Below are 57,160 nucleotides of genomic sequence, written 5' to 3' on the forward strand. Positions count from 1 at the left end.
CACCCGCTTCGACAAGCTGGCCGTCCGCTATGAGGCCACCATCCACCTCGCCGCCATCAACGAGTGGCTGTGACCGACTTCGACACAGGCCCTAGCGGTGTCGGTGCGGACCAGCCAGTTGCGGGTGTTGTAGTAGTGCTTGGTCATGCCGCGGCCGTCGGTGAGGCCGGTGAGGTTTCCGGAGAGGTCGTGCTCATAGACGAACGTGGCGGTGCCGGGGTTGGTGCGTCGGTGCAGCCGGTTGAGGTTGTCCTACTCGTAGGTGGTGGTGCCGGTGGCGTCGGTGCGGGTGATCAGGTTCCCGGCGCGCCCGTATTCGTAGGTGACAGGGGTGGGATTGGTGCCGCAGCCAGAGTAGCTGGTCGTCTCCAGCCGGTCGTCCTTCGTCCAGTCATAGGTCGTTACGCAGCCACCCTGAGTTACGGTGCGGACCCGGCCGAGGAGTGGCCACCGGGCCGACCGTGCCCTGCGATTAGCACACACTCTTGACCCATCTCTAGATGGAGACGTACCGATGCCTTACCTGAACGACTGATGCTGCTTTGAATCGACCGTTGTGACGATGTGCCCCAGACAACGGGAGACAAATTGAAGAGACATTCGCGGGCCCGGACCCGTGTCGCTGGCGCACTCTTCGGTGCGGTGACCCTCGGCCTGCTGGTCGGCGTGCCCCCCGGGCCTGCCGCCGCCGCCCTGCCCGAGGGCGGGATGACGGCCGCTTTACTCAACACCGAATTCAACTCGTACGGCGACACCGGCGGCAAGTGGACGAGTGGAGACAGCACTGTCTCGATCCCGCTGCCGGACGGCCGTAACGCCTGGCTGTTCTCGGACAGCCTGATCGGCACCGTCAACGCGGACCACACTCTGCCGAAGAACACCCCGATGGTGAACAATTCCATCGTGGTGCAGGACGGATCTACCCTGGTCCAGACACTGCACGGCGGCTCGGTCGCCGCACCCGCCTCGCTCGTCCGTCCATCCGATGGCAGCGCCGACAAGTACTGGGTCGGCGACGGCACGGTCGAGAGCGGCGTGCTGCGGGTGGTCTACCAGCGGATGAAGACGACGGGCACCGGACCGCTGGACTTCGCCCAACTGGACAGCACCGTGGTTACCTTCGATCTGCCGGCGTTGACCGTGCGAAGCATCGTGGACCGGGGCTACGGCAACAGGATCGCCTGGGGCTCGGCGGTGCTTGAGGATGGCGCGTTCACCTACATCTACGGGGCCGAATCCGTCGGCCAGATGCGCTTCGCCCACGTCGCCCGGGTGCCGGCCGGCGGACTCTCCGGTGCCTGGCAGTTCTGGACCGGCAGCGGCTGGTCCACGGCCCAGGGCGATTCCGCTCGGGTGCTCTCCGGCGTTGGCGCCGGTTTCGGCGTGCAGAAGGTGGGCGGCGCCTACGTTCTGGTCACCCAGGAAAACAACCTCACCTTCTCGGCCGACTTCGTGGCCTACACCGCCACCTCGCCCACCGGGCCCTTCGCCGGCCCGGTGCCGTTGTTCACCGCCCCGGAACCGGCCACCATCCCGGGCAGCATCGTGTACGACTCCCGGGTGCACCCGGAGTTGGCACGTACCGGAAAGCTGTTGGTGTCGTACAACGTCAACAGTCTCGTCGCGGACGCCGTCTACGGCGACGTGAGCACCTACCGGCCCCGGTTCGTCGAGGTCGACTGGCCCCGGCCCACTCCCGATCCGACCGCGGTGCCCGCCGCGCCCACCGCCCTGACGGCGCAGGCTGACAGTAGCGGCGCCGTCAGCCTACGCTGGCAGGCGCCCGCCGGTACCGCTTTGACCTACGAGGTCCACCAGCGGGACGTGACGGCGGGGCAGACCCACTTCGCGCGGGTCTCGACCGGAATCACCGGAACCTCCACCGCGCTGAGCGTGTTTTACGAGACCGGCCACGCCTACGAGTTCAGGGTCGCGGCCCGCAACACCGCCGGGGCCGGACCGCTCTCCGCCCCCGCCGCGGTGACCGTCACCATCGGAGTGCCGACGGCGCCGACCGGTCTGGTGGCGGCCGCCGCCGACGGCGGTGCCATCACGCTCAACTGGAACACCGTTCCGAACGTCTGGCGGTACGAGGTTTACCGGCGTGACATCACCGCCGGTGAGACCGAGGCCAGCCGGCAGTGGGACTCCTCCCCGCAGGACACCACTCTCACGCTGAGCGGCCTGGAGAACGGCCATCAGTACGCGTTCCAGGTGGTGGCCGTACACGGCGGCGGCGAGTCGCCACGGTCGGTGGAGGTGACCGCGACAGCGTTCTACAGCAGACCGTCGGCCCCCACCGGGCTGACCGCCGCTACCCAGACCACCGGCGACATCAAACTTCAATGGACGCACACCAACAGCACTGACTGGTTCTACGTCTACCAACGCGACGTGACCGCCGGCGAGACGGATTTCACCAGGCTGGAGTGGCCGGTCGACACCTGCTGCACGATGACCGCCGGCGGCCTGGCCAACGGGCACACCTACGAATACACGGTCACCGCCCTCGGCAAGGGCGGTGAGTCGGTGCAGTCCGGCGTGGCCACGGCGACCGCGCAGCGTCCCCTTCCGGCCACCCCTACCGCCCTGGCCGCAGCTGCGCAGGCGGACGGCAGCATCAAGCTCACCTGGCAGCAGTCGCAGCCCGAGGTCTGGTTCCAGGTGTACCAGCGCGACGTCACGGCCGGTGAGGCGGACTTCACCAGGCTGGAGTGGCCGGTCGACACCTGCTGCACGATGACCGCCGGCGGTCTGGTCGACGGGCACACCTACGAGTACAAGGTCAGCGCGTTCGGTGCCGCCGGTGAGTCACCGACGTCCGCCGTCGCCTCCGCGACCGCTGACATCGCGGCGCCCGCCGCCCCGACCAACCTGCGGGCCACGGCCGGGAACGGCCAGGCGGTGCTGACTTGGGACGGTGTCGCCGACAACTGGCACCTGGTGTACGTGCGGGACGTGACCGCTGGCGAGACGGTGTTCAACCAGCTGGAGTTCCCGGTCACCACCTGCTGCACGATGACGGCCGGTTATCTCACCAACGGCCATCGCTACGAGTTCAGAGTGACCGCCAGCGGGTCGGGCGGGGAGAGCACGGCGAGCAACGTCGTCGCGGTGACGCCGACGGCCCCGCTGCCCGCGGCCCCCAGCGCACTGACCGCGACGGCCCAGGCCGACGGCACCATCAAGCTGGTCTGGACGGCTCCCGGCCCGGATCTCTGGTACCAGGTCTATCAGCGGGACGTCACCGCCGGAGACGCCGCTTTCACCAAGCTCGCCACCCCGGTCACCAGCTGCTGCACGATGATGGCCGGTTATCTTACCAACGGCCACTCGTACGAGTTCAAGATCGCCGCGATCAACTCCGGTGGTGAGGGCCCCACCGGAAACGTGGTGTCCGCGACGAGTAGCCAGCCCCGTCCGGCCGCACCGACCAATCTGCGCGGTCAACCGGCCGGGTCCGGCACCATCGAACTGAACTGGGACGCGCCGGCGTCCGGCCTCTTCTACTGGGTCTACCAGCGCGATGTCACCGCGGGGCAGGCGACGTTCACCAAGTCCTCGCTGCCCAGCAGCACGACCTCGGCGACCCGGGGCTATCTGGCCGACGGTCATGTCTACGAGTTCAAGGTGACCGGTGAGAGTCAGGGCGGGGAGGGTGTCGCGTCGGCGACCGTCCGGGTCACCGCCGTGGGCGGGGTGCCTCAGGCACCGGGTGGGCTGACGGCTACCGCCGGCGACGGCAAGGTGATCCTCAACTGGACGGCCAGCCCGACCGGCGGTTCCTGGTACCAGGTCTATCTGCGCAACATGAGCGCCGGCCAGTCGTGGCAGAAGGTGGGCACTCCGGTCACCGCCTGCTGCACCATGACCGCCGGTTACCTCACCAACGGCGATGTCTATGAGTTCAAGGTCACCACCATCAACGGCGCCGGGGAGTCCACGCCGACGTCGGTCGCCAGCGCCAAGCCCTTACCACCGCTACCGGCCGCACCGTCCGGCCTGACCGCGACGTCGGGGGACGGGAAGGTCGTCCTGAACTGGACGGCGAGCCCGACCGGCGGCGTCTACTACGACGTCTACCTCCGCGACTCGACCGCGGGACAGTCCTGGCAGAAGGTCGCGTTGCCGGCGACCTGCTGCTCGATGACGGCGGGCTACCTTACCAGCGGTCACCGCTACGAGTTTCGGGTGGCAGCCAGCAACATGGCCGGTCAGTCGGCGACCAGCAACGTCGCGGCGGCGAACCCTCTTCCGCCATTTCCCCAGGCTCCGTCCGGTCTGACCGCCAGTGCGGGCGACGGCAAGGTGACGCTGCGATGGACGGCCAGCTCCACGGCGAAGGTGTACTACCTGGTGGAGTACCGGGCCTCCGGCGCGGCGAACTGGACCCGGCTCAAGTTGCCGGTCACCCAGTGCTGCACCTTCGTGGCCGGGTACCTCAGCAACGGCACGACCTACGACTTCCGAGTACGGGCCACCAACCAGGCGGGGGACAGTTCTCCGAGCAACACCGCGTCGGCCCGGCCAATGCCACCCTTCCCGCAGGCGCCGTCCGGGCTGAGTGCGGCGGCCGGGAACGGCAAAGTGACGTTGACGTGGACCAAGAGTCCGACGCCGAACGTCTACTACCTGGTCGAATACAAGACGAGCACCTCGTCGACCTGGACCAGGGTCAAGGTGCCGATCACGTCGTGCTGCACCTTCGTGGCCGGCTACCTGGGCAACGGCACCACGTACAACTTCCGGGTGCGGGCGACGAACATGTCCGGTGACAGCACGCCGAGCAACGTCGCCTCGGCCAAACCCATGCCGCCCGTGCCCACGCGCGTGTCGTCGCTCTCCGCCAGCTCCAACGGGGTCAGCCAGGTGAACCTGAGCTGGACCAGGAGCAGCACCGCCGGGGTGTACTACTGGATGGAATACCGGACTGCCGGGGACTGGCACTGGATCCGGCTGCCACTGCCTGCCACGGGCACCTCTGCCGCCCTGAAGTACGGATTCTCGGACGGCGAGTTGCACGAGTTCCGGGTGGTCGCCTTCAACATGTCCGGCGAGAGCGCCGACTCCCCGATCGCCGAGGCAGTCGTCCAACGCTCCGAATATGCGAGGACCCGCGGCGGAAACGACATCAACGGCAGTAACCTCGTCGCCACCCGGGTATTGGGGGGCGGAAGCTGGTGTGACCCGGGCTTCGGCTCGCGGGTGTGCTACGGCACCTCCCCGGCAGGAGATCAACCAGCAACCGTCGGAGACTACTTCTTCTACGGCGGCAGCGAGAGTTCGTACCGGTCCCGCCTGCGGTGTGAGGCGTACAAGCGGGCGAACATCCGCTTCGGCTACGGACGGACCTCCGCCGACATCAGGGGTCCGGATCTCCCACGGCACGAGGTCATCCACTCCGACGCGTACTCGCGCTACCTGTCTGCGGCAAACTTCCTGGCGGACTACGGAACCCAGTCGGCCTACTCGAGGCTAACGACCGGGAACGCCTACGAGGGGAACAGGTTCGAGAAAGAGGCCAACCTCTACTGGGGTGGATACTTCGTCTTCGATACGGGGCGTCGCTACGGCGGTACCTCCGAGTGCAACTGGTTGTACTGATCCCGAACCGACCCGGCAGCCGGCCCCGGACGAGAACCGGGTCCGGCTGCCGGCATCGCGACCATCTCTCTCCGGGTCTGCGCGTCGCGTAGAGCGGTGACGTCCTGTCCGAGGCCAACGGATCAGAAGGTTAGGGGTTCGAGTCCCTTCGGGCGCACAAGATCAAGGAGGGGCCTGACCTGCCGGAACGGCGGTCAGGCCCCTCCTTGTGTCGGTCCCTTGGGGTCGGCCGGGTGCTCGGTGGGTGCTCGTGCGACGAGGGTCCCTCGCGTCCGGTCGCGTCCGGTGGGCGGCAGTGGCGTCCTCGGGAGCCCGCTCGACTACCACCTCGCCATCGACATTTATCAACCCGTCGATAGGGTCTGCGGTGGGAAAGTTTCGCCGTACGGGAGGTGGGCATGCCCCGACGAGAGCGCGCGGTTGCCGCCGCGTTGGCCATCGGAGCGGCAACGGTCGCCCTGGGCGCCACGCCGGCCCAGGCCGACCCGGTGGTGCCACGGCACGCCATCGTGATCTGCCAGAGCGCCAGCTTCTACGCCAACTACGACTCCGCGGGCGGTCCGACCGGCCTGAAGCGCACCCTGGCCTACGGCAACAAGATCGGCCATACGCCGGGGGCGCACCCGGTCTACAACGGGTGGGCGGCTTCCTTCGATTTCGGCCCCAACGACTGGGGCTACCTGCGCGCCGAGTGCATCGGTGGGTACGACTCGTGGTGAGCCGATGTAGCACCCGGGTGACCGCCGGTCTGCTGGTCGCGGTCGTCGCCGCGACACTCGCCATGCCGACCCCGGCGCAGGCCGCCAACGGCACGATCGGGGAGCGGGAAACGGTGTGCGCGAGTGACCTGTTCGTCCGCACTCAGCCCGTCGGCGCCTGGATGGGCACCCTCTATCGGGGTCAGACGTTCCTGGTCGAGGGTCCTCGCAGCGGCGGCTACGTCTACGGGTTTGCCTACGGTCACGTCAATCGGCGCGGCTGGGTGCAGGACGGCTGGTTCTGCTGACCGTGCCTGCTGACGGGACAGAGTTTCCTGATCGGGCCGTGAGCGATCACCGTCCCTGGCGATGCCTTTCGGATCGCACTAGCCCTCATCGCGGGAGCACGCGCCGCCGCGATCATGCTCGGCCATGAACACGAAACCGATGGCCCCTGGGCCCTGCCAGCCGAAGCCCTCAGGGCGCTGAATCTGCTCCCCTAACGACCTCGTGCACGGTTTGTCGGGAGGGCCGGCCGCCTCATCGGCGGTGAGGTGCGGCTGGTAGCGCTTTGAGTGGCTTGGTGGCGTTCTTGGTGCGGTCGGTGTGTTGGTGGCCGACAGCAGGCCGGCGATCGCGCACGCGTGCACCCACGGCTACCTCGCCGGGACCGACACGGCAGCGCCGAATCCGACGATGACTCATCACCCTCGGCGAGGTCCGACGGCGCTTCTTCCCGGCGGCGCCGGCGGTCGCGGGTCGGGTTGAGCGTGCCGTCGACGATGCTGATCTGGTCAACCCTGCACCGGCGCCAGAGCCAGCAGCGGGCCGAGAGTGTCGCTCACCCTGCGAGCGGCGGAGTGCGGCACCCCGAACAGCGGTCCGATCTGCCGCATGGTCAGGTTAGTGCGCCAGTACGCGACAACCAGCAGTACCCGGTCGGCGAGGTCGAGCAACCCTGCCGACCCGGCCGACCATCAGCGATCACGTCTCCGCCATGCTCGGCGGCCAGCCGGAGCAGCCTGCGGAACTGACCGGGCTGAGGCCTGGTGAACGGGAAGATCCACTCCTGGCGGCCCGCCGAGATCACCTGCACCCCGACGTGATCCATCATGGACCACTCACTGAGTTACGAGACGTCCTTCAGGTGAGTCCGCAGACGTTGATCGGCGAGGGCGAGGTCTCGATGATCAGCCGACGTGTCAACGAGATAGGCTTCCTGTACCACGACCGTCGGGTGGACCACGGCATCGACGGGGAGATCGAGCTCGTCGCCGACGGCAACGCGCTTAACCAGGTCATCATGGTGCAGAGCAAGGCCAACAACCGGCCCCACACGGATCAAAAGGGTCTGTTTTCGTCGGACACGGCCGGCGAGAGAGGCGGGGGTGGGACGCCGTCCGGCGGCGGTTCAGGGAACCTGGTTTGCCACGAGAGCGACCACGCCCATGCGTGATCCCGGGGTGAACAGCAGCTCCAGCGGCGTCGTCGAGGCCTGCACCAGTAGGTGCCCCAGGACGACGATGAGCAGCCGGCCGGCGTACGCCTGCTCGCGCCAATCCCGGGTCGACGGTTCGGTGTAGCGGCCGGTGGCCACCGCCGTGACCGAGCAGGCGTCCACCACGGCCGCGTGACGTTGCGCCCCGGACGCCGCCGTTTCCACGGCGAGCAGCTGCATGCCCGCCGGGTCGGCGATGTCGGCGGCCAGGCCGGCGACGATGGGCAGATCGGCATTCTCATCATGGTTAAGGACGTCGACGAAGTGCTGCTCGAGGGGCCACCTCGGGGGCAGGTGACCGGTCGGGACGTAGACCGCTGGCAGCGGCATTCCCAGCCCTTCGTGGTCCAGCCGCAGCCAGTACTTCTCCGCCATGCGTGGCTCCTACCCGATCGAAGGCGTTGAGAGGCCGGGCACCACGGGGGAGGCACCCGGCCCTGGTGTTCATGCCTACACGTTCCGTTGCCGCCACGCCACAGTCCGCCCGTCCGCTACCGGAGAAAGTCGGAGAAAAAGTGAGACTTCTTCGCCCAGGGTGTGAGGCCGTGTGGGACGCTGAGTAATGGCGGCCCGCCGTCGGGCATCCGGCGTCCGTCGACCCGCTCTGAGGGACGGGCCGCCGCACTGTCGTGGGCACGTGACCGCTACCAGTGGCGGCGCTGGTGCCGATGAGCGAGGTCGCCGGAGCCCGCTCCGACAACTCCACCAGCTTTGTCACCTCGCCATGATCGACGACCTCGCCAATTGCTCGCCGCCGAAACCCCCCAGCCTGGTGAGAGCCCTTAGAACCGCATCACACACAAAAAACGTGAATCAGATGTCCTCTAGTCGCTGGCGAGCCGGCGTTGGTGCATGAGCTAGCCGATCGCGCTTGACAGCCATCCGACACAACGCCTGTGTGGTGACCGCTACTGTGCATTGATGCGGACAGGTCCGCTCGGCGTGGAGGAGTTGCTGGGCTGACTGCCCATGCCGGCGCCTCCCGCGGCTCTCGATGCGGCCACTCGGCGCACTGAGTCGTTGACTGTTCGATGGTGGTCCGAGAGTTTGTCACCGCTGCTCAACGAGCTGATCGAGACGTGGGAAGCACTACTGGGCGATTCAGCATCCGGGCTCGGCTCGACGCCGCGACCGCGACGGTGCTCTGGGGTGCCCTGATCACGGTTTGGACCATCTGGAGCTGGTGGGCGCTGCCGGTTGCGCTCATCGTCGCATCGAGCGGCTACGTGGCGGCGGTGCGCGTAGCAGCGGTATTCGGCGACCTAGTGGAGGCCGCATGGGATTTATACCGAATCGAGCTCTACCGCGCCCTCCGATGGCCGATACCGCAAAACCCAGCCGCTGAGTACACAGCCGGTCGGCAACTGACCCGCTACCTGCGCCGAGGTGGCCGGGACACCTCCCCGACGTTCACCTGACTCAGCCACGAGTTGGACCCCTCAATCAAGGACGACGTGACCGGGGTGCCGTATACCTTCGGCCGCCTCAATCACTTGGCTCAACTGCCCACTGCTGAGCAGCCGGGCATGCCAGGCCAGCGCGGCGATCTCCGCGCTCGCTGGTTGTACCGTGCGTCCTCGACGACCGGCCCGATCCCGGTCAGCGCGACCAAATCCCAGGGCGGATATCCGGGCAGGTGCGCGAACACCGTCACGTACGGCGGGGTGATGGTCACCTTGCCTGGGTGCCCAGCATCGCGACCCTGGAGTCGGAGACGTACGGACGGGAACCCGCGGACACGGATCTCGGGGCCTCCTCGCCCGGGTCGAGGCCGAGGTGAAATGAGCTGCGCGGTGCGGGTGGAGATGAGAGGGTGCCGGGCGTGGCAGAGGCGCAGGGGTTCGCGTACACCGAACGGGCGGACGGGGCGGTGGTCATCACGCATCACGGGCGGGTCGCCGGGACGTTGCGGGGTGGACGGGCGGCGGAGTTCCTCGCCGAGGTTGACGCCGATCCGCAACTGGTGATGGCCCGGTGGACCGGCAACTACCGCCGGGGCAACGAACGTCACGCGCGCCGGCACCCCCGTAACCGGACCTGAGCCGCCACCGCGCCCGGGAGCAGCCCGCGTCGCGGCGTCGACCGCCGCCGTCGCGCCCGGTGGTCGGGCGGGCGCGTGAGCGGCCGGCGGCGCCGGATCAGGCGCGGGTGAACACGAGCGTCACGTTGTGGCCGCCGAACCCGAACGCGTTGTTCAGCGCGGAGAGTCTCCACGTGCCGCGCCACAGACCGCTGCGGTCACGACCAGGGTCAACCGGTGCCGGGCACCGCGGCGGGCGCGACCAAAGCCGGCGCTCCGCCACCGGCGAGGATTGAACAACATCCCGGGCCAAGGCTCGTCGTCAACGTCGCGGCCGGTCCGGCGCGGTGACCCCGACGGGCCGGGTGGTCAGGCACCAGAGCAGCGAGATCGCTGAGATCCGGCGGTGGTTTCGGGCTTCATGCCGCGGCTCGCCGCAATACACCGTCGCATCGAGGGCGAGACCATCGGGCGATGTGGTCCGGCGGAGGTTGTGCGGGCCTGTGGGTGCTCGGACGTCGGGGTACTGGCACGGATTCATGAGAACCTGTGTGGATTTAGACACCATCCGTGACATCGGTAAGTGTCGCTGGAACTCCGCACCTGCGGGTGCCTGTTCAGACTGGGTGGGACCCGGTTGGACGGGACTGGACGATTTGTCGACTCATCGATGAATCGGACTACGGATCAGAAGGTTAGGGGTTCGAGTCCCTTCGGGCGCACAAGATCATGAGGGGTCTGACCTGCCGAAACGGCGGTCAGGCCCCTTCTTATATCTGTCCCTTGTGGTCGGTTGGGTGCTCGGTGGGTGCTCGTGCGACGAGCGTCCCTCACGTCCGGTCCTGTCCGGTGGGCGGCAGTGGCGTCCGCCGGGGCGTGATCAAGACCGGCTGGGCCCGGAGACGAGGAACTGGCCTGGCGGGCTCTCAACGGCTATGTCTCGATCGAGGAACTGCCCCGACGTCGAACTCAACCTCCGACGCCAGCAAGTTGTATGACACCGAGTGGCTGCCCCAGACGCCCGGCGTTCCCGGGTTCGAGGTGGTTGCCACCAGCACCGACGGCAAGACCGAAGTACGTCGAGGCCACCACACACGGCAAGGGCCTCTTCCGCCTCCCCCACCTGCCGGCCGGTGACGTCCTGTTGACCTTCACCGGTCCGGCGGGCTGGAAGGTCCTGACCAGCGACAGCGGCGCGGGTGACCACACGACGGCGCAGGTCAGCGCCGACGACAGCGACGAGCCGCGTGTCTTCGTGCCAGCAAAGAAGGTCGCCGTGAGTTCGCCGAGCGTCTCGCCGTCGGCGTCGCCGTCGCCTTCGAGTGCCGGCCCGGGCCTGCCGGCCACCGGTGACAACAGCGCCGACCCGGGCCTGCCGGTTACCGGCGCCGACACCATGCTGCTCGTCGGCGCAGCTGCGGTCGCTGTCGCGGTCGGTGTCGGGTTGGTCCTCGTCGCACGGCGTCGCCGCGTACGCCTGATCTACCGGACTCGCCTCAGCGGCCAGAGACCTACACGCGGGAGCGCTCTGCGCTCAGGCGAGCAAGCAAAGCGCCGAGGCTTCAGCATTCCGCTGGAGTCTCGGCGCCCCGCAGGCTGGGACAACGCCTCCAACATGCGCTCTGGCCGGGCCGAGCCACCGGCTTGGGCCGCCAGCTACCCTGCCGGAACGCGACGGGATCGGGCAGACGATAACCCCAGTATCAACCAGCCCGGCCATCAAAAACTCCTGGCAATGTAGCGCGCTGTAAGTAGCGGGGGCGAAGAGCGCTCCTGAGGATTAAAAGTACGCAGGTAGGGCCTTACACTCCCAGCCGCACTCTTCTTTGATGTCGCGCTGACCTGCTGAAACGCAACTAGGAGGCATGGCAATGATCGATAGTTGCGGATGCGGGGTGTTCCTAGGGTGATCGTCTGCCCGGGGTGGCGCCAGTCCAGGTCTCGTCGCCGCCTTGTAACTTCCAAAAGCTACGGTCCAGGTGGCTGAATCAAGTGTGAGTGGGTTAACCAAAACTCCGGTGTATTGCATTTATGGGCCTAACGATCTCGTGCACGGTAGCGAGTCCTTGAGCATCGATGATCGTTGTTCGCGTCATGGTCGGCGCTGCGATCATGACCAACCGGCGTTTGACGGGCCTGTCCCGCTCGGTGATTGAGGACCTGGTCAGCGAGTTGAGGCCGCGGCGGCGGACACGGCACCGTGACCGGCTCGCCTCGCGGATACGCCGTCGCCGGATCGGAGCAGGTGCCAGGCGCCGGTTCGGGTTCGTGGATCGGCTGCTGGCCACGCTGGTCTCCATCTCCGTCACGGGCTCACCCACGACGTGATCGCGGCCTGGTTCGGGGTGCACCGCTCGACGATCAGCCGCAGCATCGCCGAGATCAGCTCCCTGCTGGTCGATCGCGGCTGCCGGGTGCGCGACGGTGCCCGGCTCCGGACCCTCTCCGACGTGGTAGTGGCTGCTCAACTGGACGGTCGCGGCCGGCATTGAGGGCGTGTTGTAGTGACGGCGGTTGACCGTTCGACCGCAGCCTTGCCGCTGGGCGCTGCGGTTTGCATTGGACATGTCGGCACAGGATTTGCCTGGCTGACCGCTGAGTGAGCAACTGCACCAGCTGGTCGCGTTCGACGGGGGTCAGCGGGGCGAGCAGCTCGTCATGGAGGTGCTGCGCCGCCAGGTCACCGAGGTGCAGCCAGCCCAGTTCCGCAGGTTGGTCCGGCTGGTCGCCGAGCGTGGCGGTGACGCAATCACCGACGGCCGTCCTGGCCGGCAGTGGTCTCTCGACCTCGCCGACCGGGTGTTGTTGGTCGCGGCGTACTGGCGCACGAACCTCACGATGCGGCAGATCGGCCCGCTGTTCGGGGTGTCGCACTCCGCCGCCCATCGGGTCATCGACACCGTCGGCCCCCTGCTCGCTCTGGCACCGGGACGCCGGCGTCGGGTCGACCAAATCACCATCGTCGACGGCACCCTCATCCCGACCCGGGACCACCGCCTGGCCGCCCCGAGCTAGATGTACTGCCCAGGGACGTTGGTAACAGAGCTGAATCTTGAAATGGGCGAGGACCGGCGAGTGAGGTGGAGCTTTCCCAGCGGCGGCACGGCCGGCGTGTCGGCCGCGTCTGAGTGAGCGGGCCGCCGTCGTGGCCGACGCCTTCTGGCTGGCCTCGCGGCTCAGGTGCGCGGGAGCACCGCTGTCAGGAACGGGCGGCTGCGTACGCACGCTCGAGTCGAGAAGAGAGATGTTTGACCGGTGGGCCGCCCGGACAGTTGTTTCTCGTGTTTCATGACTTCACGGACGAGCGGATTGACGTGGGAGAGGTGGAGCTTCGTGTCCGGCATGCCGGACGAGGTCACCCGATTCTTCTCATCCATGGACATCCCCGTACCGGCTCGACCTGGCATCGAGTCGCGCCGCAGTTGGTAGCTCATGGGTTTACCGTCGTCTGTCCGGACATGCGCGGTTACGGGCAGTCGGGGAAGGCTCCCATCCTCGCCGATCACTCGCAACAGTCCAAGCGAGTTGTCGCAGCGGACCTGGTCCGGCTGATGAATGCCCTGGGCCATTCGACGTTCGCCACCGTCGGGCACGACCGCGGCGCCTACGTCGCACTGCGCCTGACACTGGATCATCCTCACTCGGTTAGCCACCTAGTGGTCATCGACGGTGTTCCAATCAGCGAGGCGCTCGCCCGCTGTGACGCCACGTTTGCCCGCGCCTGGTATCACTGGTTCTTCTTCGCTCAGCCAGAGACGCCGGAGCGGGTGATCACCGCCGATCCGGACGCCTGGTACGCGAGCAAAGCGCGGCCCGAGAGCATGGGGGCCGAGAACTACCACGAGTTCCGACAAGCGATCCACAATCCCGCCACCGTCCGGGCAATGCTGGAGGACTACCGCGCCGGTCTCGGAGTCGACCGGGAGCACGAGGAATCCGACCAGCGCGCCGGTCGCACCGTAGCCTGCCCAACGCTGTTTCTCTGGTCTACCAAGGACGATATGGAGAAGCTGTACGGTGATCCGCTCTCCGTTTGGAGAGCGTGGGCCAAGGATCTTCGTGGGTGCCCTATCGAGTCCGGGCACCATGTCGCGGAGGAGAACCCCGACGATCTGTCCGCGGCTGTGCATAACTTTCTCGCCTGTGACGGTGCCGGTCCCGCCCTTGGTCGGCACTCTCGTATCGCTGGCTGAGCGTGCGATGCCCACGTCGCGATCCCGCGAAGGCACGATCTCTCGGTCAAGTTACGTCAGACCCAGGAGAGGATGTCGCCGAGGTTGTGCTGATCACTGAAGGGCCGGCCGGCCGGGCTTGAAGCATTGTCGAGGCTCGTGGTGTGCCTGCCAGTGGAGTCCTTGATCCCTACCCGTTTCCTGTTGTCGGGAGCAGGTAGTGACATCGGTCGGGAAGCCTGACTCGCCGGTGTCGAATCCGATGCGGCCGAACCCACTCCCCGGCACGCGCGCCCGGTGGAGCATGGTGGGTGATGGATGCGAGCCAGAGCGGGCGCGGTCGGGACCTGTTGCCGCGCCGCCAAGACGTGCGGCAGGCGAACTTCCTGGAACTGTTCGTTGATCTGGTGCTGGTCTTCGCCCTGTCCGGGGTCGTCAGCCGAGTTGTTCGCGACCTGGCCGGCGCCAACGCGGTGCTGCGTTGGCAGTCGTTGGCCTACCTCCTGGTACTGGCGATGCCCCTGATTTGGCTGTGGATCACCACGGCGCACATCACCAGCTGGTTCGACGCGCGCCGCCGCAAGATCCAGTGGATAGTCCTGGTCAGCGCCTTCGGCCTGCTGATCATGTCGACGTCGCTGCCGGCCGCTTTCTCCGGGCGCGGCTTGGCGTTCGTCCTGCCTTACCTGATTTTGCACATCGCCCGGCCGCTGATGTTCATGCCCGCTCTGCGCGGTCACGACCTGCGGTCGGTCTACCTGCGGTCGGCGCTGTGGGCCGCGGCCACGGCGCCGATCTGGATCGCCGGCGCGCTGCTGGCCGGAGGCGGCCGAGCTGCCCTATGGGGCATTGCGGTGAGCGTGGACATCGTCGTGGCGCAACTGCGTTGGCCAGTGCCGGGCATGCGGCGTCAGGCGGTCAGCGCCTGGGCTATGGACAGCGGCCACCACCTGCCCGAGCGCTATCAGCAGCTGCTGATGATCGCGCTCGGCGAGAGCCTGCTGGCCGTCGGGGTTACCTTCACCAACCAAAGCGTCACGGCGGCGACGTCTACCGCACTGGTCGTGTCCTACCTGACGACCGTACTGCTGTGGCGGATCTACTTTTACCGCTCCGGTCAGGTGCTCGCCGAGACGATCGCCGTCGCGCCTGACCGGTTGTCCGCCGGCCGGGCGATGGGCGTTGCCCACGTCGTCATGGTGATCGGCATCATTGCGATCTCGGCCGGCGCCGAGGTGACCCTCGCGCATCCCGCAGCGCGGGCGCAGCCGGCGTGGCTGGCGGTGCTCCTCGGTGGTCCGGCACTGTTCCTGTACGGGCGCATCCGCCTGGAACGGGTCGTGTACGACCGACTGTCACGTCGCCGTGTCATCGCGATCGCCGTCCTCGCAGCCGCGTCAGTGCCGCTGGCGTCCGCCCCGACCCTGGCCGCACCCCTGGCCGCCGCCCTGACGCTGTTCGGCGTCGCCCTAGCCGACGCGCATCGCGCGGCGGGTCGCCCACTAGAGCGACCGGCGCAATCAGGGTGACAGCGGCGGTATCGCGCCCGAACCTGCCGAAGAGCGCTGCCGCGCCTGGTCGGGCCGCCGTGGGCCTGGGCGTGGGTGACTACAGGATGGGTTTGCCTCCGGTAACCGGAATAACGGCACCGGAGATGTAGCTGGCCTCGTCGGAGGCGAGAAGGACGTAGACGGGGGCGACCTCCTTGGGCTGACCCGGCCGGCCCAGCGGGGTGCTTTTGCCGAACTCCTCGACCTGCTCCGGTGGCATGGTAGAGGGGATCAGCGGTGTCCAGACCGGGCCCGGTGCGACGCTGTTGACTCTGATGCCACGCTCGCCGAGCATCTGCGCCAGGCCGGCGGTGAAGTTGGCGATCGCGCCCTTAGTGGTCGCGTATGGCAGCAATGTCGGGCGGGGCATGTCGGAGTTGATGGAGCTGGTGTTGATGATTGAGGCTCCTCGCCCGAGGTGCGGCAGCGCCGCCCGTACGAGGCGGAACATCGCGGTGATGTTGACGTCGAAGGTGTGTTGCCACTCGTCGTCGCTGATCTCTTCGACTGTTTCATGCGTCATCTGGTAGGCGGCGTTGTTGACGAGGATGTCGATGCCGCCGAGTTCGTTCACGGCCTGACGAACTACCTCTTCACAGTATGCCGCTTCGCTGAGGTCACCGGCGACGAGTACCGCGCGACGGCCAGCATCGCGCACCAGCGCCGCCGTGGCCTGCGCATCCTGTTCCTCATTGAGGTAGGAAATGAGCACGTCGGCGCCTTCGCGGGCAAAGGCGATGGCGACCGCACGGCCGATGCCGCTGTCGGCTCCGGTGATCAGTGCCCTCTTGCCGCCCAGCCGGCCTGAGCCGCGGTAGGAGTCTTCGCCATGGTTCCGGCTTGCGGCGCATACCGGCAAGGCTGCCAGGCGGACGCTGCTGCGGCTCAATCTGCTGGTCGTCGTTCATGGGCTGCTCCGTTCACCGGCTGACTTATTGGCTGACCGGCTGTGCATCTGCCCCGAACGAACGGCAGCAAACACCGGTGTTCCCCTATGAGGCCCAGCGCCGCTGTCGGGCGTACTGACAGTAAGGAGATCGGAGTCAGCGATTGTCGGGCATAGTGGCGGGTAGGGAGCACGACAGGCGGCATCGTCGTCATCAACCGCAACGACCAAGAGAATGTGATCGCGGGCGGCCAGCGAGACGGGTTCCTCGAAGAACGCGCTGCACTACGAGGACACGGGAGGCGAGGGCCGTCCTGTCATCCTCATCCATGGCTGGCCGCTGAGCGGCGCGGCCTGGGCCGACAACGTTCCCGCGCTGGAGAGGACGTCTGATTCACGTTTTTTGTGTTTGTTGTGGTTGTAGGGGTTCTCGCCAGTTTGGGGTATTTTCGGTGGTGAGGCGTTTAGCGAGGTTGTCAATCATGGCGAGGGTGATCATGCTGGCGGAGTTGTCGGGTGGGGTTTCGTAGTCGCGGACGAGTCGCCGGTGGTGCATGAGCCAGCCGATGGTGCGTTCGACAACCCATCGGCGTTTGACCACACTGAAGCCTTTGACCTGTGGGTCTTTGGTGACGATCTCGACGTCGACGCCGAGGTGGGCGCCGTGTTCGACGACGCGGTTCTTGAAGCCGGCGTCGGCCCAGGTCTTGGCCAGGGTGGGGGGGCTTGGTTGAGCAGGTTGATGCCGATGGTGTTGTCGCTGGCGCCCCGCCGCTGGCAGGGCAAGTCCGACCTGATCGATGCCGAAGCCGCTGCCCGAGCTGCCCTGGCCGCCCGAGCAACAGGCGTGCCGAAACAAAGCGACGGGCGCGTCGAGGCACTGCGGAGCCTGCGAGTGGCACGCCGATGCGCCGTCATCCACCGCGCCGACGTGCAACGACGCATGCACACCGTGATCATCACCGCCCCAGAGCCGCTACGACAGCAGCTACGCGACCTGAGCCCCGCCCGTCTGATCGAGGCCTGCGCCGCGAAACGCCCCCGCCTCGATCAGGCCGGCGAACCGGTTGTCGCCGCGACGATCACCCTGCGACACCTGGCCCGCCGTCACCAACAACTCACCACGACATCGCCGACCTCGACGCCCTCATCACACCCCTGGTCACCGCGATCAACCCCGCCCTGATCGCCACCCACGGCGTCGGCACCGAGACCGCCGGACAACTCATCGTCACCGCCGGCGACAACCCCGACCGACTCCGCTCCGAAGCCGCCTTCGCCATGCTCTGCGGCGTCGCCCCGCTACCAGCCTCCAGCGGCAAGACCCATCGCCGCCGCCTCAACCGCGGCGGCGACCGCCATGCCAACTGCGCACTCTGGCGCATCGTCATCACCCGCCTGGCCACCGATCCCCGCACCCGCGACTACCGCGACCGAATGGTCAAACAAAAACTCAGCAAACCCGAGATCATCCGATGCCTCAAACGCTACGTCGCCCGAGAGACCTACCAACTGCTCACCCAACCAACCCAACGCCTTGACGAACCATAGGAGCATCCTGCCCTGCTTACGACCGAGGACCTCACACCAACTTAGGGGTAGGTCCTGCGCGCTTGAGCAGCTGGCGATTCCGTTCGTGCCGACCGCCTCGATTGAACGTGCTCCTCGTGGGTAGGCGTGTGGATATGACATCCGTGTGGAAGACGGCGGCCGGGGTCGCCGCGACAGCGGTGGTGGGAGCGGTGGCCACGACCCCGGCGGCGTCTTGGTATCGGTCACTGCGCAAGCCGGTGTGGCAGCCACCGCCGGCGGCGTTTCCAGCAGTGTGGACTCCGCTGTATGCGCTGATCGCTGTCGCCGCCGCCCGCGTACTCGACCGTACCAGCGGCGATGACCGGACCCGGTTCCGCCGCTCGTTCACAGCCAATCTGCTGCTCAACGCGGGCTGGTCGGTGCTGTTCTTCCGTGCCCGTAACCCTAAGGCCGCGCTGGCCGAAATTGCCGCGTTGAACGTGTCGAACCTGATCCTCATGCGTGACGCGGCGCGGGTCGACCGGGTCGCAGCCGCGGCGCTGATGCCTTATGCGGCGTGGACGCTGTTCGCCGCCGCAGTGAATACTGCGATCGTGGCCGGCAACTCCGGGCAGCCCGGTAGTCGCGGGGAGGAAAAGCACCAAGGGGCTGATTGGCCGGGACGGAGTTGCACGGCGGGCCTCTGAACGGCCGGCGGTCAGCGCAGCCGGGTCCAGCCGTCATGCTGGTCTTGCCGGCGCCGTCTCAATGGACTGATGATCCGTACACCAACCTCGAGCGGAGGCCGCTGAGGGGCTGGATAGTGTACGTGCGGCGCGTGGACTCGACGGCGGGCCAGGGGTTTACTCAACCGGTCAGGCTGGTCTACAACTTCCGCGGCTACGTCTGACATCCGCTTACCGGCAAGATCGACGCGTAGCCGATGCGCCCGAAGCCTATAGGCTTCGGGCTACTCTCAACATTGTCCTGTGCAGTGGACCGCGCGGTCGTCAAGTCAGCGTCCGGACGCCGACGCGATGCCGAACCGAAAAGACACCGAGCCGCATCGCCCAGCAGCGTCGCGCTGTGTCGATCTGTCGACAGCATGTAGTAGCCGATGCAGGCCGTATGACCCAACATCTCCAGGTCACGACCGCTGGCACCCGTAGGCACATCGTCACTGAAGCCATCCGTGCTCGTTGTGTCCAGCGGCGTACGGTGCCCATCATCCGTTCGGTTGATCCTTGCGCACCTTATCGTCTAAAGTTTGGCCACGATTGGTGGTTGAGTCGGCGCCGGTCCAGCGAGGCAGGAGAGCAAGCATGTCCACGATGAGCATGGCAGCGTCCGTCACCGAGGTGCGCCGCGCGTCGCAGGCAGGTGAGGAGTTCCGCGCCAGCGAGTTGATCGTGGCGCTGGCCGCCCTGCCCGCCGGCCATCCGCAGCGGGCGAGCTTGCGCAGTCAAGTCATTGAGGCGTGGCTGCCGATGGCCAACCATCTGGCCGCCCGCTACAGCGGTCGCGGCGAGCCGGCCGGTGACCTCGCGCAGACGGCCGCGCTGGGCCTGATCAAGGCGGTGGACCGGTTCGACGCCTCCCGCGGCGTCGACTTCGCCGGCTTCGCCATCCCGACCATCCTCGGCGAGATCAAGCGGCACTTCCGCGACCGCACCTGGAACATCCGGGTGCCGCGTCGCCTCCAGGAGCTGCGGCTGCGCATCGCCGAGGCGAACAGCTCGCTGACCCAGACGCTCAACCGGGCGCCGACCGTCGCCGACATCGCCACGCACCTCGGCGTCACCGAGGAAGAGGTCCTGGAGGGCCTGGAGGGCGCCCGCGCCTACAACGCGGTCTCGCTCTCGACCCCGATCGGCGACGGCGACAGCGCCACCGAGCTGGGCGACACGCTCGGCATCGACGACAACGAGTACGAGCTGGCCGACCTGCGCGCCTCGCTCGGCCCGGCGCTGGCCACGCTCGACGAGCGGGAGCAGAAGATCCTCACGCTCCGCTTCTACGGCAACCTGACCCAGAGCGAGATCGCCGCCAAGGTCGGTGTCTCCCAGATGCACGTGTCGCGGCTACTCGCCCGCGCCCTGACCAAGCTGCGGGGCCAGCTCACCGAGGCTTGATCCACCTTCAGTAGGCCACTTCTTCCGCCATGACCGGCGCGCAGACGACCGCCCCGGCCATCCTCGGAGACGAACGAGCCGTACGCTGGTTCAGCCTGTGGCTCGTCCCACGCTTTAGAGGCGTGCAAGGCGGCGAAGGTGTCCATCGCGACGCCAGCGATGCGGGTTGCCAACCGGGGGTCGTTGGTTGCCGCGTCGAGGACCTCTTCGACTTCGGTGGTCACCTGGTCGGGGTCGATGATCGAGGTGCCGTCAGGCGAGGACCAAGGAGTCCAACGCCGAGTCGAGAGCGATATCGTCGCCACTCTGGGGCATCGTCGTCCTCTTTGTCTCGGCGGCCGGGGTCTTCGCCGACCGTAGTCCAAACCTGATGCCGGCCGCACGCTTCCGTCCGGCCCGAAAGCGTTCTCCATGGTGCACGATGAAGGTATCGAAGCCGTCCGTACGTCGGCCTAGTTGTACTGCCCAGACAGGTTGGTTGAGGTCGTGTGACGACACGGCGTAGATAGACGTGATGACGAAGGCCTCCGGTTGTGGAGTGGAGCTGTCTAGGAACCGCTCCGGCAACCAGGAGGCCTTCGTGTCCCACGCTAATGCCGCCCTGACTCCTCGTGCACGTCTTCGCCTCGCGCGTCTGATCGTGAAGCAGGGGTGGCCGGCCGCTCGCGCGGCGGAACGCTATGACGTGTCCTGGCCGACGGCGAAACGGTGGGCGGTGCGCTACGCCGAGCTCGGCGCCGACGCGATGGTCGACCGGTCATCCCGGCCGCACCGCAGCCCCACTCGCACGCCGCAACCGGTCGTTCGCAAGGTCGTGCACGAACGCGGTCCCGACTCGCGGTTCCCAGCGGTGGTTACAGGTGCCGGTGCGGCGGGCGGTGGCCTCCCGGTTGCGCTCGCCCTGGACCCGACCGACGTAGCGCCACCCGCCGCCGTCGGGAATCTGGCCGAGCTTCTTGACGTCGACGTGCAGCATTGCGCCCGGGTGGTCGTGTTCGTATCGGCGCACCGGTTCGCCGGTGCGCCGATCGATGTGTGACAGCCGGTTCACCCGGCAGCGGGTCAGCACCGCATGCACCGTTGAGGCGGGCATGCCGAGGCGGCCGGCGATCTGCACCGGCCCGAGGCGGTGTTTCCATCGCAGGTGCACCGTCGTCGATGACCACTCACGGGTGGCTTACGCCGAGATCTGCGACGACGAGAAAGCCGCCACCGCTGTCGCCGTGCTGCGCCGCGCCGTCGGCTGGTTCGCCGACCGAGGCGTCACCGTCGAGCGGGTGTTAACCGACAACGGCTTCGCCTACAAGTCCTACGCCTGGCGCGACGCCTGCACCGAACTCGGGGTCACCCCGAAGAAGACCCGCCCCTACCGGCCCCAGACCAACGGCAAGGTCGAACGCTTCCACCGGACCCTAACCGACGGCTGGGCCTTCGGCCGGTTCTACTCATCCGAAGCGGCCCGGCGAAAGGCCCTGCCCGCCTGGCTGCATCACTACAATCACCACCGGCCCCACACTGCTACCGGCGGCAATCCGCCCATCACCAGGTTGACCAACGTCCATGGGCAGAACAGCTAGGGCCTGTGTCGAAGTCGGTCACAGCCTAAGGCCAGGTCAGGTAGAGCAGGGCGGTGTCGTCGCTGTGCCGGCCCTCGTCGTGGCGACGGATCTCGTTGAGCAGGGCGGTGAGAAAATCGTCTGGGTCGGAGATGGTGCTCAACCTTCCCACGAGTTCGACGAAACGTTGCTCGCCGAGGCGGGTGCCGTCCGCTGCGAAACCTTCGTAGACGCCGTCGGTGTAGAGCAGCAGGCCGGCACCTGCCGCAAGTGTGACGACGGATTCCTGCCAGCGGCCACGGCCCGGGAACATGCCCAGCCCGAGGTGGTGACGGATCGGCGCGGGATGAGCGTCGCCCGGAGTGATCACCAGGGGTGGTGGATGTCCGGCGCTGACGACGACCGCGGTCGAGCGATCCGGGGCGACGCGGATGGTGCAAGCGGTGGCAAACATCGCCTCGCGTGGTCGCTCGGCCACCAGCACCTGTTCCAGCAACCGCATCCGGGAGGTCTTGTCGACCCCGGCCAGGGTCAGGGTTCGCCACCCGACGCGGAGGCCGACGCCGATCGCGGCCTCGTCCGGGCCGTTGCCGCAGACATCACCGATAACGGCGTGGATCGTGTGGTCCTCGTTCTGCACCAGGTCGAAGAAGTCGCCACCGAGCAGCGATCGTCCTCGCCCCGGCACGTACCTGCTGGCGACTGCCAAGGCGGGATCGGTGATCAACGGCGTCGGGAGCAGGCCCCGCTGCAACCGGAGGTTCTCGCTGGCCTGCATGTGGCTGTCCCGTAACTGCCGCTGCGTGACCACGACCCGGCGGCGCTGAACGGCGTATTCGATCGTGCGCCCGAGCAGTGTCCCGTCGATGTGTCCTTTGACCAGGTAGTCCTGTGCTCCGGCGGCGACCGCCGCCGTGCCCGTGGCGGCGTCGTTGAGTCCGGTCAGCACCACCACGGCTGCGTCCGGCCACCGGTGCAGCACCTGCCTGAGTGCCTCCAACCCGTGGCAGTCGGGTAGGTGCAGGTCGAGCAGTATGCAGTCCGGCGACGTGGAAGCGGCTGCGGCCCCTGTCAGGCTGCTGGCCTGGGTGAACCGGGCACCCATGCCGCTGTCAGCCAGCAACTCCCGGGTCAGTAGCGCGTCGCCGGGGTCGTCCTCGATCAGCAGAACCTCAGGTGCCGGGAGAGACGACGCCGATTCCACAACGCCCGCCGTGCCCATGGGCAGCGCCGTCGGCAGGCTGGCGTCACTGAGCACGCCGGATCCCTTCCTTTTGACCGCGACACGGGTGCCAGTGTCATGCCTGATCTGCCCGTCCGGCAGCCCTCAGCCATTATTACTCGCGCTCGCGCGGTCGGATACGCCGCCGGTCCGGATGCCGCCAATCCTGCCCGTCGGCGGCGTGACCCCCGTGGCGGCCGACCTGACGGGGTACCACGAGGCAACCCAAAACCGTGGGTGAGCTGAGGCTGCGAGTCCTGGATGGTTGGCGACGAGCCTCTCTGGGCATGTAAGAGGCAGATCCGATCGGGTTCGAGTGGCAGCGATCCCCGTGCTCGATCGCGAGGAAGAGGCCCCCTGCCGCGTCTTGCGGCAGGGGCTCTACTCGGTGATAAACGGGCGGTCGGATCTGCGGTGAAGACGCTCGAGCGCGCGGGCGAGACGGCCCCGTATCTGCTGGCTCGTCTCCTGGTCAGTAGGACCGCTGTTCCGACGCCACCGCCGGGTTCAGCGTTGATCGTGCTCGTCTTCAGACGGCGCACCGTACGTGCCGGTGTAGTAGTCGCCCACGCGCTGGCGGAACTGGGCAGTATCGAAGTCCGCCTCGTCGTACCTGGGGGAGTCCTTAATCTGCTGCCTGGTGCGGTCGACGAACAGCATGCGGGCGTCGTGGTCGGCGTGGGCGACGGTGCCGGCGGGCAGGAGCACCGTTCGGCCGAAAATCCAGGGGCCGGTGTCAACGACGAGTAGGGCATCGCCGACGTCGTAGCTTGCCCGGTCTACCGATCCGATCTGCCCGTCGGTGGCCTCCACCCGGTAACCAACCACATCCGCGCCGACGTACCGGCCGGCGGGATTCGATTCCTCAGAGCCCGGGCCACGGTCGGGGCCAGCGAAGATGTCACGCCACGCCCAAGGTCTGAACGGCTGCACCGCGCCCCTCCGGGTCCTCGTCTGGGTCACACCTGTGTAAGCGGAACTACCCAGATCTAGGCGTGTTGAATCTACGCGTAAGGGGCGTCCGGTGTTCGGGTCTCAGCGGTGGCTTCCGACGAATAGGTTCGCGTCCGTGTGAGAGGCCGTCCACTCCATGCGAGCCGGCGCCGGATGACGCCGAGCAGCTCCTAACCGAGGCCCCAAGCGAGCTGCCCGAGGCACCGATTGAGCCGCTGCCCGACGACGGCGAGCCCGGCCAGCTTGTCGAACTGGCGTGAAAGCGGCCACCGCGGTGCCAGCTCTCCTTTCCTACACTCGCGATGTCGACGACCTCCTCATCCCCATCTCGGCCGCTATCGCCTCGCTGACCTCGACGCCCGGCTCGTGCGTGGTGGTGGCTTCAGCCAGATCGCCGCGACTACGAACAGCAGGGGCCGCCCGCAGTCCGCTTCGGCGCTGCACCACCTGCGCAGCACTCTGCGCGCGCCGCTCAACCTTGCCGTGCGTGAGGGCTTGCTCGACGGCAGCCCCGCCCGACACCTCGATGTCTGCGGCTCTGAGAAACCCCATGCCAAGGTGTGGACCGACAACCGCGTCACGCAGTGGAAACTCACTGGCGACCGCCCGTCCGTGGCGGTCTAGACCGCCGAGCAGCTCGCCGCGTTCCTCGGCGTGGTCACCGACGACTTCCTGTTCCCCCTCTGGTGGCTCACCACGCTGCCATGGGCTGCGCCGCGGTCATCATGCGACGGGGTGATGAGGTTGCCGTGAGGATGTTCCAACAGCAGCAGGGCACGCGACGAACTCATATACCCGCTCTCCGGGCTCATGCTCCCGATCCACGGTGGTCACCGGGTTCGGTTCAGCCTCGACAGTTCAGGAAGGTGTACCGCGATGAATTTTCCAACCAGTCGACGTGCACATCGGGATCCGCTCGTCAGGCGGTGCTGCTGGGGGCGCTGGCGCTGTGTGCCTTCGTCTCGGTGACCGTGGGCGGACCGGGTTCCGCGGCTGTCGCAAGCGATGGGGCGCGAGTGGCCGCTACGTCCGACAGGAGAAGCGCCTCGGCTGCGGGCGCTCCGACCGCGACCACGCCGGACGCCACCCGGGGCGTGGCGATTGCGGTGGTGCAACGGCCGGTGCCGCAAGCCGTCGTCGACCGGTTCCGGCTCGACACGCGCTGGTACGCCAAGTACGTGGAGGGCCCGAAGGATCCGGTCACCGGATACTCCGTTCCCATCCTGGGCTCGGCGGCGATCGCGGACTCGACGTTGCTGAAGGCCGCCCGTCAGGCGAATACCATCGTGTCCACGAACCCGCAGGCCGTCGCTGAGATGTACCGACGCGACGTGCGGATCGTCATGATCGCGCACAGCGAGCGGATCAGCTCCATACCGGAGAGCTTCCGGGACCACGGCACCTCGTGGGATGAGCGGTACTGGGCCGGCATGGGCGGATCGTTGACCGTCGGCACCGAGGCAACCTGGTCGACAACCAGGGTGGTGAGAACGTCTACATCCACGAATTCGGGCACACGGTCGGCGGGTGGTCGCTGCGGTACGTCGACTCCCGGTGCGGGCCCGAACTCGACTCCGCCTACAACCGGGCCCGCGCCACCGGGCTCTGGACCAACACCTACGCCGGTAGCAACGTCGGTGAGTACTGGGCGGAGGGCGTACAGTCCTACTTCGACCTCAACCGCGAGGGTCCTCCCGGCGGCGACGGCGTCCACAACAACATCAACACCCGGGCGGAATTGTCCCGCTACGACACCACCCTGTTCGCCCTGCTCGACCGGATCTACCGCGGCACCGTCCTGGAGCCGGCCGATCCGACACCGCCCGTCGGACAGATGATCATCGGGGCGGGGTCCAACCGCTGCGTCGACGTGTCCGGTGGCCGACCCGACGACGGTGCGAAGATCCAGCTGTGGGACTGCCACGGCGGCCCCGAGGTGCGGTGGACGTGGCGCGGGCAGCAACTCGTGAACTCGCGTACAGGCAAGTGCCTGGACATCACCGGCAACAGCACCGTCGAGGGCACCAGGGTCCAGCAGTGGACCTGCAACACCGCCGGCGGCCAGCAGTGGCAGTTCGTCAACGGCAACCTGCGCAACCCGCAGTCGGGCAAGTGCGTCGACGCGGACGCCTGGGGCACCACCAACGGCACCCAACTGATCATCTGGCACTGCGGCGCCAACCAGTCCAACCAGACCTGGCGCTTCCAGAACTAGAGCCGGCGCCCGCTGCTGCCACGGCGCGGCGGTACGGAGGTGTTGCGGGAATCTTCCGGGTGTGGCTCTCGTACCGGGTGAAGCGGGTGACGGTGGCGACGAGACGTTTGTCGTCACCGCGTGGAAAACCGGGCTGCGCCCGGAGGGCGCACACAGCAGCCTCTCGGTCAGGTCAGTCGCGGGCGATCGCCCAAAGATCACACTGCCCGCACCTTCGACCGGGTAAGGCAAGCGGCGTGGAGTGGTAGTGCTGCTACGGCGTCGGAGGGCTAATTCTTAGCCCTGGCCACGGCACCTCGGTGACCTGCCGGCGGAAAACACGGCGAGCAAAGACTTCGATGATCCATGGGCCGCGTACCTCGTCGCGTTCGTAGCCGAGGAGCCGACCCCATGGGCCGCGGTTGACAAGGGCGGCGGTGATGATGAGCCGGCCGGTGTCGTCGGGTTGGGTGACGAGGTCGACGATGCGCCCGAGGTGGTTGCCGGCGAGGTCGGTGGCGTCGCGGCCGATGATGCTGCTGGCGGGGGTTGGTGTGTCAGGTGGCATCGTCGGCTCCGGGGATGCGTCCGGTCAGGTGCTCGTTGAGCCAAATTTCCAGGAGTGGTTCGGGCAGCAGGTCGCGGGACACGGACAGGTGCACGGCCGAGTCGAGGCGAGCGACGAGGTCGTAGGGGATGCGGCGTGGTCCTCGCTCGTGGTTGAGGCGGGCAGCGGTGGCGGTGAGCCAGCGGCCGAAGGCGCCGCCGAAGCGGTTGCCGAGGGCCTCTTGGCCGCTCAGCAGCGCCGCCACGTACAGGGCACCGTCGGCGGTGGCACGAAACTCGACGTCGTCGACCTTTCCGACGGGTAGGCCGTCGCGGTCGAGGATCTGACGGTCGAACAGGTCGAAGCCGATCAGCGTGGGCATGCTCAGCCTCCCATTCCGGTGAAGACCATGAGAGGTATGGCCGCCACGGCGGCGGCCACCACGATGACCAGGTAGATGACGCCGAGGGTGTTGGCGAAAGGCCCGTTGACGCGGTCGCCGAGGTAGCCGCGGTCGTTGGCGACGATGAGGATCGGCAGGTACGTCAGCGGCAGGACGACCGCGCTGAAGATCAGCATGTACTCGGTCAGCTGGATCGGGTCGATGGTGGTCAGCAGCGCGACGACGGCGAGCAGGATGCTGATCAGCACCACCGTGTGGAATCGTGCCGCCTGCCGGGCGCGCAGTAGCTTGCCCCAGGACCAGCCGAAGTACTGGGAGACGGCGTATCCGGCGGAGAGACTGGTCTCCATGGCGGCGCCGAAAGTCGCGGCGAAGACCCCGATGATGACCAGGGCCAGGCCGATCTTCCCGAAGGCGAGACCGGCCGGCAGGACAGCCTGCCCGAGGGTGTCCACGGCGACCTGTGCCGGCTCGAACACGATCGCCGAGGTGGCCAGGAAGCCGAAGGCCAGCAGGCCGCCCAGTGGGAACCCGAGGAACACGTTCACCCGGGAGATGGTCAGGTCCTTCGGGCTCCACTTCTCCTCCACGCCACCGGAGGAGAAGAAGAACACCTCGTACGGTGTCATCGCCGAGGCGAACAGCGCGACCGCGATGAACCAGTACGTCGGCCAGTTCTCGCCCGTCGGCGGCTGCCTGGACAGCGCCTGCTGACGCAGCGCCGCGGTGTCCGGGCTGAGCCAGAACACCCCGATCAGCAGCACGACGAGAGTGAGCCCGGCGAGACCGAAGACCCGTTCCAAGGTCTCGAACTTGACCCGCCACAACGCCAGCCACAACACCACCGCGACCGCGGGCACCCACAGCAGGTACGGGGTGCCGCTGAGCAGCTGCAGCGCCAGGGCCACGCCGCCGATCTCCGCGGCGAGGGTCAACAACGTGATCAGGTACGAGCCGAGCAGGTTGACCAGCGCCATCCGTGGTCCGAGTCGTTCCCGGATCAGGTCGAACACCGGACGCCCGGAGATCGCCGTGACCCGTCCGGCCATTTCCGCGTAGATACAGATGCCGATCACACCGACCAGCAGCACCCAGGTGTGGGCCAACCCGAATCGGCTGCCGGCCTCCGACGTCGACACGATGTCCCCGATGTCGACGAAACCGCCGATGGCCGTGAGGATGCCCAGCGTCACGGCGAGCAGTTTCTTCACCGGCGCACACCTGTCACTTGTGCTCCTGGATGAACTGCGACAGGCCGCCGGTCACCGGCTTCAGCGCGGCGACCGCCGCGCTGAGCTCCATTGCGTCGTCGTCGCGCGCCGCGGTCTGCACCCGTCCCAACCCAGCGTTGGCAGCGAGCAGCAGCGGCCCCAACTCCTCGCGCATCGTCTCGGTCCGCCCGTCGACGGGGACCTCGGTGGCGTACTGCTTCGCCGCTCCCACGAGGGCTTCACGGGCATCGTCGAGCACGCTGGCGGTGTACGGGCCCGCCACCCGATCCCGCAGCCGACTCTCGCCTACCAGCTCCGCGGTCTTGACCGCCTGATATGCCGACTGCGCCGACTGCACCGCCGCCTTGCGGTAGTCGTGGAAGTCCGCCGGCCGAATCGCCAGATAGCCGGCGCCCGCCCAAGCGACAGCCACCGAGGCCATCCCCATGGCGGCCCACGATCGTGTACGCACGCCGCCACCTTCCCATAATCGCTGGACCACACAAAGGGTCAGCCGGGCGCTGACCGCACGGCATCGAGTACCAGTCGGGCCTCGGACGGCGGTGCTGGTGCCGATCGTTGCAGGCTGTCCGCACCGCCCGGCGTCCTGATCCGGGGCGTCCGTCAGCGGGACAGCGCCTTCTCCAGCTCCGCCTTCGACATTGCTGAGCGGCCCTTGATGCCGCGCTGCCTGGCCTCGTTGTACAGATGCCGCACCACAGTTGGGAGAAGTGCGCGGCGATGAAGGCCACGATCAGGCGGGGCAGCAGGTCCTTGATCGTGTACCGGGAGCGTTCGTCGCCGCCTGCAGCCATGGTGAGCACACCGGCGGCGACGAACGCCAGGACGAACACGGTGTCCACGACCCATACCGAACGGCCGGTCAGGGCCTGCACCTGCGGCAGGCCGGTGACGTCCGGGGTGATCAGCAGCGCGCTGCTGATCACCCCGATCAGCGCGTCCAGGGTCGCCAGGACCGCGGTGGTGAGCCAGTCGAGGATCTGGCCGAGGACGTAGCTCATGGTCAGCCTCTGACGATTCCCTGGATGATCTCCAGCAGGACGGGGGCGAGTACGGCCACGCCGTACCCGATCAGCGCGTTGCGCAGAGCGCCCTTGGCCCGCTCGACCTGCGCCGGATCGCCGCCGGCGGTCGCCCAGTACACCCCGGCGAGGACGAGGAACAGCGTGGCAAGCGCGGCGAGGATGCCGACCAGCCAATACCGCAGGTTGGCGATGACGACCGGCAGGGAGTTCACCGCCGGCGCGGGCACGTCAGTGCCGGCGTACGCGACGGCGGGCATGGATAGGAACAGCAGCACCGGGCCGGTCAGCGCGGCGATGCGGCCGACCCGGCGAGCGGTCCGGGAGTGGGTGAAGGCACGCGCGCGTGCCGGGACGCGGAACATGAGACGGTCACCTCCGGCCCCGCGAGGTGTGCGGGGCGGTCATCGGATGGACGGGTGGACCGCCGCCGCAGGACAGGTGTGGACGACGCCCCGACGCACCGGTCGTCCCCGGGAGGAGCACGTCCTCCCTTGTCGGGTAACGGTGTAGTCGATGAGGTGTCAGCGCACCGATCTGCGCGGCACCCGGGAACGTCCGTGACGTCAGGCGCGACCGACCCGTGAGAGGGGCCCCGTCCTACGGCGGCGGCGGAACCTCCGCTGGAGCCAGGTGGCGTGCGGAAAGGTCTCGCACTTATAAAGCCAGGTTTGTGTGCTCCAGCGAACGCCTGCCCCGCTCACGGCGACTCACCCGCGCTCACGGCTATCGCCGGCCGTCCGCTCGTTGCCGCCGAAGACCTGCGGGTACTCCCTCACACGGGCGTAAGCGGTGGCTTTGCTGACGATGGAAGGTCTGAGCGGGCCGACGCAAATCGCCGCGGCGGCGCCCCCCTCGTCACCGCGGTGCTCCCGCGACTGTCCGCTGCACTCACGGCAACTCACAACGCCGACCCAGCCACAGGGTGCACACACCTGTTGAGCTGAGCATCTGCGCTCACAAGCACGGCTGGCGGCAGCCGGTGCTGGTGTCATCATGCCGCCGCCCGGCCGCCGACCTCGCCCTCCTCGGGACGATGGAAACACCCGTCGATAGAGGCCACCCTCGCCGTCGATCACGTCAGGCCAGACAAGCGAACTCGGCGCACGTCATGGCCGACGCCGGCGGATCCCCCTCGCCTTCACGCCGACCGGCGGGAAGGACACGACTCCGCCCCGACCACCACCTGCTCAACGCCATCCCCCGACCAGCGGGCGCCCGGGACCTCCAAGCCGGCGCCCCGACCGGCTATACGCCGATCGGGGCTACGACTACGACAGCCATCCATCAAAGTGGTGCCCGCGACGCCACACCCGTCACCGCTCGACACGACACGCCGACGGCTCCGGGCCTCGGCCTTAACGCTGGACCGTCGAGCGCACCATCGCCTGGCTGCACTGGGTCCACCGCATCCACCGGGAGATCCGCACTGCGGCAATCCGCTTTCCTCTACTGCCGAATGCGGTATCGGCAATGCCCGTCGGAGTTAGCCGGGCCGGCTCGTCACGCGTACGTGTACTGCGTTCCGGAGCAGTAGATGGTGGCGCCCTGCACCAGGCAAATCCGCAGTCCGACCCGGGTGCCCTCGGCGATGTTGCCGGTAATCCAAGGGGTGGCGTACGGAGAGGTGTGGCCACGGGTGGACGCGATCCGATCGGCCTGGAACGAGCTCCCAGGATCGATGTCCAGCCATGCCTCGACGCCCAGCCCATCGCCCGAGATGTCGTGCGCCCTGATGGCGTCACCCGGGGTGTCGCCCCAGGGGTCGGCGTTGAATTCGGCCCAACCGATGTAACGTCCGGCCCCGTCGACAATCTGCATGTCCAGGGAGTCTCCGTCCCTGGACGTCTCGACCCGGTATCCGTCCGGTAGCGCGGCCGACGCTGGCGTCGGGGCGGCCACGATCGTGAAGGCGACGGCCCCCGCGATGGCGGCGGCCATCCGGAGGGGCGTGAGTGCCCGTCGATTCATGTCAATCTCCTCTCCTTGGAGCAGAGGCGTTTTCGCCTGCTCCCCCGTGTTCTCCCGGCAAGGACACCGAAACTCATGACCATCTAGAGCCCCGCCTCGTCCCCAATCCACAGTCCAGCAAGCGAGCGGTATCGTCAATGCAATGACATTGATGACGGATGCCAGGATGTTGACGATGAGTGCCAGGCCGCCGAAGCGGGACGCCTTACAGGAACTCGCGTACTCGTCAGCGGGATGTCGGCCAGGAGATCCAGGTTCTCGTCAGTCATGGGGCTGGAGGTGTCCGGTGACAGCGGCGCCTTTGATCATCAACGATGGAGCCGCCACACTTCACGTTGATCGAACCGAAGGCCACCACATGTCGGTCTCGCGCCGGTCTCCCGCTGCGGTTGCTGTCGGGCTTGCTTTGCGCTCTGACGCAAGTCACGGACCCGCAGTCCGCGCGAGGATAGTTCAGCCGGCGTTGACATCCGCATCCCGGATACGCGGCGCCGTGTCACAACCATTCAAGCTTACTGATGCCAGGCGTTGCTCGTCGCCGTGTCCAGGTCGCGTCCGCGGCGGCGATCCTGACACCGCCGACCGATGCGACCGGACAGTCGTGACACGCCCGCGCCGACGGCGTGACCGACGCGCCGCGGTCGGGCTCCGCGCCCCCGTCGGCGGATACGCCGTGATGTCACGGGCATGAAGGCAATGGCGCGGCCAAAGATGTCAAAGCGCAGCTCAGCGCCATGGTCGAGAAGGACATCTCATCAATGTGAGCGGATGCGCTGCGGTCACGACGTGACGCGTCGCGCCGGTCGCCGAAGGCCGACGCGCGGTACGGCGACGCCACTGCGTGACCAACGGCAGTATCCAGCGTTGTACGTGTCCGTCATCGCCTGCGTCGCCGTGAGCGGGCCATGAGGTTGGTCCACCGACGGCTCGTCCTGGTCATCTTCGTCGGCCGGCCGCACACGACCGGCATCGACATCCTTCTCTGACATGGTCCATGGGTCGCGGACACTGCCCTTCGGCTGCCGGCGGGGTCTGCGGCGTGACAAGGCGGACGCGGCGCGGCGACTGCGGCAAGCCGAGCGCCATCGGCGGGAGGCAACGCGCTCACGCGGCTGTCTGGTCACGTGTTGATGGCGTCGCTTGACCGTCGGTCCGCTGGCCGATCGTCAACGCGCGCAGGACAGCGGACAGCGGCGCGCTCCGACGTGACGGACGGCAATGAGTACCGTCGGCGTAACCGGGTGTGAGCGATGCTGGCCGCTCGGCTACCGACGCCGCGAACCGCTCGGGGCGGTCTGGCTTACCTCACCGTCCTGGTCCAGGCGTAGCTGTCGGCATCCGACGGCGGCTGACCACACTTGGTTGGTGGTGAGCGCCGGGGCGCTCGACGCGGGCCGCTGCGCCGGGCGTGCCGTCCTGGACGTGAGTAGTTGTGAGCCGTTGTGAGTCGCTGTGAGTCGCGGTGGGTGGCGCGGCGAAGGGCGGCGGCTCACCGTCGGCGGCTCGCTCGCAGCGGACGAAAACGTAGACCTCGTCGCGCTCACATCCCTGCTCAGAGCCCTGCCGAGATTGCCGCGGGGCGAGGCTTGACGGCCGGTCGGCGGTAGCGAGCCGCGCCTTCTTGTCGAGGCCTACGCGGGGTGATTCGGGGTCTGAGCTGCGGTGTGAGCCGGTGTGAGCGGGCGGGGTGCTAATGGGTGCTCGCCGTCGCCGCAAGTGGCGGCGGTCACCGACTCGTGAGGAGTACCTCGTCATGACCGCGACCCCTACCGATTGGTCGGACTCGCCGTTGCACGCCGCGCAGGTGGCGTTCGAGGCGTTGACCGGCGACCCCGACCCGCTGACCATCGACTGCGACCTGGTCAATCCCGACGGCGACCTCAACGTGCCGGCGGGAGTGCTACCACTGACACAGGTGCGGGAATGGCTGCTGCAGCGCCCGCGCGACGTGCAGGCACGCGACGCCGTGTGGGCGGAGCTCATCCGGAAGGCCCGCCTGGACGGCCCGCGGTGGGTCATCGCCGCGGTCGGCATGGCGATGCCCGTGCTGCGCCGCTACACCCGCCAGCTCGCCGCCGGGTACGGCGGTGACCTCGACGACCTCGAGGCGGAGATCCTCGCGGGATTCCTCGCCGCGCTGCGCGACCGGGCGGACCTCGCCCAACCCGCCCCCTACGCGGCGTTGTGCCGGTTCGGGTGGCGGGCCGGGTTCACGCTGCGTCAGCAGGCCTCGGAGTACACCACGGTCGACGACGTCGAACACCTCACCGGCCCGCGGACACCGCGGATGCCCTACGGGCACCCGGACGTGCTGGTCAACCGGGCGGTGCGGCTCGGAGTCATCGACGCCGAGGACGAATTCCCGTGGATCGAGGTGCGCCTCGGCCGCAAATCGGTCGAGAACGTCGCCGCTGGATTGGGTATCACCGCCGCGGCGATGCGGATGCGGCTCGGCCGTATCGACACCCGCATCGCCGAGGCGCTCGCCAGCGGCGTGCTCACCGGCGTGGCATCCCCGCAAGCAGCCTTGAACCTCGCCGCGCAGGCCAGCCGGCGCGCGAACCTGCGCGCGGCCCGCCAGTCCCGCCGCACCCCGGCCCGCCCGCCGAGCGGGGCTGCGGCGCAGGGGACAGCCGCCGCCTGAGCGCGTCAGGGAGGCGCCCAACGGCGCCCGCACCGGCCCGTCCGGTGCGGGCGCCGCTGGCGCTCCGCCCTTTCGCCAGTGCCCGACCGACGGGTGGCGCGAGAGGTGGCCCTGCAGCCGCGACGCTCGCCGGGCATCAGCGAGCCGCGACACCTCGCAGCGACTGGAGCCTCCCGTCGTCGAGCGGACGCGGTGAGCGCGTACCCACAGGTCGGAAGCGGTGGCGATTGGACTGTCGGCGGGTGCCGTGAGTTGGCGTGAGTCGCGGTGAGTGGGTCAGGCGTTCGCTGGAGCACACAAACGCTGCTTTATAGGAGTCAGCGCACTGCATGCGCGGCGCGGAGCCGACACCTGATGAGCGAGCACACGCCGCAGCACCACAACGTTCCCGTCCACCCGCTCGGCCCTCTGGTGGCCGACCCGACCCTGATCGACGTGGTCGCCGGCGAGCCACCGGTACCGGTCACCGTGTGGCGCACCGCCGAGGACCCGACCGACGCCGGCCGCAGCGTCGGCGCACGACTGGCCTACCGGCTCGTGGCCGCCTACACCCGTCCCGGTGAGGCCGTCGTCGACCTCACCACTGACCACGCACTCACCGACGTCAGCGCGGCCGGAGGGCGCCGCCACCACTCGGCCTGGTTTACCGAAGTGTCCAGCCTGATCATCGGACCGGTCACCCCCACCGCCCCCCTCGACCCCGCCGCCGCTGCCGTCGACGGCGACGGGGTGCCCGACATCGCCGCGTGGTTCGGTGACGACCTCACCGACGCCCCGCCCACCGACCTCGTCGAGGCGGGGCACACGTCCGTGGCGGGGACGACGAGCCTGGTCGTGGCGGCCTGGCCGCTGGACCGCGACGACGCGGTCAACCGGATCCGCCTGGCATGGCTCCTGACCGTCTGCGCGCGGCTGCTGCGCCCGGGCGGCTGCCTCGTCCTCGTCGTCACCGGCCCCACCACGACGACGCCCACTCCGGAGGACTTCAGCCCCGTCGCCACCGCCGCTGCCCAGGCCGGGCTGGGCTACCTGCAGCACATCGTCGCCGTCACCGCCGACACCGACAGCGACCAGTTCGCCTACTACGCCACCGACGAGGAACTACTCACCCTCACCCACCCGAGGTGGGTGGCGCACCTGCGGGTCCACGCGGACCTGCTCGTGTTCTCCCCCGTGCCGGGCGCGCGGCAGCGCGCTGGGGGTAACCGCCATGACTGACAACCCCACCCGCGAGGCGAGTCAGCCTGACCCCGACGGCGTACCGCAGGATTGGCAGGGCCACCCGACGCCGCCGGAAGGGCTGTCGGTATGGGCGACCGCGCAGCGCACCGGACCGGTGCAGCGACGAGGCCGCTACGTGCCCGAGTCGGTCAAGCACCCTGCGCGGATGCTCCCGGCGATCGCCGCCCACGCGGTGCACGCCTATACCCAGCCCGGGGACCTCGTCCTCGATCCGATGTGCGGGATCGGCACCACCCTCGTCGAGGCCATCCACGCCGGCCGCGACGCCATCGGCGTGGAGTACGAGCCGCGCTGGTCCAACATCGCCGACGCCAACATCACCCACGCCCACCACCACGGCGCCACCGGCCGCGCGTCAGTAGTCCGCGGCGACGCCACCCGCCTGTCCGCTCTCCTGCCCGCCGCCCTCACCGGGCAGGTCGCGCTGGTGGTCACCTCACCGCCGTACGGGCCGACCGTGCACGGTCTGGTGCGCCCCGGCGAGGACGGGGTGGCGAAGTTCGACAACGCCTACAACGACGGCGCCGACCGCGGCAACCTCGCCTACCGCGACCTGACTGGCCTTGCCGATGGGTTCGAGCAGATCCTGCGCGGCTGCGCCTTGCTGCTGCGACCCGGCGGCACCGTGGTGGTCACCGCCCGGCCGTGGCGCAAACACGGACAGCTGGTCGACCTGCCCTCGGCCGTCATCGCCGCCGGCGTCCGCGCCGGCCTGACCCCGACCGAGCGGTGCGTCGCGCTGCTCGCGGCGGTCCGCGACGGACAGCTCATCGCCCGCCCGTCCTTCTTCCAGCTGCAGCAAATCCGCAAGGCCCGCTCGCGAGACACCCCGCTGCACCTGATCACGCACGAGGACGTGCTGATCTTCCGCCAGCCGCCAGCGGAGAACCACTCCGGTTCGGAAATCTCGAACCCGGGCGAAGGCGGGGTGCTCGCGTGAGCGCACCCACCCACCGATACCTCAGCCTCGGCGCCGGAGTGCAGAGTTCCACCCTGCTGCTGCTCGCGGCGCACGGCCGAGTCCCCACGTTCGAGGCGGCGATCTTCGCCGACACCGGCTGGGAACCCGCTGCGGTCTACACCCATCTGCGTCGATTGGAGCAGCTGGCCACCCGATCGGGGATCCCGGTCGTCCGGGTCGCGGCGGGTGACATCCGACGCGACGCGCTCGACCCGGACCACCGCTTCGCCTCAATGCCCCTGTTCACCCTGGGACCCAACGGCGAGCGGGGTATGGCACGCCGGCAGTGCACGGGCGAGTACAAGATCAAACCGATCAAGGTAGAGGTCCGGCGCCGCCTCGGCTATCCGCACCCTGCCCGGGTCCCCGCCGGTGTGGTCGCCGAGATGGCGATCGGGATCAGCCTCGACGAGATCGGCCGGGCCCGTGACGCCGACGTCGCCTACATGCGAAATGTCTTTCCACTGCTCGACCTCGGGTGGCGGCGCACGGACTGCCTCGCCTACCTGAGCGATCACGGGTGGGCGGACACCCCTCGAAGCGCGTGCGTAGGGTGTCCGTTTCGCACTGACACTGAATGGGCGCGGCTTCGCCGCGACGACCCCGCCGGCTGGCACGACGCGGTGGCGTTCGACGCGGCGATCCGCCACGGGTCAGCGCGGGCCAACGCCGCCGGGCAGCCCCTGCGAGGGCAGTTCTTCCTGCACCGACAGCGCATCCCCCTCGACCAGGTCATCCTCCGCCCCCGGCCGGAGGCGCAGAAGGATGCCCCCGGATGCGGGCCGTGGACCTGTCCCCACCCCGACACGGTCACCGAGCCGACGCCCGACTCGTCGGTCCCGCCGGGGCGGGAGGTGCGCCATTGAGCAGCACCCACCATCGCGCATCGGATCGCTGTGCACCGGCTACGGCGGCCTCGACATGGCCGTCGAGCTGGTGCTCGGCGGCCAGCTCGCCTGGTACGCCGAGACCGACCGGCACGCCGCCGCCGTCAGCGCCCACCACTGGCCCCATGTCCCGAACCTCGGCGACATCCGCGCCGTCGACTGGAGCGCCGTCGCACCCGTCGACATCCTCACCGCAGGCTTCCCCTGCCAGGACATCTCCAACGCCGGCAAACGCGCCGGCATCGGCGGCAAGCATTCCAGCCTGTGGAGCGCTGTCGCCGACGCCGTTCGCGCGCTTCGACCGCCGCTCGTGTTCGTGGAAAACGTCGCCGCGCTCCTGCGCCGCGGCTTCGACGTCGTCGAAGCCGACCTGGCCGCGATCGGGTACGACACGAGCTGGACGTGCCTACGCGCATCCGACATCGGCGCCGCGCACCGCCGCGACCGACTGTTCCTGCTCGCCGTACCCGCCGAACGGCTTCGAGGGGGTACGGACGCTGCCGACACCGTGCGCCCGTGACGGCAAGGGCCCCGGCCACCAGCACGGGCTACCCGACCTGATCGAACCGGCCGGCTCCACCCACGGCCTGCTGCCCACCCCCACCGCCGTGACATACGGATCCAACAAGTCCCCGTCCGCGGGAGCGGCTCGCCGGCCCAGCCTGGCCGGTATCGCCGGGCAACTTCTGCCCACCCCGACTGCCGGAGGCGGCACCGGCTACATGAGCGGCAGCAACCGCGACACCTGGCGACCGACACTAGAGTCCGCCGTTCGCGGCTACCAACCACACCCCGGCGGCAGGCCGACAAACCCTCATCCGCTCCTGCCCACCCCACGAGCCAGCGACACCGGCACCCCCGGACGCAAGGCGGGGGCCGGCTTCCGCCCGCCGCTGTCGCAAGTACTGCTGCCCACCCCAAAGGCCACCGACGGAGCGAAAGGCTGCCCGGGGCAGCGCGGCTCACACGGCGATCTCACCCTGCCGTCGGCGGCGGTGCGGGTACCCACCCGCACCCTGCCCACCCCCCGCGCGTCCGACGGGCGCGGCCCCGGACGCCACGGCGACGGCGGGGCGGATCTGCGCACCACCGTCGCCGGGCTCGGTGACCTCGACGAGCAACGGTGGGGCGGCTATGCCTCCGCCGTCGCCCGGTGGGAGCTGCTGCTCGGCCGAGGCGCACCGGAGCCCACCCAAGCCGGTCAGCACGGCAAGCCCGTGCTCGCTCCACCGTTCGTGGAATGGCTGATGGGCCTCAACGCAGGCCACGTCACCGACCCCACGCTCGCCCTGCCACGCACCCTCGCGCTGCGTGTCCTGGGCAACGGCGTCGTCCCGCAACAGGCAGCAGCCGCGCTGCGGCTGCTGCTGTGCCCGCACCGTTGGCAGGTGCCGTCATGACCGCAGATCACCACCCGGTGGATATGGCTGACTACCAGTACCACCAGGAAGGGCCGGTCACCCTCTATCTCGGTGACACCCGACGGGTGCTGACCGCGATGCCCGAGGCGTCCGTCGACTGCGTCGTCACCTCACCCCCGTTCTGGGGTCTGCGCGACTACGGCACCGGCCGCTGGAGCCGCGGAAACCCTGACTGCTTACACGACGCGCGCCGTCGGGTCGACGGCGCCATCTGCCGGCGATGCCCCGCACGATGGTCCGACCCGCAGTACGGGCTCGAACCCACCCTCGACGAATACGTCGACCGGCTGGTCGACGTATTCCGCCAAGCGCGCAGGGTGCTCACACCTACCGGCACGTGTTGGCTCAATCTCGGGGACAGCTACAGCAGCGCCTCCGGCGGCGCACCCCAAGCGGGCCGGCGACAACCCGGAGGCCGACGCCCGGCGCGCCCCCGCGCGCAGGACACCCTCGCGCCCAAGAACCTCCTCGGCGTGCCCTGGCGGATCGCGTTCGCGCTACAAGCTGACGGCTGGTGGCTGCGCAACGCGATCATCTGGTCCAAGACCAACCCGATGCCCGAATCCGTCCGCGACCGCCTCTCCACCACCTACGAACTGATCTTCCTGCTTACCCCGTCACCCACCTACCACTTCGACCTCGACCCCATCCGCATACCCCTGATCCACCCGACAGCCGCCGACGGCACCCGAGTCATCGGCGGCACCGCAAAGGCGCCACCGGCGGGATCGGGGCGACCGCCCGCCGCCGGGGCGCCACCGCCTACGGCCACAAGTACACCGCCGCCGACACCGCCGAGCCACGCGCCGCGGCAGGCAACCTGAAACCGCTCGGGCACGCCCACACTGCCGCGCACCACAGGGGCCGTAACCCGGGTGACGTGTGGCGCATCGCCACCCGCCCCTACCGCGGCTCCCACGTCGCCCCATTCCCTATCGACCTGCCACTACGAGCGATCGCCGCCGGCAGCCCGGCAGGCGGCGTGGTACTCGACCCCTTCTCCGGGGCCGCCACCACCGGCCTGGCCGCAATGCAACTCGGCCGCCGCTACCTCGGCATCGACATCGCCGCTCGATTCCATGACGAAGCCCTCACCCGACTACGCCCACACCTTCCACCGGCGCGGCCATGAGCCTGCGTCTCGTACCGGTCACCTTCGCCCAAGCCTGCCAGTTCATCACTGACTGGCACCGCCACCACCGCCCACCCCGAGGACACAAGTTCTCCCTCGGCATCGCCCAGGACGACGTTCTCGTCGGAGTGGCCGTGGTCGGGCGGCCCGTCGCCCGGCTACTCGACGACGGCCACACCCTCGAAGTCACCCGCGTCGCCATCGCCGGCGCCGTTCCGAACGGTTGCAGCATGCTCTACGGCGCCGCCTGGCGAGCCACGAAAGCCCTCGGCTACCGCCGGCTGGTCACCTACACCCAACACGGGGAAAGCGGAGTCAGTCTACGAGCGAGCGGGTGGCGAAACGTCGCCTCCCGACCACCGCAACCGGGCTGGTCGCGACCCAGCCGCCCCCGCGTCGACCACGGCACCGCTGACATCGCGCGCAGCCGCTGGGAACCGTCGAACTGACCACCGCACCAGCGGAACATCCATCCGAAGGGGCCCGCCACCACGGTGGCGGGCCCCTTCCTCTCTACCAAAGGACGAGACCTCATGGATGGCACTGCCAGCACTTCCGCAGGAGTGACCGCCTTGCCCGCCTCGGTGTGGACCATCGAGCGCATCCGCGCGCTCGGGGCGGTCACCGATGTCGCCACCGTCGGCGAGATCTTCGGCCTCTCTCGCAGCAGCGCCTACGAACTGGCACGCCGGAACCGGCTACCGGTGCCGGTGCTGCGAGTCGGATCCCGCTACCGAGTCTCCGTCGCCGCGATCCTCACCGCCCTCGGCGTCCCCACCGAACACCCCACCCCGCCGCTCACGACTTGATCACGCCGACAAAACGAGCGGTGATCACCATCCAACGGACACCCGACAATCCGATGCTCACCACCGGCGGCATCGGCGAGGAGAGAACTCGTCATGGCAGACGGATCCATCACCAAACGCTGCAGCTGCCGCAAAGACGGCAAGCGCCTCGGCGCCCAATGCCCCAAGCTGCGCCGCGGCAGCGGCTGGAACCCCCACCACGGCTCGTGGCGGTACCAAATCGAACTTCCAACCAATGCCGCCGGAGAGCGGCGGCAACTACGCCGCACCGGCTTCGACACCCGCGACGAGGCCGCACAGGAACGCGACCACACCCGCAAGCTGCTCGACCTCGCCGGCCGCGACGAGGTGCTACGTCGGCAAATCGCCGACCTGCTGCAGGCATGCAAGCCAAACCAGCCCCTCCCCGACACCGACCACGTCGCCCGCCGCATCCGCGCCGACGCGCCCATCGACAACCGCCTCACCCTCGGCGAGTACCTCGCCGAGTGGATCAAGGGTCGGACCAAGCTGGCGCCCGCGACCCGGCGCAGCTACCAGGACCACATCGACAAGTACTGGACGCCGCATCTCGGGCAGGTCGTGTTGCAGGAACTCGGCGTAGCGCACATCGAATCGGTGTTCGCGACGATCGACGCGCGCAACACCGAGATCCTTACCGCCAAGGCGAGTCCGGTCAGAGAGATCCGCGAAACGGTCAAGGGGATCCGCACGGTCGGCGCCGCAAGCCAACAGCGAATCCTCGCGACGCTACGTAAGGCACTCAACGACGCGCGCCGGCTCTACCGCCACAAACTGCTCGAGCACAACCCGGCCGAGTCGGTCGAGCTGAAATCCGGCAGGCCACCCAAGCCTCGCCTGTGGACCGATGTGGCGGTCAACCGGTGGCGCCGCACAGGGCAGCGACCCAGCCCGGTCATGGTCTGGACACCAACGCAGGTAGGCGAGTTCCTGGACTTCGCCGAAGCCCAGGACCCCGAGCTATATGCCCTGTTCGACCTGGCTGTCCACCGGGGGCCACGCCGGGGCGAACTGTGCGGCCTGCACGACTACGACGTGGACCTGGAGGCCGCCGCGATCACCATCACCACCCAGCGCACCAGCGTCGGTTACAAGATCGTCGAGAAGACGGTGAAGTCGGCAGCCGGGGACCGTGTCGTTGACCTCAGCGACGAGAGCGTAACGAGCCTCCGTCGGTACCTGTCGCGCCGGGCCGCATGGAAGGTCATCGCCGGTGACGCCTGGGTCGACGGCGACATCTTCTTCGTCAGGCAACGCGACGGCCAGCCCTGGCACCCGGAAACGGTCACCGGCCGGTTCGACCGGCTCGTTGAACGCAAAGGGCTGCCACCGGTACGGTTCCACGACCTACGGCACGTCGCCGCGACCCTGATGCTCGCCACCGGGGCAACCATCAAGGAGATCCAGGACACCCTCGGCCACTCCTCCTACAACCTGACCGCCGACACCTACACCTCCGTGCTGGCGGAGCTGAAGAAGACCACGGCCGAGGCGACGACCAAGCTGATCCCGCGCCGCAACCGCCCCAAGGCGGCGTAGCGTCGGATCTAGTGGATCGGCACCCGCGCTGGCTTGCTATATGCAATTTGCATGAAGCAGAAAGTCGCACAATGGGTCCGATTCGCTCGGAAAGAAACTCCAGGTTAGAGGCTATTGACCCTATTTGCGGCTGCGGTATCGCAGGTGTTGGAACGAGTGCCACATGTGACCTCGCGTCACCTTGGTCGTTGTGCAGGAGCGGGCAACCGCAGGCATGGGAAGGGGCGGCACCGATGGCTTCGCGGGCCCGGGGTGCCGCCCCCAACCTGCACTGACACCGTAGGTAGGAGCGCAGGTCTGATGAAACTAACGAAGCTCAGGCACAAGAGGCTTCGGCCGAGTAGTCGCAGAGGCAAGCGGAAGGGGCGGCCGTTGGCTGAATGGGCGGCCCTGTTGAGCGCTCTCGCGGCTTGCTTGGCTGCGATGACAGCCTTCGTCAGCGAGATTTGCCGGTGAGCCAGAACAACCGCGGCAACCCTGGCTGTCTGCATCAAGGTGGACGAGCCGAGCAGTCATCGCCTGGTCCGCAAGCTTTCTTGCGTGCCGTCTCGGTTCAATTAACGTGGCGGGCCGGCAGGCGGCCCGCCGCCCAGGTGAGCGGGTCGCCTACCGGTCGGGATGCGACCAAGTCGCCGCGTTGCGCTGACTGAAGAGCGGTGTGGAAATACCGACTTGGGCACACCGCTCGAGCCGTCGAGCAGGCAGAGGCCGCGCTGCTGCACGACCCGAAGCTCCCCGATGAGCGCGGTGCTGTTGCGGGTCGTCGTGCTCGCGCCAGCCAATCGATAATCCGTGCCGGTTTGGGGCGGTCGGTGTGGTGGTCCACCCATCCACCCTCCGAGCGTGCGCCGTCTGTCGACGTCTTTGTCGCCCAGCCGCGCGGCCGGCGCGGAGGTAATGCGGTAGCTGCAGCAACTCGCTGGGCGTTCCGTCTCGCTCCAGGCATCGTCATCGTGCAACGCCAACGTAATGGCACAGTCGCTGCGAGGCAGCGTCTAGGTCGCGGCGCGCAGGATTTCGGTGACGAGTCGGCTGGCGGCGTCTGGGCGGCCTTGTGCGGTAGCGGCCTGGGCCATGGCGATGCGGTGTTCGCGGTTAGTCAGGAGGTGGGTGAGGTTGTGGGTGAGGTTGTCGGCGGTGGCTCGGTGGTCGTCGAGTATCACGGCGGCGCCGGTGTCGGCAAGGTGTCGTGCGGTGATGCGTTGCTCGTCGCCTGCGGAGTGGGGGTAGGGGATGAGGATGCTGGGTTTGCCGAGGGCGGTGAGTTCGGCGACGGTGCCGGCTCCGCTGCGGGCGACGACGACGGTGGCGGCGGCGAGGAGGTCGGGCATGTCGTCGTGAATGAAGTCAACGACGCGGTAGCGGGTTGCGAGTGGTGGGGGTAGGTCGCGGGCGGCCTGCTGCATCTCGGCGTGGTTGAGACTGCCGCATTGGTGCACGATCTGGCAATGGTTGAGGAGGTGCGGTAGCGCCTGTGCGACCAGTCTGTTGATCTGTTGGGCGCCGGAAGCGCCGCCGGTGACGAGGACTAGGGGGATCTGGGGGTCCAGGTCGTAGGCGGCGAGGGCCTTCGCGGGGTCGCCGCGTAGGACGGCGGGCCGGATGGGGTTGCCGGTGACGACGGCGCGATTGCGGGCGCGGGGGGTCAGGTGTTGTAGGGATGCTTCGTGGCTGAGCAGGATGCGGGTGGCGACGCGGGCGAGGATGCGGTTGGCCAGGCCGAGGATGAGTGTTTGTTCGTGGAGTAGGTAGGGGACGCCGAAGAGCCTCGCGGCGAGGCCGATGGGGACGGAGACGTAGCCGCCGGTGCTGAGGACGACGGCGGGGCGGGTGCGGGCGACGGTGAGGGCGGCTTGCGCGATGCCGATGGGGATGCGGAAGGCGTCGACGATGTTGCGGCCGAGTTCGCGGGGGTTGGGTGAGCGTCGTAGTTTCCCGGTGGTGATCGCCTTGAACGGGATGTGGTGACGTTGGGCGATGGTGGCTTCGAGGCCGTCGGCGACGCCGACCCAGAGGAGTTCCGGGGTGGCGTCGGCTTCGGCGAGCCGTTCTTGGAGTGTGACGATGGCGGTCAGCGCCGGGTAGGTGTGTCCGCCGGTGCCGCCGCCGGTGACGAGCAGGCGCAGGCTGCGTAGGCGTTGGGCGCTGTAGAGGGCCATGCGGGTTACCACTCCGGGGGTTCGGTGCCGGACGCGATCGAGGCAGTTTAGCGGGTGGTATGCGCGTGTTGCGGGTGTCTCGTGGCTATCGGAGGTGGTGGTCCGCTGCCTGCTCGATCATGGCGGCGGAGGCGGTGAATGCGGCGGGGGATTTTCCCCAGGGGTCGGGTACGTCTGCGCCGGGGAGGTAGAGGGTCACCTTTGGCCGGTCCTCGGGGTCGGCCTGTTGGTGTAGCTGCCCGAGGATCGACCGGTCCATTGCCAGGATGGAGTCGGCCCAGTGGAGCATCTCCGCGGTGAGTTGTGTGCCGCGGTGGCTGCTGATGTCATGGCCGAGGGCTTCGGCGGCCTGCACCATCAGGGGGTGTGCGGGCTGGTGGAGGAGCCGGCCGGCGTGCAGGGCGGCCGAGCGGACGGTGACGGTGTCGTGGCCCCGGCTGGTGAGGATCGCTGCGGCAAGAGGGCTTCGGCAGTGGTTGCCAAGACAGACGACGAGGATTCGCTTTCGAGGTGATGCGCCTGGCATGCGGAGTCCTTCCCGAATGGGTGGTGCGTGGCTCGCCGCTAGGCCGTCTTGACCAGGGCCGACGTGCCGAAGGTGGTAGCGGCCTACGGATTCCGGCTGCTCAGAGCGTCGTGCAGGGCGGCCACGACGAGGTTGACGTCCTCGGGTCGCAGGGAGGGGTGGAAGGGAAGGCTGAGGATCCGGCGCCCGATGTCCTCGGTGACCGGCAGGTCGGTCGTCCAGCGCGCGAAGGCGGGCTGGAGATGGTTCGGCGGGTAGTGAACGCCGACGCCGACGCCCGCGGCGCGCATGCGGCGGAGAACCTGGTCCCGGTCGGGTACCTGGATGACGCAGTTGAACGGGACGGTGTGGTCGATGTCGACGTCGGTCATCTCGGCCCCGGGGACGCCGGCGAGGGCCTGCGTGTAGTGGCGCCAGAGTTGCTGGCGGATCGTGCGGGCGTGTGTGAAGTGGGCCAGCTGGGCGGAGCCGATCGCGGCGTTGAGGGATTGCAGGTGGGCGCGGATGCCGAAGCCGATCACGTCGTAGGTGGTGCTGTCGGCTCGTTGGGCGAGGGTCTGTGCGATACCGACCGTTCTCATGCGGCGCAGCGTCTGCGCCTGCTGGGGTGTGCGGGGGACGATCGCTCCTCCTTCGCCGCAGGTGAGGTTCTTCATCGGGCCGAAGGAGAAGCACGTCACGACGTGTGGGTTGGCGCCGACGAGGCGGCCGTTGAGGTCGGAGCCGAATGCCTGCGCCGCGTCTTCGATGGTGAGGATGCCACGCGCATCGAGGTGGTGCTGGATGCCGGTGAGGTCGACGGCTCGGCCGGAGTAGAGCACGGGCAGGACCGCCCTGGTGGCCGGCGTTATGGCGGCGAGGACGTCATCGGGGCGCACGCAGAGGTTGTTGTTGTCGACGTCGATGAAGACCGGGTCGGCGCCGGTGGCCACGATCGCTTGGATGGTGGAGCAGAAGGTCAGTGACGGGACGATCACCTCGTCGCCGGGGCCGATGCCCGCTTCGAGTAGCGCCAGGTGCATCGCGGCGGTGCCGGTGGCGACAGCCACGACGTCGGGGACGTCCAGGAAGCGTGCGAGGTCGCGTTCGAAGCGTTCGGTGAGCGGGCCGTGGCCGTAGTGGCCAGCGAGGAGGGCATCGGCGACCGCGGTGATCTCGGGCCCGTAGAGGATGGGGCCGGCGTTGCGGCTCGCGCCGCCGGGCATGGCGAAGGTCATCGGGCGCTCCCGGTCAGGTCTCGTGGTGGGACTGGGGAGGGGATCGGTCCGGTGGCGGTCAGCGGCGGTTGACCGGCGGCGATCGTTTCCACGTACTTGATGAGGTGGATGTCGGTGGCGGCCCGGAGCCGGTGGTGGTCGATGGGGCGGTCGAAGAGCCCGTTGAGGAATTGGCCGGTGAGGTCGGCGCCGGCGGCCTCGCTGATCGGGAAGGCCCCGGCGACTCGTGCGTTGACCTCGGTGATGAGGACTCGGCGCGGATGAGGGGTGCGGAATCCCTGGACGCAGCACAGGCCGGTCATGCCGACTGCGGCGAGGGTGGCCGTGACGGTCTCGGCGACCTGGTCGTCGTGGAAGGTGCGCGCGGCCACGGCCAGGCCGTTGCGGACCACGAGCCGGTCACGGGTGATGATGGAGACGGTGCCGTTGTGGTCGATGAGGCAGTCGGCGGTGAACTCCGTCCCGGAGACGAGTTCCTGCACGATCGGGTCGTCGGTCAATTCGCACAGCACGCGCGCCTGTGTCGGTGTGTGGCAGACGGTGACGCCTTTTGCGCCGTGGCCGCGTCGTGGTTTGACGATCAGGTCGGTGCCGGGCGGGATCTGGTCGAGGTTGTCCGGTAGCCACGTGCGCGGTGTCGGGACGCCATGATCGAGGGCGCGCCGGTGGAAGGCGGCTTTGTCGTGGCAGGCGGCCATGGCGGTGAGGCTGGGCAGCCAGGTTCGGACGCCGAGGGCGGCCAGCTCGTCGCGGATGGGGATGAGGCGGAGGATCTCGCTCTCGGCGGTGGGGATCAGCGCGGCGGGTTGCTGCGACCGGCAGATGTCGAGCAGGGCGCTGAGGTATCGGGGGTCGCTGCTGGGCGGGACTACGACGGGAGTGAGGCCCGGCAGGAAGAGCCCTGCGGCAAGTCTGTTCGCGTCGGCGCCGATGACGTGGTGGCCGCGGTGCTGCAAGGTCCGTGCCAGGTCGAAGCCCGGGGCGCCGCCGACGGCGGTGACCAGCAGCGTCTGCCCTGTGAGGTCAGCCGACATGGCCGGGTCCGTTCGGGGTGGTTGTGGTGGCGGCGAGCTGGGGGGATTCCCAGCGGTCGGGGTTGTCGCGGTACCACTGCACGGTCTGGGCCAACCCGGCCGCCAGGTCCCAGACAGGCTGGTAGCCGAGGTCGTCGCGGGCCTTGCGCGGATCGACGGAGTACCGGATGTCGTTGGCCAGGCGGTCGGGGCCGTATTCGACGCGATCCCAGTCCGCGCCGATCTCGGCGAGGAGCAGAGCGGTCATCTCCCTGTTCGTCAGGTAGGTGCCGCCGCCGATGTTGTAGGCCTCCCCGGGTAGTCCTCTGCGCATGACCAGGTCGATGCCCTGGCAGTTGTCCTCGACGTGCAACCAGTTGCGCACGTGCTGACCTCGTCCGTGCAGGGTCACCTTCTGACCGGACAGCAGCCTGGTGACGAACAGTGGCACCAGTTTCTCGTGGTGCTGCCCGGGGCCGTAGTTGTTGACTGAGCGGGTGATGCATACCGGCACGTCGTAGGTGTGGAAGTACGACATCGCGATCTGCTCCGCCGCCGCCTTCGACGCCGCGTACGGCACGGTCGGGCGCAGCGGGTCGCCCTCGCCGGCGGTGCCGGTGCGCAGCGGGCCGTACACCTCGTCGGTCGACACGTGCACGAACTTGTCGACCCCGTAGCTGCGGGCGGCATCGAGCAGGTGGAAGGTGCCCACCACGTTGGTCTGCACGAACGACCCGGCGTCTCCGAGCGACCGCGTGACGTGCGACTCCGCCGCGAAGTGCACAACGGCGTCGTGCTCGGCCACCAGCCGGTCGACCAACCGCCGATCGTCCAACGTCCCCTGCACGAATGTGACGAGCCCGTCGTCGAGCGCGGCACTCAAGTTGCCCAGATGCGCCGCGTAGGTCAGCGCGTCGACCACCGTCACCTCAACGCCCCCGGCGGCAAGCAACCGCTTGACGAAGTGTGAGCCGATGAACCCGGCGCCGCCAGTGACGAGGACTCGCTGGGTCTTCCTTCTGCGCGGCTCGGACTCCTGCATCGTCATGTGCACGACCTCTTCCTGTCTCTGGACTGAGGGGGACACCGGCGGTCGCGATGGCCGAGCCTGTCGCGGCGTCGACCACCGCGCCGATGCATCGACGCTATGGAATGACGGCGGTCGGGGGCAGTGTGCGTTCAGGACCGCCGACTCGACGAACTCACACAGGGTGTGAAGGGCTCACACCCCTTCGCTCACCGCGCCATCGTCTCTAGGCTGAAGACATGGCGGAGGCGAACATCCTGCTCGATGCTCTCCTCGACCGCGCCGCGCTGTCGCACTCCGCCCTGGCGCGGCACCTGAACGCCCTCGACACCGCCTTGCACTACGACCACGCATCCGTCGCCCGGTGGATCCGCGACCACGCCATCCCCCGACACCCGGTTCCCCTGCTGATCTGCCGCATCATCGAAGATCGCCTCGGCGCTCCCGTGACCCTCGCCGACATCGGAATGGCCCGGGACCAGGATCGGGAGCCGTCAGCCCTGCCTGCAGTCATCGACCGAGCCACCGCGCTGTGGCGGGGGGACCAGAGGGGCCACCATCCGCGCAAACCCGTGGCCGGCGCTCAAGCCGTCGCCCCGCTATGGGAATGGGAGCACCCGCCCGACGAGGGCAACCTCGCCTACAGCCGCGACCCCGGCAGCGGCCACCACCGCGTCGACCGCGTGGACGTGCAACGACTGCGCCTGGCCCGGGATCGCTACCAGGAGATGTACCGCCGCGTCGGCGGCGTACCCGTACACGCCCGCGTCCTGGCCACCCTCACCGACCAAGCTGCCCCTCTACTGCGCGCGGCTTACGACAACAACCGCGGACGTGACCTCTTCCAAGCCGTCGCCGGACTGGCGGCGCTCGCCGGCGTCTGCGCCTACGACGCCAACCGCCAAGCGCTAGCACAACGCCACCTACACACCGCCCTGCGGCTGGCCAAAGCATCCGGCGACCGCGCGCTCGGCGCCTACATCGTCGCCGTCATGGCCAACCAAGCGTTGCACCTGCACGAAGACCGGCTCGTCGTCCAATGCGCCCAAGCCGCTCTACGCTCCAGCGGCTCCGCCATCTCATCAGCCCTGGCCGCCGACCTGCACGCCCTCGCCGGCAAGGCGTACGCCCGCATGCGCGACGCGACCAGCAGCCACCCGCACCTCCGCCAAGCCGAAACCCTCGCCGCGCGCCTCGACCCGACGACCGGTCCCGTAGAAATCTCCTACGTCCAACCCGGCCTGATCGAAACCCAAGTCGCCGAAGCACTACGACGCCTCGGCGACCTCACCGCCGCCCGCACCTACGCCGAAGAATCCGTCCGCACCGCTCGCACCACCCACCCACGTGCGAAAGTCCATCGTCACGCCGGTCTAGCCCTCGTGCTCACCGCGCAAGGCGACCTCGACCGCGCCACCGAGGCCGGCCACCACATGCTCGACCAACTCACGGGCATGGAGTCCGGCCGACTCACCGACCGTATCCGGCAGGTCACCACCGCCTTGACATCACACGCAACCGAACCCACCGTCGCCGCGTTCCTGGAACGAGCACAACACCACACCGACGAACCGACAGGACCCTGATGCGCTGGAAGATCCACTCCGAACGGACCCTCTACCAAGACCCATGGGTCCACCTCGCCAGCGCCGACGTCGAACTACCCGACGGCCGCCACCTTGACCACCGCATCATCCGCACCGCGGCACCCGGCGCCGGCCTCGCCATCGTGATCAACGCCAGGGTACTCCTCATCTGGCGACACCGATTCATCACCGACACCTGGGCGTGGGAAATCCCTCAAGGCAGCATTCGTCCGCACGAAACCCCCGCCGCCGCGGCCGTCCGCGAGGCACAAGAGGAAACCGGATGGCGCGCCGAGGGACCCATCACTCCACTGGTCTATGTCCAACCCTCACCCGGACTACTCACCAGCGAGCACCACATTTACACCGCCGCGCGGGCACAACACCTCGGACCACCGGAAGACGCTCACGAAAGTCAGACAATCGCATGGATCCCTCTGACCGACATCCCCGCCCTCATCGCTAAACGCGACGTCGTAGCGGGCACGACTGTCGCAGCTCTCAGTCTTCTGCTCTGCGCACCACGTTAGGCGGGTCGATGCCTCTACACGTCCTTGTGGCCTCGCACCCGAATCCGGTGTCGCGGCTGCGGTCGGTGGTTCCTTCGGCGGCTCAATGGCTCGGGAAAGGGAGCTGCTGCGCCTGGGGGCTCCATGCGCCATCGCGGTGCTGACAGCACGTGGTAAACCCGGTGCTGGCCGCCCCGCCAAGCCCGACCGTCGCCAGTCTGTTGGAAATGGACCACAGCGGAGCCAGCGTCTTGAGTAGGCCGAGGACGATAGTCGCGAGCTGGTCAGTCAGGTCACTTATCCCGTGAGGGGCGCGACAGCCACAGTTGTCCACCTGTAGGCACGGTATTCTCGGCGCAGCGCAATCAGTGTGGCCTGTCGGATGGTTACCCGGGCAGGCTGCTGGTGACGGAGGTCGTTGAGGCAGTCGCGGATCGGTCCGGCCGGTGCTTGTGAGCCGCTGTAGGCGATCGTGACGTGGGGCCGGAAACCTTCCATGGCCTCCGGTACGGTCTGCCATACCGCGCCGATGGCCTCGCGGATGGTAGCGCGGAGTTGTTCGACGCGGTGCCAGGGACGCACAAGCAAGCCGACTCCTTCCGCATCGGGGTCAACCGGGCCAAGTGACAGCTCCAGAGGCTGCAGTTTGGTGCAGCGTTGCCGGGTTTCAGCGACGATCGCTTCGATGTCGCCGTTATTGACCTCGTCGGTGAAACCGAGTCCTTGCATGGTCAGGTGCAGTCCGTCGAGCGGCACCAGATCCAGTCCGGGCAGAGCGAGTGGGCGTTGCAGGTCGGTGACGAGGCGATGCAGTTCAGGCCGGCGTTCGAAGGTGAGGTGCCAGGTGTAGAACTGACGGCCGGCTCGCCAGCCCGGGCGCCAGTACCAGTGGTTGGTGAGTTCGGGCAGTTCCTGGTAGGCGGTCCAACGCTCGTGCAGGTTGGCCAGTTCCCGGCTGCTCATGACAACGATGGTAGAGCGGGCTGAGCGGTGGCACCGACCTGTGTGCGGTCGACGAGCACGTCGGCGACGTGCCGCAACGCCGCGTGACGGGCGAACGGCTGGGCGGTGGTGAGGAACTGGCGGGTACGTTGATGGACCGACTCGAAGCGCTGGTCTGCAGTGAGGACGAGTGCTTCCTCTGCCAGCATTGCGGCCTGCTCCGGATCGGGGTCGCTGGCGTGCAGGTGCGCAGTGGCCAGGTCTAGGCGGCTTAGTGCTCGGGGGCCGGCGAGCTCTGCGGTGTCGAATGCGGCGATGGCGGTGGCGAGGTGACTGGTGACGCCTGCGGTGCGGCCGAGCGCCAGGTAGGCGGTCGCCGCATTGGCCGCAGTCCTAGCCTCGCAGTACGGGCCGAGGGCAAGACTCGCGCTGACCTCCGAACTGGCCGGGCAGTCGGACAGCAGGGTGAATGCACGGTCCACGGCGCGGTCGACGCCGTACCGGTCACCGAGACGGGCGAGGGCTCGGGCCTGCCCGTTGATCGTGAGTCGAATGCGGTGTTCGCCGGTGCCGCTGCGGCGCAGACCGTCCTGAGCGTAGGCCAGCGCATCATGATAATCGCCGGTGTAGAAAGCGATGAGGCTCTGCGTGGCCCGCGTCCAGGCTTGCACTTCGGGCTGCTGGGCGGCCTCGGCGAGGTCGAACGCTTCGGCGGCGTAGGCGTGTGCCAAGCCGAACACGCCGAGGTCCAAGGCGAGCGCGCCGAGAAGTCCGGACAGATGGGCGGCGACGGCGTAGAGCCGAGCGCGTTGCGGTGGATGTTGCCTGCCTGCCATGAGCCGGTCAACGTAGCGGCGTAGCGGCCGCATGCGTGTCATTAGTGCTGCCGGGGTGAGGCGTTCGTTGTCGGCGATTGCCTGTCGAACCTCCAGTTCGACGTACGCTAGGCGGGCGTCGTCGTCCGTGGAGGACTTCAGCGCGAGTCGGCGAGCATCAACACTATCCTCGCATTCCCACAGAACATCGTGGTCATCCGCCCCTGGAACACCACGACTGAAACTGGCGACCGGGGCCATCGGCCCTGACACAGCCGTGCTCTGAATCGCCGACGCGCGGCGTAGGCGGCGGTCTAACTCGGTGATGCGATCGTACTCAGCGACGAGCACGCCCCCGCTTCGTAGCAACGTGTCGCAGCGCGACCAAAAAGTTCGGTCGGGGTGTTGGTGACCAGTCTCGGTGTTCGCCACGGAACTGCGCCCGTACTGCATGAGCCGCGCAAACTCGTGCTGGGTGTGACCGCTAGCTCTTCGGAGCTGAGCCAGACGGCGACCGAGTGCACGGCGGGCGGTCCTGATCTCGTCGCTGTCAATCAACGCTACCCACTCCCATCCCACGAGCATGGCGGTTACAGCTTGTGCCGAATCGGGCGGGCATAGCCATATAGTTCCTCGGTTGCCGAGCTACATCAAGCCCGTCAGAGAGCTGCACGCCACCCATAGCCGCCTACCGCATCGGTCAGACGCCCGTTGGCCAGATCGATGCCTGCCGGTGGTCGCATGGTAGGCGGTCACACGGGCATCGAACGCGGGCAGCGTCATCACCCACAAGAGCAGCCCTCGACTCCCGACATTTCGCTGACATTCCTTACTGCGAGAGGTCACTGTCACGGGAATGTCGGCGGATTGTCGGAACCCGCTGCCGAGCCTGGCCGACATCGGCCGATCTCGCCTTAAGTCGCTGTGTGCACCTCGGCGACGTACCGCTGAGGGGTTGTCGAGCGGCTTACGGAGGGGGAGACAGGATGCCATTGCTCCTGCCGATCACACCGGCCTCTTGGCGGTGACAGCAGCGCGCTACAAGCGTACGGACTTGGGTGGTCAATAGCATGGACGTCCAGCTAGGGATAGAAGTTTCGCAGTCTGTGTCCAACCGGCTAGTCGGACGTGCCGATGCTGCTCGTCAGGCACTCGCTCCACAGATGTCGGTTGCAACGGTGATCTGCGCTACCGAAGACGATATTCCCGAGCTCGCCGCGCTTCTGGCCTGCACTCTGTCAGCCGGCGCGTTAGGTGCATGGCTGGTACCTGACGCGGGCGTTCGTGATCGGGCACTACGAAGTTATGCCGAGTTCGTGCTCATGCAAGCAGTGCAGCACGGCCGGGTCGATACGACCGAGGATCGTGCGGCGGTCGCGGTGTGGTTTTCACGGCTGGAGTTCCCGGCGGCGGGTGGGGGGTGGACGTATGAGCTGCGCCGGGTGCTCGGCCCGATGGCGGCGCGGATCGCAGTACTGCACGCGGTGGCGCCGCACACGCCGCATCACTACCTGGCACAGATCGCAAACCGTCCCGGGCAGGGTGCAGCCGCGAAGGCCGTGCTGGAGCACTGTCACCAGGCCGTGGATGCCGAAGGGCTGCCAGCATACGCACAGGTGTGCAGCAGCGAACCTCGTGAGAGCTTGCTGGGCCAGCTCGGCTACGTGCCACGGTCACCGGTTCTGTTGGGCTCCGGTGGTCCGGTGCTGTGGCGAATGTGGCGACGACTACCCACGTCCGAGCAGGATCGTCTATTGCCGCGCCGTACCCGACTACATCGCGCTGCGCCTTGCAGTGGCGATCTGATCTCCGTCGATCGGAATTTTGCAAGTACTAGAGGTCAGAAATTACCTGCTACCGGTTGAGGCGGATCAACCGAGCGGAATCCCCTTCATTCACCCCTCAGCCAATTGGAGGCATCCCTCATGCTGTCCGCGATTCCCCGCTTCCGTGCAAGGGCGTCCTTACGGGGGCGTCGTGCACGGCCGTGGCTGAGAACTCGGCGTCGGTCTCGTGGGTTTGGTGCTGCTGTCACGGTCGCGGGAGACGTGACGTCGGCCGGGCTCGGTCTGGGCGTCGCAATTCGCCGACAGTGGCCCGACGGACGGCACGACCTGTTCGGCCACACCCACGACGTCGAGGCCGCCATGGGAGCGTTGGGGGTCCAGCGCCGCTACTGGCGGCGCGGCCCGGTCAGGCCGACGGCGCTGCATCTGGTGGCGGTGTCTGAGCAGGCGGTCAAGGATCACCCGACGTCGGGCTGCCGCGCCGCGTCGTGCCCCGGCTATCCGATGGAGGAGAGCCGGTGAGGTCGACGTATGTGCCGGTGGCGCTGCAACGCGGCACGGCGACTCCGTTCGGGTTGCGGGTGGTGGGCGCGGCGGCGTCGGCACCAATGGTGGTGCTCGTTGGCGGCATCGTGACCACGTTCGCGGCCACGGGTGTGGTGGCTTTGCCGCTGGTGTTCGTGGCGGTGACCGGGGTCGTCGGGTTGTTGGCGGTGGGGTATGCGGCGATGGCGGTGCGGGTGGGGCATCCGGCGGCGTACTACGGGATCCTGGCGGCGGGTTTGGGTCGGCGGTGGGGTGTGGCCGGCGGCCTGGTGGCCTTGGCGGCGTACAACGCGATTCAGATCAGCTTGTACGGCCTGCTCGGGTCGGTGGCTGCCGCCGCCGTGGGCGGGGCGTGGTGGGTGTGGGCGCTGGCCGCGCTGGTCGTGGTGGGGTGGCTCGGGGTCCACACGATCGTGACGTCGACCCGGGTGGTCGCGGTGGTGCTGCTGCTGTCGCTGCTGGTGGTGGCGTTGTTCGTGGTCGCGGGCCTTGGTGCGCCGGCGCCGGGCGGCGGGTCGCCGTGGACGGGGTTCTCGGCGGCTGAGCTGACGGTCGGTGGTGTCGGCGGGGCGTGCGCGTTGTGCGTGGCGGCGCTGATGGGTGTCGACGTTCCGGGGTCGCTGGGTGAGGAGGCCACCGATCGTGGCGCGATCTACCGGGCCACGGTCGGTGGGGTGCTCCTGCTCGGTGGGGTGTACGCGGTGGCGTCGTGGGCGATGGGCGTGGCGGTCGGCCCTCGGGCGGTCGCCGCGGTCGCGGCAGACCCCGACAGCGGTTTGCCGTTCTCGGTGCTCGCCCGGCTCGGTGGGTGGTGCGTGCTGCTGGCAGAGGTGCTGCTGGTCGCGGCGATCGTCACCTCGATGCTGGTGTTCCACCACACCGTGGCCCGGTACGGGTTCGCGATGGGCCGCGAGCAGGTGCTGCCCGGCTGGCTGGCGCAGTCCTCAACCGGCCAGCAGGTAGCGGCGCCGCGCGAGGCGTCGCTGGCCCAGTCGACCCTTGCCGCTGTGGTGGTCGGCGCGTTCGCCGTGGCGGGGCTGGATCCGGTGCGGGTGATGTTCTCGTGGTTGTCGGCGTTGGGCGCGATGGGCTTGTTGTGTCTGCTGCTGGCCGCGTCGGTGGCCGCGCTGCGGGCCCCGGCCGGGGTGCGTGGCGAGGGGTGGAGTTGGTGGCGGTGGCGGATCGCGCCGACGCTCGGCGTGCTCGGCGGCTTGGTGGTGCTGGCGGTCATGGTTGTCAACGCCGGCTCGCTGTTGGGTGCCGTCTCGGGGTCGTTGTATCCGCTGCTGCTGCCGGCGTCCTTGGCGGTCACCGCGATGGTGGGCGCGGCGTGGGGGGCCCGACTGGAGCGGTCGAGGCCGGAGGTTTCGGCTGGGATCGGCCAGGGCCAACCGCGCCGTAACGCGGTGCCGGACAACATCTCCGAGTCGATCTGAGGCCTCGGCGATGCGATCGAACCCCGGCACCGTGCACACCTCTCACCGTCAGGGCGGCCACTACGGCGAGCCCGTCCGAGACGACCCGTCGTACGGGCCGCCGCCGCAGCGGCAGCCACCGACACCCCGACACCCCGTCGCACCGTACGCGGCCCCGCAACCTCCGGCGCGCCGGCATCCCGCGCCGCCGGGTCCACCGCCGATGGCCACAGGCGGGCCGCCCGAGGCGGCATGGCCGGGGCCCAGTCAACCGCCTGTGGTCTATCCGACAGTGCCACCGCCCCCGGGGCCCGCCCCGGCGTTCGAGCCGCATGCCGCACCCGATCCGGCCATGGCGGACGAGCAGCAGCCCGCCGAGCCGCGCTTCGGTTACGAGTCAGTGGACGCGAGGACGTTGGCCTCACTGCGGTGGCAGGTCGGGTCCCGCCTCAAGCGGGCCAACACGGGCCACCTGTCGTCGGCGGGGCTGAGGTTCGGTACCCGGGAGGCGCTTGGTCCGCACGCGCTGCTGCTGTTCTTCGTCTCTGACGCACCCAACGAGCCCGGCGCACGGCTGATCCACACCGCCTCCCGGCTGTTTCGCGACAGCCGGGACGCCTACCACCTGCCGACTCTGCTCGACGACCTGACTGTCACCGCCCGGGGTCACATCGCCGCGGCCGGCGCGCAGTGGCACCCGCTGGACACGTCCCGATCCATGATCAACGGGAAGGACGTGTACCTGCCGGCCGGGGCGCGGTATCTGGGTGTGGGGGTCAGCACGCTCGACACCGACCAGGGCAGATGGTCCGACATCGCCCCGTCCCTGCACGAGACCCTGAACGCGGGAATCCTGGGAGCGTCGCAGCGGATCCCCGGCCGCTGCTTCGCCCAGCTGGTGGATGGCACCGCGATGCAGGTCGACCGCGATGCCTATCACGCGCTCGGGGACAATGGGATCCGGTGCACCCACCCGGTCGACATAGATCACTACGACTCCTACCGGCGGTATGCGGATCTGACCAGCCGTGGGGATCACGACCACCAGCAGATGTGGCAGCGGCTCACCGCCCTGCACGAACTGCTGACGGCTCACTTGAATCCCGGACGTGACGTGTGACGGCGGCCGGGGTGATGGATCTGGCCGCCGCCGCCGACCTCAGCCAGGATCGCATCGACGTCGCAGCGGTCCTCGACCAGCTCGTGGGCGGTGCGGATGCGTCGGCGGCGACCACGATCGGCTACCCGGGCGCTGTCGACGTGAACCACGACGCGGTGTTGCGGCGGCTCGGAAGCCGGCTCTGGAACAACATCGGGGACCCGAGTGATGCCGGCGGCATCGCCCATACCCGCGTTCTGGAGCGGGCCGTGGTCGCCTGGACCGCGGACCTCGTCGCCATGCCAGCCCTCGACCGGTGGGGGTATGTGACCACCGGCGGCACTGAGGACAACCTCGCCGCGCTCTACGCCGGCAGACGCCGCTACCCCACCGCCCGGGTCTTTTACTCCCGGGCCGCGCACTACTCCATCCCCAAACTCGTTGATGTCCTCGGCGCTCACGGCGTGCCGGTGCGGGCCGACGAGCGCGGAGAGATGGACTACAACGACCTGGCCGCGCAGCTCCGCCGCCGTAAGCGATACCCCGCGATCGTGGTCGGCACCGCTGGCACCACCCTGACAGAGGCCGTCGACGACACCGCCCGGATACGGGATCTCCTGGCGGAACACCCGGCCGGGGGGCACCTGCACGTCGACGCCGCCCTGTCCGGCATTCCGCTCGCGCTGGACG

At 68.4% G+C, this 57,160-nt stretch carries 52 protein-coding genes and 7 pseudogenes (1 of these 59 cut by a window edge); 35 read left to right on the top strand and 24 right to left on the bottom strand.

What is annotated here, in order from left to right; genetic code table 11:
- Positions 1-27: 27 nt before the first annotated feature.
- Positions 28-237, bottom strand: a complete 210-nt coding sequence (locus ACIA6B_RS24320; protein WP_396776932.1) for a hypothetical protein — start codon at positions 235-237, stop codon at positions 28-30.
- Positions 238-642: 405 nt separating this feature from the next.
- Here ACIA6B_RS24320 and ACIA6B_RS24325 point away from each other — a divergent pair, with 405 nt between their 5' ends.
- The 3 genes from ACIA6B_RS24325 to ACIA6B_RS24335 all read left to right on the top strand — a co-directional run bounded on the left by ACIA6B_RS24325 (position 643) and on the right by ACIA6B_RS24335 (position 6,610).
- On the top strand, positions 643-5,604 hold the full coding sequence (locus ACIA6B_RS24325) for a fibronectin type III domain-containing protein (RefSeq protein ID WP_396776616.1): 4,962 nt from the start codon (positions 643-645) through the stop codon (positions 5,602-5,604).
- Between the two features lie 398 nt (positions 5,605-6,002).
- Positions 6,003-6,323: a hypothetical protein gene (locus ACIA6B_RS24330; protein ID WP_396776618.1), complete on the top strand. Its 321-nt coding sequence runs from the start codon at positions 6,003-6,005 to the stop codon at positions 6,321-6,323.
- Positions 6,324-6,340: 17 nt separating this feature from the next.
- Positions 6,341-6,610 carry a hypothetical protein gene (locus ACIA6B_RS24335; RefSeq protein WP_396776620.1) on the top strand — a complete coding sequence of 90 codons (270 nt, stop codon included), beginning with the start codon at positions 6,341-6,343 and terminating at the stop codon, positions 6,608-6,610.
- Positions 6,611-7,047: 437 nt separating this feature from the next.
- On the opposite strand, the pseudogene ACIA6B_RS24340 reads toward ACIA6B_RS24335, so the two are convergent.
- Positions 7,048-7,398, bottom strand: a pseudogene (locus ACIA6B_RS24340) (transposase family protein); the annotation flags it as partial.
- Here ACIA6B_RS24340 and ACIA6B_RS24345 point away from each other — a divergent pair.
- A complete protein-coding gene (locus ACIA6B_RS24345) occupies positions 7,300-7,758 on the top strand; it encodes a DUF4365 domain-containing protein (protein WP_396776622.1) in 459 nt (152 codons plus the stop codon). The pseudogene ACIA6B_RS24340 and the gene ACIA6B_RS24345 overlap by 99 nt on opposite strands.
- Here the strand turns inward: ACIA6B_RS24345 and ACIA6B_RS24350 are convergent.
- Positions 7,714-8,175, bottom strand: coding sequence for a hypothetical protein (locus ACIA6B_RS24350; RefSeq protein WP_396776624.1), 462 nt, complete (start codon positions 8,173-8,175; stop codon positions 7,714-7,716). The genes ACIA6B_RS24345 and ACIA6B_RS24350 overlap by 45 nt on opposite strands.
- 1,447 nt (positions 8,176-9,622) lie before the next feature.
- Between ACIA6B_RS24350 and ACIA6B_RS24355 the strand changes: the two genes are divergently transcribed.
- From ACIA6B_RS24355 to ACIA6B_RS24375, 5 genes and pseudogenes are all read left to right on the top strand, one after another.
- Positions 9,623-9,841: a hypothetical protein gene (locus ACIA6B_RS24355; protein WP_396776625.1), complete on the top strand. Its 219-nt coding sequence runs from the start codon at positions 9,623-9,625 to the stop codon at positions 9,839-9,841.
- 1,123 nt (positions 9,842-10,964) lie between these two features.
- On the top strand, positions 10,965-11,561 hold the full coding sequence (locus ACIA6B_RS24360) for an LPXTG cell wall anchor domain-containing protein (protein ID WP_396776626.1): 597 nt from the start codon (positions 10,965-10,967) through the stop codon (positions 11,559-11,561).
- A 335-nt stretch (positions 11,562-11,896) separates the two neighbouring features.
- A complete protein-coding gene (locus ACIA6B_RS24365; protein ID WP_396776627.1) occupies positions 11,897-12,148 on the top strand; it encodes a hypothetical protein in 252 nt (83 codons plus the stop codon).
- Complete coding sequence (locus ACIA6B_RS24370) at positions 12,145-12,312, top strand: hypothetical protein (RefSeq protein WP_396776628.1); 168 nt, start codon at positions 12,145-12,147, stop codon at positions 12,310-12,312. Before ACIA6B_RS24365 ends, ACIA6B_RS24370 begins: the two co-directional genes overlap by 4 nt.
- 166 nt (positions 12,313-12,478) lie before the next feature.
- A pseudogene (locus tag ACIA6B_RS24375) lies at positions 12,479-12,832 on the top strand (transposase family protein); the annotation flags it as partial.
- Between the two features lie 164 nt (positions 12,833-12,996).
- Here ACIA6B_RS24375 and ACIA6B_RS24380 read toward each other — a convergent pair.
- On the bottom strand, positions 12,997-13,254 hold the full coding sequence (locus ACIA6B_RS24380) for a hypothetical protein (protein WP_396776951.1): 258 nt from the start codon (positions 13,252-13,254) through the stop codon (positions 12,997-12,999).
- Between ACIA6B_RS24380 and ACIA6B_RS24385 the strand changes: the two genes are divergently transcribed.
- Positions 13,144-14,013 (top strand): alpha/beta fold hydrolase, encoded by an 870-nt coding sequence (locus tag ACIA6B_RS24385; RefSeq protein ID WP_396776934.1) that lies wholly within the window; start codon positions 13,144-13,146, stop codon positions 14,011-14,013. The two genes, ACIA6B_RS24380 and ACIA6B_RS24385, sit on opposite strands and share 111 nt — an antisense overlap.
- 293 nt (positions 14,014-14,306) lie before the next feature.
- Entirely contained in the window at positions 14,307-15,521 is a 1,215-nt protein-coding gene (locus ACIA6B_RS24390; protein ID WP_396776629.1) for a low temperature requirement protein A, read from the top strand.
- Positions 15,522-15,600: 79 nt separating this feature from the next.
- Here the strand turns inward: ACIA6B_RS24390 and ACIA6B_RS24395 are convergent, their stop codons facing one another.
- Positions 15,601-16,431, bottom strand: coding sequence for a glucose 1-dehydrogenase (locus ACIA6B_RS24395; RefSeq protein ID WP_396776630.1), 831 nt, complete (start codon positions 16,429-16,431; stop codon positions 15,601-15,603).
- A 391-nt stretch (positions 16,432-16,822) separates the two neighbouring features.
- Positions 16,823-17,196 (bottom strand): annotated as a pseudogene (locus ACIA6B_RS24400) (transposase); the annotation flags it as partial.
- Positions 17,197-17,334: 138 nt separating this feature from the next.
- Between ACIA6B_RS24400 and ACIA6B_RS24405 the strand changes: the two are divergent.
- The 4 genes and pseudogenes from ACIA6B_RS24405 to ACIA6B_RS24420 form a co-directional block, all read left to right on the top strand.
- Positions 17,335-17,979 (top strand): transposase, encoded by a 645-nt coding sequence (locus tag ACIA6B_RS24405; RefSeq protein ID WP_396776632.1) that lies wholly within the window; start codon positions 17,335-17,337, stop codon positions 17,977-17,979.
- Between the two features lie 134 nt (positions 17,980-18,113).
- Entirely contained in the window at positions 18,114-18,647 is a 534-nt protein-coding gene (locus tag ACIA6B_RS24410) for a TspO/MBR family protein (protein WP_396776634.1), read from the top strand.
- A gap of 624 nt (positions 18,648-19,271) precedes the next feature.
- On the top strand, positions 19,272-20,072 hold the full coding sequence (locus tag ACIA6B_RS24415; RefSeq protein WP_396776935.1) for a SigB/SigF/SigG family RNA polymerase sigma factor: 801 nt from the start codon (positions 19,272-19,274) through the stop codon (positions 20,070-20,072).
- Between the two features lie 514 nt (positions 20,073-20,586).
- A pseudogene (locus ACIA6B_RS24420) lies at positions 20,587-20,802 on the top strand (hypothetical protein); the annotation flags it as partial.
- 54 nt (positions 20,803-20,856) lie between these two features.
- Here the strand turns inward: ACIA6B_RS24420 and ACIA6B_RS24425 are convergent.
- Positions 20,857-21,222: pseudogene (locus ACIA6B_RS24425) on the bottom strand (IS481 family transposase); the annotation flags it as partial.
- On the opposite strand from ACIA6B_RS24425, the pseudogene ACIA6B_RS24430 reads away from it, so the two are divergent.
- A pseudogene (locus ACIA6B_RS24430) lies at positions 21,221-21,649 on the top strand (integrase core domain-containing protein); the annotation flags it as partial. The pseudogenes ACIA6B_RS24425 and ACIA6B_RS24430 sit on opposite strands and share 2 nt — an antisense overlap.
- A 25-nt stretch (positions 21,650-21,674) precedes the next feature.
- Here ACIA6B_RS24430 and ACIA6B_RS24435 read toward each other — a convergent pair.
- The 3 genes from ACIA6B_RS24435 to ACIA6B_RS24445 form a co-directional block, all read right to left on the bottom strand.
- Positions 21,675-22,886, bottom strand: coding sequence for a PP2C family protein-serine/threonine phosphatase (locus ACIA6B_RS24435; protein WP_396776636.1), 1,212 nt, complete (start codon positions 22,884-22,886; stop codon positions 21,675-21,677).
- A 471-nt stretch (positions 22,887-23,357) separates the two neighbouring features.
- Positions 23,358-23,783, bottom strand: a complete 426-nt coding sequence (locus ACIA6B_RS24440) for a PRC-barrel domain containing protein (RefSeq protein WP_396776638.1) — start codon at positions 23,781-23,783, stop codon at positions 23,358-23,360.
- 1,291 nt (positions 23,784-25,074) lie between these two features.
- Entirely contained in the window at positions 25,075-25,320 is a 246-nt protein-coding gene (locus tag ACIA6B_RS24445) for a hypothetical protein (RefSeq protein ID WP_396776639.1), read from the bottom strand.
- Between the two features lie 222 nt (positions 25,321-25,542).
- Here ACIA6B_RS24445 and ACIA6B_RS24450 point away from each other — a divergent pair, with 222 nt between their 5' ends.
- Positions 25,543-26,019 (top strand): RICIN domain-containing protein, encoded by a 477-nt coding sequence (locus tag ACIA6B_RS24450; RefSeq protein ID WP_396776641.1) that lies wholly within the window; start codon positions 25,543-25,545, stop codon positions 26,017-26,019.
- A 253-nt stretch (positions 26,020-26,272) separates the two neighbouring features.
- On the opposite strand, the gene ACIA6B_RS24455 is transcribed toward ACIA6B_RS24450, so the two are convergent.
- From ACIA6B_RS24455 to ACIA6B_RS24485, 7 genes and pseudogenes are all read right to left on the bottom strand, one after another.
- Entirely contained in the window at positions 26,273-26,566 is a 294-nt protein-coding gene (locus ACIA6B_RS24455; RefSeq protein ID WP_396776643.1) for a PRC-barrel domain-containing protein, read from the bottom strand.
- Positions 26,556-26,927, bottom strand: a complete 372-nt coding sequence (locus tag ACIA6B_RS24460) for a hypothetical protein (protein WP_396776645.1) — start codon at positions 26,925-26,927, stop codon at positions 26,556-26,558. The genes ACIA6B_RS24455 and ACIA6B_RS24460 overlap by 11 nt, the downstream gene beginning before the upstream one ends.
- Before the next feature lie 2 nt (positions 26,928-26,929).
- Positions 26,930-28,159 (bottom strand): NRAMP family divalent metal transporter, encoded by a 1,230-nt coding sequence (locus ACIA6B_RS24465; RefSeq protein WP_396776647.1) that lies wholly within the window; start codon positions 28,157-28,159, stop codon positions 26,930-26,932.
- 13 nt (positions 28,160-28,172) lie between these two features.
- Positions 28,173-28,631: a hypothetical protein gene (locus tag ACIA6B_RS24470; protein ID WP_396776953.1), complete on the bottom strand. Its 459-nt coding sequence runs from the start codon at positions 28,629-28,631 to the stop codon at positions 28,173-28,175.
- A 238-nt stretch (positions 28,632-28,869) separates the two neighbouring features.
- Positions 28,870-29,181, bottom strand: a pseudogene (locus tag ACIA6B_RS24475) (hypothetical protein); the annotation flags it as partial.
- A 2-nt stretch (positions 29,182-29,183) separates the two neighbouring features.
- Positions 29,184-29,567, bottom strand: a complete 384-nt coding sequence (locus tag ACIA6B_RS24480) for a pilin (protein ID WP_396776649.1) — start codon at positions 29,565-29,567, stop codon at positions 29,184-29,186.
- 1,138 nt (positions 29,568-30,705) lie between these two features.
- Positions 30,706-31,143 carry a hypothetical protein gene (locus ACIA6B_RS24485; protein WP_396776651.1) on the bottom strand — a complete coding sequence of 146 codons (438 nt, stop codon included), beginning with the start codon at positions 31,141-31,143 and terminating at the stop codon, positions 30,706-30,708.
- Positions 31,144-32,926: 1,783 nt separating this feature from the next.
- On the opposite strand from ACIA6B_RS24485, the gene ACIA6B_RS24490 reads away from it, so the two are divergent.
- The 11 genes from ACIA6B_RS24490 to ACIA6B_RS24540 all read left to right on the top strand — a co-directional run bounded on the left by ACIA6B_RS24490 (position 32,927) and on the right by ACIA6B_RS24540 (position 41,829).
- Positions 32,927-33,817 (top strand): hypothetical protein, encoded by an 891-nt coding sequence (locus ACIA6B_RS24490; protein ID WP_396776653.1) that lies wholly within the window; start codon positions 32,927-32,929, stop codon positions 33,815-33,817.
- Positions 33,818-34,171: 354 nt separating this feature from the next.
- Positions 34,172-35,035 (top strand): hypothetical protein, encoded by an 864-nt coding sequence (locus tag ACIA6B_RS24495; protein ID WP_396776655.1) that lies wholly within the window; start codon positions 34,172-34,174, stop codon positions 35,033-35,035.
- Positions 35,013-35,999 carry a TRM11 family SAM-dependent methyltransferase gene (locus ACIA6B_RS24500; protein WP_396776936.1) on the top strand — a complete coding sequence of 329 codons (987 nt, stop codon included), beginning with the start codon at positions 35,013-35,015 and terminating at the stop codon, positions 35,997-35,999. The genes ACIA6B_RS24495 and ACIA6B_RS24500 overlap by 23 nt, the downstream gene beginning before the upstream one ends.
- Positions 35,996-36,886 (top strand): hypothetical protein, encoded by an 891-nt coding sequence (locus tag ACIA6B_RS24505; protein ID WP_396776657.1) that lies wholly within the window; start codon positions 35,996-35,998, stop codon positions 36,884-36,886. Before ACIA6B_RS24500 ends, ACIA6B_RS24505 begins: the two co-directional genes overlap by 4 nt.
- A gap of 28 nt (positions 36,887-36,914) precedes the next feature.
- Positions 36,915-37,427, top strand: coding sequence for a DNA cytosine methyltransferase (locus tag ACIA6B_RS24510; protein WP_396776938.1), 513 nt, complete (start codon positions 36,915-36,917; stop codon positions 37,425-37,427).
- 475 nt (positions 37,428-37,902) lie between these two features.
- Entirely contained in the window at positions 37,903-38,307 is a 405-nt protein-coding gene (locus ACIA6B_RS24515; protein WP_396776659.1) for a hypothetical protein, read from the top strand.
- Entirely contained in the window at positions 38,304-39,152 is an 849-nt protein-coding gene (locus ACIA6B_RS24520; RefSeq protein ID WP_396776661.1) for a DNA-methyltransferase, read from the top strand. Before ACIA6B_RS24515 ends, ACIA6B_RS24520 begins: the two co-directional genes overlap by 4 nt.
- Positions 39,149-39,460, top strand: a complete 312-nt coding sequence (locus ACIA6B_RS24525; RefSeq protein ID WP_396776940.1) for a DNA methyltransferase — start codon at positions 39,149-39,151, stop codon at positions 39,458-39,460. The genes ACIA6B_RS24520 and ACIA6B_RS24525 overlap by 4 nt, the downstream gene beginning before the upstream one ends.
- On the top strand, positions 39,457-39,909 hold the full coding sequence (locus ACIA6B_RS24530) for an XF1762 family protein (RefSeq protein ID WP_396776662.1): 453 nt from the start codon (positions 39,457-39,459) through the stop codon (positions 39,907-39,909). The genes ACIA6B_RS24525 and ACIA6B_RS24530 overlap by 4 nt, the downstream gene beginning before the upstream one ends.
- Positions 39,910-39,993: 84 nt before the next feature.
- Positions 39,994-40,269: a helix-turn-helix domain-containing protein gene (locus ACIA6B_RS24535; RefSeq protein ID WP_396776664.1), complete on the top strand. Its 276-nt coding sequence runs from the start codon at positions 39,994-39,996 to the stop codon at positions 40,267-40,269.
- A 93-nt stretch (positions 40,270-40,362) separates the two neighbouring features.
- Entirely contained in the window at positions 40,363-41,829 is a 1,467-nt protein-coding gene (locus tag ACIA6B_RS24540; RefSeq protein WP_396776666.1) for a tyrosine-type recombinase/integrase, read from the top strand.
- Between the two features lie 995 nt (positions 41,830-42,824).
- On the opposite strand, the gene murG is transcribed toward ACIA6B_RS24540, so the two are convergent.
- The 5 genes from murG to ACIA6B_RS24565 form a co-directional block, all read right to left on the bottom strand.
- Positions 42,825-43,988, bottom strand: coding sequence for an undecaprenyldiphospho-muramoylpentapeptide beta-N-acetylglucosaminyltransferase (murG, locus tag ACIA6B_RS24545; RefSeq protein WP_396776668.1), 1,164 nt, complete (start codon positions 43,986-43,988; stop codon positions 42,825-42,827).
- 85 nt (positions 43,989-44,073) lie between these two features.
- Entirely contained in the window at positions 44,074-44,514 is a 441-nt protein-coding gene (locus tag ACIA6B_RS24550; RefSeq protein ID WP_396776670.1) for a low molecular weight protein-tyrosine-phosphatase, read from the bottom strand.
- 83 nt (positions 44,515-44,597) lie between these two features.
- Positions 44,598-45,731 carry a DegT/DnrJ/EryC1/StrS family aminotransferase gene (locus ACIA6B_RS24555; protein WP_396776672.1) on the bottom strand — a complete coding sequence of 378 codons (1,134 nt, stop codon included), beginning with the start codon at positions 45,729-45,731 and terminating at the stop codon, positions 44,598-44,600.
- Positions 45,728-46,765 carry an ATP-grasp domain-containing protein gene (locus tag ACIA6B_RS24560; protein ID WP_396776674.1) on the bottom strand — a complete coding sequence of 346 codons (1,038 nt, stop codon included), beginning with the start codon at positions 46,763-46,765 and terminating at the stop codon, positions 45,728-45,730. Before ACIA6B_RS24560 ends, ACIA6B_RS24555 begins: the two co-directional genes overlap by 4 nt.
- A complete protein-coding gene (locus ACIA6B_RS24565; protein WP_396776676.1) occupies positions 46,755-47,792 on the bottom strand; it encodes a dTDP-glucose 4,6-dehydratase in 1,038 nt (345 codons plus the stop codon). The genes ACIA6B_RS24560 and ACIA6B_RS24565 overlap by 11 nt, the downstream gene beginning before the upstream one ends.
- A gap of 218 nt (positions 47,793-48,010) precedes the next feature.
- Here ACIA6B_RS24565 and ACIA6B_RS24570 point away from each other — a divergent pair, with 218 nt between their 5' ends.
- Positions 48,011-49,357, top strand: coding sequence for a hypothetical protein (locus tag ACIA6B_RS24570; protein ID WP_396776678.1), 1,347 nt, complete (start codon positions 48,011-48,013; stop codon positions 49,355-49,357).
- The gene (locus ACIA6B_RS24575; protein ID WP_396776680.1) at positions 49,357-49,887 is read left to right on the top strand and encodes an NUDIX hydrolase; all 531 of its coding nucleotides are present in this window, start codon (positions 49,357-49,359) and stop codon (positions 49,885-49,887) included. The genes ACIA6B_RS24570 and ACIA6B_RS24575 overlap by 1 nt, the downstream gene beginning before the upstream one ends.
- Positions 49,888-50,163: 276 nt before the next feature.
- Here the strand turns inward: ACIA6B_RS24575 and ACIA6B_RS24580 are convergent, their stop codons facing one another.
- A complete protein-coding gene (locus ACIA6B_RS24580) occupies positions 50,164-50,829 on the bottom strand; it encodes a 2'-5' RNA ligase family protein (RefSeq protein WP_396776682.1) in 666 nt (221 codons plus the stop codon).
- The gene (locus ACIA6B_RS24585) at positions 50,826-52,208 is read right to left on the bottom strand and encodes a helix-turn-helix domain-containing protein (RefSeq protein ID WP_396776684.1); all 1,383 of its coding nucleotides are present in this window, start codon (positions 52,206-52,208) and stop codon (positions 50,826-50,828) included. Before ACIA6B_RS24585 ends, ACIA6B_RS24580 begins: the two co-directional genes overlap by 4 nt.
- A gap of 578 nt (positions 52,209-52,786) precedes the next feature.
- On the opposite strand from ACIA6B_RS24585, the gene ACIA6B_RS24590 reads away from it, so the two are divergent.
- The 5 genes from ACIA6B_RS24590 to ACIA6B_RS24610 form a co-directional block, all read left to right on the top strand.
- A complete protein-coding gene (locus ACIA6B_RS24590; protein ID WP_396776686.1) occupies positions 52,787-53,488 on the top strand; it encodes an N-acetyltransferase in 702 nt (233 codons plus the stop codon).
- A 183-nt stretch (positions 53,489-53,671) separates the two neighbouring features.
- Positions 53,672-53,932, top strand: a complete 261-nt coding sequence (locus ACIA6B_RS24595) for a hypothetical protein (protein ID WP_396776687.1) — start codon at positions 53,672-53,674, stop codon at positions 53,930-53,932.
- Complete coding sequence (locus ACIA6B_RS24600) at positions 53,929-55,392, top strand: APC family permease (protein WP_396776689.1); 1,464 nt, start codon at positions 53,929-53,931, stop codon at positions 55,390-55,392. Before ACIA6B_RS24595 ends, ACIA6B_RS24600 begins: the two co-directional genes overlap by 4 nt.
- A 331-nt stretch (positions 55,393-55,723) precedes the next feature.
- Positions 55,724-56,491, top strand: coding sequence for a hypothetical protein (locus ACIA6B_RS24605; RefSeq protein WP_396776691.1), 768 nt, complete (start codon positions 55,724-55,726; stop codon positions 56,489-56,491).
- 14 nt (positions 56,492-56,505) lie between these two features.
- A protein-coding gene (locus tag ACIA6B_RS24610; RefSeq protein WP_396776942.1) for a histidine decarboxylase crosses the window boundary here: on the top strand, positions 56,506-57,160 show its 5' portion. Its footprint extends 545 nt past the window's final position; the window shows 655 of its 1,200 coding nt (coding positions 1-655); its start codon is at positions 56,506-56,508; the stop codon falls past the right edge of the window.

It is taken from the genome of Micromonospora sp. NPDC051141 (assembly GCF_044455765.1).
Classification (GTDB): Bacteria; Actinomycetota; Actinomycetes; order Mycobacteriales; family Micromonosporaceae; genus Micromonospora.

Coding starts and splice junctions, on each gene's coding strand:
- ACIA6B_RS24330 (WP_396776618.1), top strand. CDS start 6,003: ATGCCCCGACGAGAGCGCGCGGTTGCCGCCGCGTTGGCCATCGGAGCG.
- ACIA6B_RS24345 (WP_396776622.1), top strand. CDS start 7,300: ATGCTCGGCGGCCAGCCGGAGCAGCCTGCGGAACTGACCGGGCTGAGG.
- ACIA6B_RS24350 (WP_396776624.1), bottom strand. CDS start 8,175: ATGGCGGAGAAGTACTGGCTGCGGCTGGACCACGAAGGGCTGGGAATG.
- ACIA6B_RS24365 (WP_396776627.1), top strand. CDS start 11,897: ATGATCGTTGTTCGCGTCATGGTCGGCGCTGCGATCATGACCAACCGG.
- ACIA6B_RS24380 (WP_396776951.1), bottom strand. CDS start 13,254: ATGAGCTACCAACTGCGGCGCGACTCGATGCCAGGTCGAGCCGGTACG.
- ACIA6B_RS24390 (WP_396776629.1), top strand. CDS start 14,307: ATGGATGCGAGCCAGAGCGGGCGCGGTCGGGACCTGTTGCCGCGCCGC.
- ACIA6B_RS24405 (WP_396776632.1), top strand. CDS start 17,335: ATGCGCCGTCATCCACCGCGCCGACGTGCAACGACGCATGCACACCGT.
- ACIA6B_RS24410 (WP_396776634.1), top strand. CDS start 18,114: ATGACATCCGTGTGGAAGACGGCGGCCGGGGTCGCCGCGACAGCGGTG.
- ACIA6B_RS24415 (WP_396776935.1), top strand. CDS start 19,272: ATGAGCATGGCAGCGTCCGTCACCGAGGTGCGCCGCGCGTCGCAGGCA.
- ACIA6B_RS24455 (WP_396776643.1), bottom strand. CDS start 26,566: ATGCCACCTGACACACCAACCCCCGCCAGCAGCATCATCGGCCGCGAC.
- ACIA6B_RS24460 (WP_396776645.1), bottom strand. CDS start 26,927: ATGCCCACGCTGATCGGCTTCGACCTGTTCGACCGTCAGATCCTCGAC.
- ACIA6B_RS24480 (WP_396776649.1), bottom strand. CDS start 29,567: ATGTTCCGCGTCCCGGCACGCGCGCGTGCCTTCACCCACTCCCGGACC.
- ACIA6B_RS24485 (WP_396776651.1), bottom strand. CDS start 31,143: ATGGCCGCCGCCATCGCGGGGGCCGTCGCCTTCACGATCGTGGCCGCC.
- ACIA6B_RS24490 (WP_396776653.1), top strand. CDS start 32,927: ATGACCGCGACCCCTACCGATTGGTCGGACTCGCCGTTGCACGCCGCG.
- ACIA6B_RS24495 (WP_396776655.1), top strand. CDS start 34,172: ATGAGCGAGCACACGCCGCAGCACCACAACGTTCCCGTCCACCCGCTC.
- ACIA6B_RS24520 (WP_396776661.1), top strand. CDS start 38,304: ATGACCGCAGATCACCACCCGGTGGATATGGCTGACTACCAGTACCAC.
- ACIA6B_RS24530 (WP_396776662.1), top strand. CDS start 39,457: ATGAGCCTGCGTCTCGTACCGGTCACCTTCGCCCAAGCCTGCCAGTTC.
- ACIA6B_RS24535 (WP_396776664.1), top strand. CDS start 39,994: ATGGATGGCACTGCCAGCACTTCCGCAGGAGTGACCGCCTTGCCCGCC.
- ACIA6B_RS24540 (WP_396776666.1), top strand. CDS start 40,363: ATGGCAGACGGATCCATCACCAAACGCTGCAGCTGCCGCAAAGACGGC.
- murG (WP_396776668.1), bottom strand. CDS start 43,988: ATGGCCCTCTACAGCGCCCAACGCCTACGCAGCCTGCGCCTGCTCGTC.
- ACIA6B_RS24550 (WP_396776670.1), bottom strand. CDS start 44,514: ATGCCAGGCGCATCACCTCGAAAGCGAATCCTCGTCGTCTGTCTTGGC.
- ACIA6B_RS24555 (WP_396776672.1), bottom strand. CDS start 45,731: ATGACCTTCGCCATGCCCGGCGGCGCGAGCCGCAACGCCGGCCCCATC.
- ACIA6B_RS24560 (WP_396776674.1), bottom strand. CDS start 46,765: ATGTCGGCTGACCTCACAGGGCAGACGCTGCTGGTCACCGCCGTCGGC.
- ACIA6B_RS24565 (WP_396776676.1), bottom strand. CDS start 47,792: ATGACGATGCAGGAGTCCGAGCCGCGCAGAAGGAAGACCCAGCGAGTC.
- ACIA6B_RS24570 (WP_396776678.1), top strand. CDS start 48,011: ATGGCGGAGGCGAACATCCTGCTCGATGCTCTCCTCGACCGCGCCGCG.
- ACIA6B_RS24575 (WP_396776680.1), top strand. CDS start 49,357: ATGCGCTGGAAGATCCACTCCGAACGGACCCTCTACCAAGACCCATGG.
- ACIA6B_RS24580 (WP_396776682.1), bottom strand. CDS start 50,829: ATGAGCAGCCGGGAACTGGCCAACCTGCACGAGCGTTGGACCGCCTAC.
- ACIA6B_RS24585 (WP_396776684.1), bottom strand. CDS start 52,208: ATGCTCGTGGGATGGGAGTGGGTAGCGTTGATTGACAGCGACGAGATC.
- ACIA6B_RS24590 (WP_396776686.1), top strand. CDS start 52,787: ATGTCGGTTGCAACGGTGATCTGCGCTACCGAAGACGATATTCCCGAG.
- ACIA6B_RS24605 (WP_396776691.1), top strand. CDS start 55,724: ATGGCGGACGAGCAGCAGCCCGCCGAGCCGCGCTTCGGTTACGAGTCA.